Origin of the sequence: Curtobacterium sp. MCBA15_007, from assembly GCF_001864905.1 — a bacterium.
GTDB lineage: Bacteria > Actinomycetota > Actinomycetes > Actinomycetales > Microbacteriaceae > Curtobacterium > Curtobacterium poinsettiae.
Genome location: NZ_MJGM01000018.1, coordinates 55,353 through 103,532, shown reverse-complemented (window position 1 = coordinate 103,532; position 48,180 = coordinate 55,353). Strand labels below are relative to the sequence as shown.

General features: G+C 71.2%; 52 protein-coding genes and 1 tRNA gene. 35 read left to right on the top strand and 18 right to left on the bottom strand.

What is annotated here, in order from left to right; genetic code table 11:
* Positions 1-127 precede the first annotated feature (127 nt).
* The gene (locus BIU95_RS09740) at positions 128-2,551 is read left to right on the top strand and encodes an excinuclease ABC subunit UvrA (protein ID WP_071251563.1); all 2,424 of its coding nucleotides are present in this window, start codon (positions 128-130) and stop codon (positions 2,549-2,551) included.
* A gap of 54 nt (positions 2,552-2,605) precedes the next feature.
* On the opposite strand, the gene BIU95_RS18645 is transcribed toward BIU95_RS09740, so the two are convergent.
* A complete protein-coding gene (locus BIU95_RS18645; protein ID WP_155896774.1) occupies positions 2,606-2,761 on the bottom strand; it encodes a hypothetical protein in 156 nt (51 codons plus the stop codon).
* A gap of 186 nt (positions 2,762-2,947) precedes the next feature.
* Here BIU95_RS18645 and BIU95_RS09735 point away from each other — a divergent pair, with 186 nt between their 5' ends.
* The 6 genes from BIU95_RS09735 (at position 2,948) to BIU95_RS09710 (ending at position 6,803) form a co-directional block, all read left to right on the top strand.
* On the top strand, positions 2,948-3,454 hold the full coding sequence (locus BIU95_RS09735) for a helix-turn-helix transcriptional regulator (protein ID WP_052481672.1): 507 nt from the start codon (positions 2,948-2,950) through the stop codon (positions 3,452-3,454).
* Between the two features lie 168 nt (positions 3,455-3,622).
* Positions 3,623-3,967 (top strand): hypothetical protein, encoded by a 345-nt coding sequence (locus BIU95_RS09730; RefSeq protein ID WP_139179728.1) that lies wholly within the window; start codon positions 3,623-3,625, stop codon positions 3,965-3,967.
* Between the two features lie 58 nt (positions 3,968-4,025).
* A complete protein-coding gene (locus BIU95_RS09725; protein ID WP_139179727.1) occupies positions 4,026-4,694 on the top strand; it encodes a DUF5819 family protein in 669 nt (222 codons plus the stop codon).
* Positions 4,691-5,674, top strand: coding sequence for an HTTM domain-containing protein (locus tag BIU95_RS09720; RefSeq protein ID WP_052481673.1), 984 nt, complete (start codon positions 4,691-4,693; stop codon positions 5,672-5,674). Before BIU95_RS09725 ends, BIU95_RS09720 begins: the two co-directional genes overlap by 4 nt.
* Positions 5,671-6,501 (top strand): serine hydrolase, encoded by an 831-nt coding sequence (locus BIU95_RS09715; protein ID WP_071251561.1) that lies wholly within the window; start codon positions 5,671-5,673, stop codon positions 6,499-6,501. Before BIU95_RS09720 ends, BIU95_RS09715 begins: the two co-directional genes overlap by 4 nt.
* A complete protein-coding gene (locus BIU95_RS09710) occupies positions 6,498-6,803 on the top strand; it encodes a hypothetical protein (protein ID WP_042537783.1) in 306 nt (101 codons plus the stop codon). Before BIU95_RS09715 ends, BIU95_RS09710 begins: the two co-directional genes overlap by 4 nt.
* Positions 6,804-6,821: 18 nt before the next feature.
* On the opposite strand, the gene mtnN is transcribed toward BIU95_RS09710, so the two are convergent.
* The gene (gene mtnN, locus BIU95_RS09705; protein WP_082509451.1) at positions 6,822-7,529 is read right to left on the bottom strand and encodes a 5'-methylthioadenosine/S-adenosylhomocysteine nucleosidase; all 708 of its coding nucleotides are present in this window, start codon (positions 7,527-7,529) and stop codon (positions 6,822-6,824) included.
* A gap of 57 nt (positions 7,530-7,586) precedes the next feature.
* A complete protein-coding gene (locus BIU95_RS09700; RefSeq protein ID WP_071251560.1) occupies positions 7,587-8,525 on the bottom strand; it encodes a serine hydrolase in 939 nt (312 codons plus the stop codon).
* A 92-nt stretch (positions 8,526-8,617) separates the two neighbouring features.
* Here BIU95_RS09700 and BIU95_RS09695 point away from each other — a divergent pair, with 92 nt between their 5' ends.
* From BIU95_RS09695 to BIU95_RS09680, 4 genes are all read left to right on the top strand, one after another.
* Positions 8,618-8,950, top strand: a complete 333-nt coding sequence (locus BIU95_RS09695; protein WP_056069193.1) for a hypothetical protein — start codon at positions 8,618-8,620, stop codon at positions 8,948-8,950.
* Positions 8,951-9,057: 107 nt separating this feature from the next.
* The gene (locus BIU95_RS09690; RefSeq protein ID WP_071251559.1) at positions 9,058-10,185 is read left to right on the top strand and encodes an NAD(P)/FAD-dependent oxidoreductase; all 1,128 of its coding nucleotides are present in this window, start codon (positions 9,058-9,060) and stop codon (positions 10,183-10,185) included.
* Entirely contained in the window at positions 10,185-11,207 is a 1,023-nt protein-coding gene (locus BIU95_RS09685; protein WP_071251568.1) for an arsenic resistance protein, read from the top strand. The genes BIU95_RS09690 and BIU95_RS09685 overlap by 1 nt, the downstream gene beginning before the upstream one ends.
* Positions 11,204-11,395 carry a hypothetical protein gene (locus BIU95_RS09680; RefSeq protein WP_017886152.1) on the top strand — a complete coding sequence of 64 codons (192 nt, stop codon included), beginning with the start codon at positions 11,204-11,206 and terminating at the stop codon, positions 11,393-11,395. Before BIU95_RS09685 ends, BIU95_RS09680 begins: the two co-directional genes overlap by 4 nt.
* A gap of 121 nt (positions 11,396-11,516) precedes the next feature.
* Here BIU95_RS09680 and BIU95_RS09675 read toward each other — a convergent pair whose 3' ends face one another.
* Positions 11,517-12,119, bottom strand: a complete 603-nt coding sequence (locus BIU95_RS09675) for a TetR/AcrR family transcriptional regulator (RefSeq protein WP_017886153.1) — start codon at positions 12,117-12,119, stop codon at positions 11,517-11,519.
* Between the two features lie 154 nt (positions 12,120-12,273).
* On the opposite strand from BIU95_RS09675, the gene BIU95_RS09670 reads away from it, so the two are divergent.
* The 4 genes from BIU95_RS09670 to BIU95_RS09655 all read left to right on the top strand — a co-directional run bounded on the left by BIU95_RS09670 (position 12,274) and on the right by BIU95_RS09655 (position 16,188).
* On the top strand, positions 12,274-13,200 hold the full coding sequence (locus BIU95_RS09670; protein WP_071251558.1) for an alpha/beta fold hydrolase: 927 nt from the start codon (positions 12,274-12,276) through the stop codon (positions 13,198-13,200).
* Entirely contained in the window at positions 13,197-14,174 is a 978-nt protein-coding gene (locus BIU95_RS09665; protein ID WP_071251557.1) for an SDR family NAD(P)-dependent oxidoreductase, read from the top strand. Before BIU95_RS09670 ends, BIU95_RS09665 begins: the two co-directional genes overlap by 4 nt.
* 61 nt (positions 14,175-14,235) lie before the next feature.
* A complete protein-coding gene (locus tag BIU95_RS09660) occupies positions 14,236-14,691 on the top strand; it encodes a GNAT family N-acetyltransferase (RefSeq protein ID WP_231564042.1) in 456 nt (151 codons plus the stop codon).
* A gap of 30 nt (positions 14,692-14,721) precedes the next feature.
* Positions 14,722-16,188, top strand: a complete 1,467-nt coding sequence (locus tag BIU95_RS09655) for an SDR family oxidoreductase (RefSeq protein WP_071251556.1) — start codon at positions 14,722-14,724, stop codon at positions 16,186-16,188.
* Positions 16,189-16,373: 185 nt separating this feature from the next.
* Here BIU95_RS09655 and BIU95_RS09650 read toward each other — a convergent pair whose 3' ends face one another.
* Together BIU95_RS09650 and BIU95_RS09645 are read right to left on the bottom strand one after the other, a co-directional pair.
* The gene (locus tag BIU95_RS09650; RefSeq protein WP_139179726.1) at positions 16,374-17,720 is read right to left on the bottom strand and encodes a hypothetical protein; all 1,347 of its coding nucleotides are present in this window, start codon (positions 17,718-17,720) and stop codon (positions 16,374-16,376) included.
* A gap of 505 nt (positions 17,721-18,225) precedes the next feature.
* Positions 18,226-18,297: transfer RNA gene (locus tag BIU95_RS09645), tRNA-Gln, on the bottom strand.
* A gap of 79 nt (positions 18,298-18,376) precedes the next feature.
* Here BIU95_RS09645 and BIU95_RS09640 point away from each other — a divergent pair.
* The gene (locus BIU95_RS09640; RefSeq protein ID WP_017886164.1) at positions 18,377-18,871 is read left to right on the top strand and encodes a MarR family winged helix-turn-helix transcriptional regulator; all 495 of its coding nucleotides are present in this window, start codon (positions 18,377-18,379) and stop codon (positions 18,869-18,871) included.
* Positions 18,872-18,918: 47 nt separating this feature from the next.
* Complete coding sequence (locus tag BIU95_RS09635; RefSeq protein ID WP_071251567.1) at positions 18,919-19,395, top strand: VOC family protein; 477 nt, start codon at positions 18,919-18,921, stop codon at positions 19,393-19,395.
* A gap of 6 nt (positions 19,396-19,401) precedes the next feature.
* Here BIU95_RS09635 and BIU95_RS09630 read toward each other — a convergent pair whose 3' ends face one another.
* The 7 genes from BIU95_RS09630 to BIU95_RS09600 all read right to left on the bottom strand — a co-directional run bounded on the left by BIU95_RS09630 (position 19,402) and on the right by BIU95_RS09600 (position 25,249).
* The gene (locus BIU95_RS09630; RefSeq protein ID WP_071251554.1) at positions 19,402-21,249 is read right to left on the bottom strand and encodes an ABC-F family ATP-binding cassette domain-containing protein; all 1,848 of its coding nucleotides are present in this window, start codon (positions 21,247-21,249) and stop codon (positions 19,402-19,404) included.
* Between the two features lie 204 nt (positions 21,250-21,453).
* Positions 21,454-21,852: a PLDc N-terminal domain-containing protein gene (locus BIU95_RS09625; protein ID WP_017886167.1), complete on the bottom strand. Its 399-nt coding sequence runs from the start codon at positions 21,850-21,852 to the stop codon at positions 21,454-21,456.
* Positions 21,849-22,526, bottom strand: coding sequence for a hypothetical protein (locus tag BIU95_RS09620; protein ID WP_139179725.1), 678 nt, complete (start codon positions 22,524-22,526; stop codon positions 21,849-21,851). The genes BIU95_RS09625 and BIU95_RS09620 overlap by 4 nt, the downstream gene beginning before the upstream one ends.
* Positions 22,523-22,963 (bottom strand): molybdenum cofactor biosynthesis protein MoaE, encoded by a 441-nt coding sequence (locus tag BIU95_RS09615; RefSeq protein ID WP_071251552.1) that lies wholly within the window; start codon positions 22,961-22,963, stop codon positions 22,523-22,525. The genes BIU95_RS09620 and BIU95_RS09615 overlap by 4 nt, the downstream gene beginning before the upstream one ends.
* Complete coding sequence (locus BIU95_RS09610; RefSeq protein ID WP_017886170.1) at positions 22,960-23,472, bottom strand: molybdenum cofactor biosynthesis protein B; 513 nt, start codon at positions 23,470-23,472, stop codon at positions 22,960-22,962. The genes BIU95_RS09615 and BIU95_RS09610 overlap by 4 nt, the downstream gene beginning before the upstream one ends.
* Positions 23,469-23,996 carry a cyclic pyranopterin monophosphate synthase MoaC gene (moaC, locus tag BIU95_RS09605; RefSeq protein ID WP_071251551.1) on the bottom strand — a complete coding sequence of 176 codons (528 nt, stop codon included), beginning with the start codon at positions 23,994-23,996 and terminating at the stop codon, positions 23,469-23,471. The genes BIU95_RS09610 and moaC overlap by 4 nt, the downstream gene beginning before the upstream one ends.
* On the bottom strand, positions 23,993-25,249 hold the full coding sequence (locus BIU95_RS09600; RefSeq protein ID WP_071251550.1) for a molybdopterin molybdotransferase MoeA: 1,257 nt from the start codon (positions 25,247-25,249) through the stop codon (positions 23,993-23,995). The genes moaC and BIU95_RS09600 overlap by 4 nt, the downstream gene beginning before the upstream one ends.
* 106 nt (positions 25,250-25,355) lie before the next feature.
* Here BIU95_RS09600 and BIU95_RS09595 point away from each other — a divergent pair, with 106 nt between their 5' ends.
* The 11 genes from BIU95_RS09595 (at position 25,356) to BIU95_RS09545 (ending at position 37,443) form a co-directional block, all read left to right on the top strand.
* Positions 25,356-26,297, top strand: coding sequence for an MTAP family purine nucleoside phosphorylase (locus tag BIU95_RS09595; RefSeq protein WP_042537808.1), 942 nt, complete (start codon positions 25,356-25,358; stop codon positions 26,295-26,297).
* On the top strand, positions 26,294-27,364 hold the full coding sequence (locus BIU95_RS09590) for an NAD(P)-dependent oxidoreductase (RefSeq protein WP_071251549.1): 1,071 nt from the start codon (positions 26,294-26,296) through the stop codon (positions 27,362-27,364). Before BIU95_RS09595 ends, BIU95_RS09590 begins: the two co-directional genes overlap by 4 nt.
* A 393-nt stretch (positions 27,365-27,757) precedes the next feature.
* Positions 27,758-28,498, top strand: coding sequence for a glycosyltransferase family 2 protein (locus BIU95_RS09585; RefSeq protein WP_306572504.1), 741 nt, complete (start codon positions 27,758-27,760; stop codon positions 28,496-28,498).
* On the top strand, positions 28,495-29,160 hold the full coding sequence (locus BIU95_RS09580; RefSeq protein WP_071251548.1) for a DUF2064 domain-containing protein: 666 nt from the start codon (positions 28,495-28,497) through the stop codon (positions 29,158-29,160). Before BIU95_RS09585 ends, BIU95_RS09580 begins: the two co-directional genes overlap by 4 nt.
* A complete protein-coding gene (locus tag BIU95_RS09575; protein ID WP_017886177.1) occupies positions 29,157-29,819 on the top strand; it encodes a bifunctional 2-polyprenyl-6-hydroxyphenol methylase/3-demethylubiquinol 3-O-methyltransferase UbiG in 663 nt (220 codons plus the stop codon). Before BIU95_RS09580 ends, BIU95_RS09575 begins: the two co-directional genes overlap by 4 nt.
* Before the next feature lie 101 nt (positions 29,820-29,920).
* Positions 29,921-30,904 (top strand): alpha/beta fold hydrolase, encoded by a 984-nt coding sequence (locus tag BIU95_RS09570; protein WP_071251547.1) that lies wholly within the window; start codon positions 29,921-29,923, stop codon positions 30,902-30,904.
* Positions 30,901-32,082 (top strand): sensor histidine kinase, encoded by a 1,182-nt coding sequence (locus BIU95_RS09565; protein WP_071251546.1) that lies wholly within the window; start codon positions 30,901-30,903, stop codon positions 32,080-32,082. The genes BIU95_RS09570 and BIU95_RS09565 overlap by 4 nt, the downstream gene beginning before the upstream one ends.
* On the top strand, positions 32,079-32,675 hold the full coding sequence (locus BIU95_RS09560; RefSeq protein ID WP_071251545.1) for a DNA-binding response regulator: 597 nt from the start codon (positions 32,079-32,081) through the stop codon (positions 32,673-32,675). Before BIU95_RS09565 ends, BIU95_RS09560 begins: the two co-directional genes overlap by 4 nt.
* A 122-nt stretch (positions 32,676-32,797) precedes the next feature.
* Complete coding sequence (locus BIU95_RS09555; protein WP_071251544.1) at positions 32,798-33,043, top strand: hypothetical protein; 246 nt, start codon at positions 32,798-32,800, stop codon at positions 33,041-33,043.
* A gap of 146 nt (positions 33,044-33,189) precedes the next feature.
* A complete protein-coding gene (gene pgm, locus BIU95_RS09550) occupies positions 33,190-34,809 on the top strand; it encodes a phosphoglucomutase (alpha-D-glucose-1,6-bisphosphate-dependent) (protein ID WP_071251543.1) in 1,620 nt (539 codons plus the stop codon).
* 222 nt (positions 34,810-35,031) lie between these two features.
* Entirely contained in the window at positions 35,032-37,443 is a 2,412-nt protein-coding gene (locus BIU95_RS09545) for an MDR family MFS transporter (protein ID WP_071251542.1), read from the top strand.
* A gap of 115 nt (positions 37,444-37,558) precedes the next feature.
* Here BIU95_RS09545 and BIU95_RS09540 read toward each other — a convergent pair whose 3' ends face one another.
* Positions 37,559-38,449, bottom strand: a complete 891-nt coding sequence (locus tag BIU95_RS09540; RefSeq protein ID WP_031259284.1) for a site-specific DNA-methyltransferase — start codon at positions 38,447-38,449, stop codon at positions 37,559-37,561.
* Positions 38,450-38,542: 93 nt separating this feature from the next.
* Between BIU95_RS09540 and BIU95_RS09535 the strand changes: the two genes are divergently transcribed.
* Positions 38,543-38,833, top strand: a complete 291-nt coding sequence (locus BIU95_RS09535; protein WP_017886185.1) for a GNAT family N-acetyltransferase — start codon at positions 38,543-38,545, stop codon at positions 38,831-38,833.
* A gap of 24 nt (positions 38,834-38,857) precedes the next feature.
* On the opposite strand, the gene BIU95_RS09530 is transcribed toward BIU95_RS09535, so the two are convergent.
* Positions 38,858-39,187 (bottom strand): hypothetical protein, encoded by a 330-nt coding sequence (locus BIU95_RS09530; RefSeq protein ID WP_017886186.1) that lies wholly within the window; start codon positions 39,185-39,187, stop codon positions 38,858-38,860.
* 176 nt (positions 39,188-39,363) lie between these two features.
* On the opposite strand from BIU95_RS09530, the gene BIU95_RS09525 reads away from it, so the two are divergent.
* Positions 39,364-40,953, top strand: a complete 1,590-nt coding sequence (locus BIU95_RS09525; protein ID WP_071251541.1) for an ATP-binding protein — start codon at positions 39,364-39,366, stop codon at positions 40,951-40,953.
* 3 nt (positions 40,954-40,956) lie between these two features.
* Here the strand turns inward: BIU95_RS09525 and BIU95_RS09520 are convergent, their stop codons facing one another.
* From BIU95_RS09520 to BIU95_RS09510, 3 genes are all read right to left on the bottom strand, one after another.
* Entirely contained in the window at positions 40,957-42,006 is a 1,050-nt protein-coding gene (locus tag BIU95_RS09520) for a biotin/lipoate A/B protein ligase family protein (protein ID WP_071251540.1), read from the bottom strand.
* A 131-nt stretch (positions 42,007-42,137) separates the two neighbouring features.
* Positions 42,138-42,596 (bottom strand): N-acetyltransferase, encoded by a 459-nt coding sequence (locus BIU95_RS09515; RefSeq protein ID WP_071251539.1) that lies wholly within the window; start codon positions 42,594-42,596, stop codon positions 42,138-42,140.
* A gap of 64 nt (positions 42,597-42,660) precedes the next feature.
* Positions 42,661-43,530 (bottom strand): alpha/beta hydrolase, encoded by an 870-nt coding sequence (locus BIU95_RS09510; RefSeq protein ID WP_052481680.1) that lies wholly within the window; start codon positions 43,528-43,530, stop codon positions 42,661-42,663.
* A 106-nt stretch (positions 43,531-43,636) separates the two neighbouring features.
* On the opposite strand from BIU95_RS09510, the gene BIU95_RS09505 reads away from it, so the two are divergent.
* From BIU95_RS09505 to BIU95_RS09485, 5 genes are all read left to right on the top strand, one after another.
* A complete protein-coding gene (locus tag BIU95_RS09505) occupies positions 43,637-44,797 on the top strand; it encodes an inorganic phosphate transporter (protein WP_042537822.1) in 1,161 nt (386 codons plus the stop codon).
* 11 nt (positions 44,798-44,808) lie between these two features.
* Positions 44,809-45,078: a hypothetical protein gene (locus tag BIU95_RS18640; protein WP_017886192.1), complete on the top strand. Its 270-nt coding sequence runs from the start codon at positions 44,809-44,811 to the stop codon at positions 45,076-45,078.
* A 146-nt stretch (positions 45,079-45,224) separates the two neighbouring features.
* Positions 45,225-46,166: an acetamidase/formamidase family protein gene (locus tag BIU95_RS09495; protein WP_071251538.1), complete on the top strand. Its 942-nt coding sequence runs from the start codon at positions 45,225-45,227 to the stop codon at positions 46,164-46,166.
* A gap of 200 nt (positions 46,167-46,366) precedes the next feature.
* Complete coding sequence (locus tag BIU95_RS09490; protein WP_071251537.1) at positions 46,367-46,777, top strand: MarR family winged helix-turn-helix transcriptional regulator; 411 nt, start codon at positions 46,367-46,369, stop codon at positions 46,775-46,777.
* Positions 46,778-46,782: 5 nt separating this feature from the next.
* The gene (locus tag BIU95_RS09485; protein WP_071251566.1) at positions 46,783-48,111 is read left to right on the top strand and encodes an MFS transporter; all 1,329 of its coding nucleotides are present in this window, start codon (positions 46,783-46,785) and stop codon (positions 48,109-48,111) included.
* The last annotated feature ends 69 nt before the right edge of the window (positions 48,112-48,180 follow it).

The following is a 48,180-nucleotide window of genomic DNA, read 5'->3' as shown; positions in this document are numbered from 1 at the left end:
AGTAACACCCCCGCACCACGCACGACACGGAGAGTCGCTCCGCCGATCAGGGCGGAGCGGCTCTTCGTCGTTCCCGGTTCCGCCGGCGGCACTGCTTCTCCCAGTGGCCGAGCCTACGATCGAGCGAATGCCCGCTCCTCGCTCGACCAAGACCGACGACCGACCCGGGCCGGACGACTTCATCCGCGTCCGTGGTGCCCGCGAGAACAACCTGCGCGACGTCGACGTGGACATCCCCCGCGACCGGATCGTCGCGTTCACCGGCGTCTCCGGGTCCGGCAAGTCCTCGCTCGCCTTCGGCACCGTCTTCGCCGAGGCCCAGCGCCGGTTCCTGGAGTCCGTGGCCCCGTACGCACGGCGCCTGATCGCGCAGGGCTCGACCCCGCACGTCGACTCGATCACCGGACTCCCGCCCGCCGTCGCCCTGCAGCAGCGTCGCGGCGCCCCGAGTTCCCGCTCCACCGTGGGCACCATGACCACGCTGTCGAACTCGATGCGCATGCTCTACTCGCGCGCCGGTACCTACCCGTCCGGCGCGGACCGGCTCGAGTCGGACTCCTTCTCGCCGAACACCGTCGCCGGAGCCTGCCCCCGGTGCCACGGCATCGGGACCGCGCACGAGGTCACCGAGGCCTCGGCCGTGCACGATCCGTCGTTGAGCATCCGCGACGGTGCGATCACCGCGTGGCCCGGTGCGTGGCAGGGCAAGAACCTGCGGGACGTCACCGCGGTGCTCGGCTACGACATCGAGCGCCCGTGGCGTGAGCTGTCGCGTGAGGACCGTGACTGGCTGCTCTTCACCGAGGAACAGCCCGTCGTGCAGGTGCAGCCGAAGCGCGACCGCGTGGCGAAGCCCTACAAGGGCCGGTTCTGGAGCGCCCGCCAGTTCGTGCTGCACACCCTCGCCGACTCGCAGAGCGAGACGCAGCGCAAGAAGGTGCTGCAGTTCGTCGAGTCCGGCCCGTGCGGGCTGTGCGGCGGAACGGGTCTGACCCGTGCGGCTCTCGCGGTCACGATCGGCGGCCACTCGATCGCCGAGCTGAACGCCCTGCCGCTGACCGGCCTGGCCGACGTCCTGCGCCCGATCGCCAGCATCACCGACGCGGCAGCGGCGACGTCACGGGCGTCGTCCGGCGAGCACACCGAGGTCGCCGTGGCGATCTCCCGCGACCTGCTGACCCGCGTCGACGTCCTGGTCGGCCTTGGGCTCGGCTACCTCGCGCTCGACCGCGCCACACCGACGCTCTCCCCCGGTGAGAGCCAGCGACTGCGGATCGCGACGCAGCTGCGCTCCGGCCTGTTCGGCGTCGTCTACGTGCTCGACGAACCGAGTGCCGGACTGCACCCCGCCGACGCCGAGTCACTCGTCGACGTCCTCGACGACCTGCGCGCCGGCGGCAACAGTGTCTTCGTCGTCGAGCACGACATGAGCATCGTGCGCCGAGCCGACTGGATCGTCGACGTCGGCCCCCGGGCGGGCAGCGGCGGTGGCACGGTCCTGTACAGCGGACCGGTCGCCGGCCTGGCCGAGGTCGAGGCCTCGGTCACCCGCCGCTTCCTGGAACCCCGGCAGCCGACCGTCGACCGCGCCGTCCGCGCCCCGATCGGCACGCTCGAGCTCCGTGACCTCACCCTGCACAACCTGCGGGGGCTCGACGTCGACCTGCCGCTCGGTGTCCTGACCGCGGTCACCGGGGTGAGCGGCTCGGGCAAGTCGTCGCTCGTGGGTGGTGTCCTGCCCGGCGCCGCGACGTCGCACCCGATCATCGACCGGGTCGTGCAGGTCGACCAGAAGCCGATCGGCCGCACACCCCGCTCGAACCTTGCCACCTACACGGGCCTGTTCGACGCGGTCCGAGCCGCCTTCGCCCAGACCGACGAGGCCAAGGCCCGCGGCTGGGGCGCCGGACGGTTCTCGTTCAACGTCGCCGGTGGCCGGTGCGAGGTCTGCCAGGGCGAAGGGTCGGTGTCCGTCGAACTGCTCTTCCTGCCCGGCAGCTGGGCCCCGTGCCCCGAGTGCCACGGCTCCCGGTACACCGCCGAGACGCTCGAGGTCCGGTGGAACGGGGCGTCCATCGCCGACGTCCTCGGCATGACCGTCGACGAAGCGGCGCCGTTCCTGGCGCCGCTGCCCGCAGCCGGGCGCGGACTCGAGACCCTGCGCGAGGTCGGGCTCGGCTACCTGCGCCTCGGTCAGCCCGCCCCGGAGCTGTCCGGCGGCGAGGCGCAGCGCATCAAGCTCGCGACCGAACTGCAGCGCGCGCGGACCGGGCACACCCTGTACCTGCTCGACGAGCCCACCACCGGCCTGCACCCGGCCGACGTCGAGCTGCTCACCGCCCAGCTCGCCCGCCTGACCGACGCGGGCAACACCGTCGTCGTGGTGGAGCACGCGATGGACGTCGTCGCGAGTGCCGACCACGTCATCGACATGGGCCCGTCCGGCGGTGTCGAGGGTGGCCAGGTGGTCGCCTCCGGCACGCCGGCCGAGGTTGCCGCTTCGACCACGAGCCGGACCGCGCCGTACCTGCGGGACCAGCTCGGTCGCTGACGCAGAAGTGCCCGCCAGGATCGCTCCTGACGGGCACTTCGTCGCTGCCGCTGGTTACCGCTGGACCGCTTCCGGCGCGTCGTCGCGGAAGAAGTCGCTGCCGCTGTGCGTGTAGCCGACCTCACCCGTCCGACGCCACTGCTTGCGGACGCGCTTGAAGGTGGTGATGCGTGCTGGTTCGACGTTCTCGTCGCTCGTGTAGGCGCTCATGGCTGATCTCCCTGTGTGATTAACCGTGGTTCCTCGGCCCCCCGAGATGGAGGCTAGCGAGGGCCTCGGAGCCGAGTTCGCGATCCGCCCTGGAACGTCCGTGGAACGCAATACCGGTCGTGCCGAGAGCCGGATCGCGCCCCTCCGGCACCGGGGTGCTCGTCCACGCCGAACTAGGATCCCCTCATGACCGGCGAGACACCCGACGTCGCGACGTCACTCGCGGCCATCAACGAACGGCTGACAGCGCTCGAGGCGTTGGCAACCGACCGGCGGGGTGACGACGACACCGCGTCCACGTTCTGGGTGCTCGACGGGCTCCGTCGGGCGGAATCGCCGTCCGTCGTGTACGCCGGCCTGGTGCCGACCTCTGACAACCGCCAGACGGAGTGGCAGGTCGGGTCCGCGGTTGGCGATCTGGAAGCGCTGCAGTGGGACTCCCTCGCACCGGGCATGGCGGCACTCGGCCATCCGCTCCGGCTCCGGATCCTCCAACTCGTGCACAACGGCGAGGACCGCGTCGCAGACCTCGCCGCAGCACCGGGCATGGGTACCACGGGACAGATCTACCACCACGTGCACCTCTTGGCAGATGCCGGATGGCTCGTGCCCGCGGGACGGTCTCGCTACGCGATCCCCGCCGAGCGGATCGTCCCCCTCCTCACGCTCATCGCGATCGTCGCTCCCGTTTGAACAAGTGACGATCTGCCTCTTGCCCTCTGGTGCAACGCATGGCTAGATTACGGTTCATTCGGATGTTTTCTGAAAATCCGTACATTGCTTGGGGGGCAAGCAGCATGTGCACGTGCGTGGGCACCCCGAGCTCGAACCGCTGATAACGGCGGAAGGGAAAGCTCGGAGATGCAGAACAAGAATCGCAGGGTCCTCCTCGGAGGAGTTGCCGTGGCCGTGGTGATCGGTGCGGGATCGATCGGAACCTCAGCAGCAACCGCGGCAGACACCGCAGAACGGTCGGTCGTCGCGCAGGCTGCGTCGGTCGGCACGCCAGCCAAGAGCAGTGCTCAGCCTGCTGCGCCGGTCGCCGTCGCCACCGCACTCGCGCGAGGGTTCACCGCTGCCAAGGCTCCGCAGGCGGTCTCGCAGGCAGCACGTCAGGGGTCGTTCCTCCAGGGACTCGGCTTCCTCGCCTCGACGCCCGTGAACGCCGACGCGAGTGCACTGCAGGACGCGTACTTCGACCGTTGAGCAGTCGCCGGGCGGTGAGCATGGAGCTCGCCGCCCGGCCTCCCCAAGGAGACCCCCAATGCCAACTGACCTCGATCAGCCGGAGAACCGCCCTGTGCGCCGCCGCCTGCGCGGTGCTGCGGTCGCGCTGAGCCTCGGAGTGGTCACACTCTTCGTCGGCTCTGCGCTCTTGCTCGCCGGACCGACCACCCCGCTGACGTTCCGGTTCGCCGGTCCGGTGAGCACCGTCATGCTGCCCCACTTCCCGCAGAACTGGAGCCTGTTCGCGCCGGACCCCCTCAGCGAGGAACGTGGGTTCGCCGCACGCTTCCGCTGCGAGGACGGATCAGAGACCAAGTTCGAAGACGTCACGACCGAGGTGATCACGGCGCTGCAACGGCAGCGCGTCTTCCCCAGCAGGGAGTCCCGCATCATCGGGAACGGGATCCTCGAACGGTTCAAGGAAGACCCGATCCTCAAGGACATCCGCGCCGAGGGAGACGAGCGTGTCCTCGACTCCACGACCGCGGAGGAGATAACCGCTGAAGAGACCGAGGCGCAGGAGCGTGCTCAGGTGATGCTCGCGAGGTACAGCGTCGGTGTCCGACCGGACGCCTGCGGCGGCGATGCGGTCCGCGCGGTCGAGCTGCGTTACGTGTTCCACGTTCTCCCCGGTTGGTCGAGCAGGCGGGACCTCAGCGCAACAGGAGACGTGACGTACTTCGACTCGGGATGGACGCAGCTGTGAGCGCGATCCGAGGAGCACTCGTCCAACTGACCGTCTGGATGACCGCGGCTCCACGAGCAGCCACTGCCCTCGCCGTCCTCCGGATCGTCGTCGGCGTGCTGGCACTCGTCTACTACCTCCGCGACTACGGCCAACGGCACCTCTTCTTCGGGCCGGACGGCGTCTACGGGAGCGCTGCCGTCGCCGCGACGACGCGGGAGCTCGGCACCTTCAACCTCTACTCGCTGTCCGACTCGCCGGTGTACTTCGAGGTCGTCTTCCACGCTGCGATCCTCGCCGCGGCCGCTGTGACCATCGGCTTCGGCGGCCGCTGGGCGATCGCGGTCCACTACGTGCTCCTCTGGTCCACCTACGGCCAGAACCCGGCGCTGCTGGACGGGGGAGACAACCTGCAGATGATCGTCGTCCCCGCGCTGGTGCTCACCGAGTGCACTTCCCGACTGGGCGTGCACATCCGGCCGCGGGTCAGCACACCCGGACTCGTCCGTTCGACCCTGCACAACACCGGTCTCCTGCTCATCGCCGGTCAGATCTGCGTCGTCTACCTGATGTCCGGCCTCTACAAGGTGCAGGGCCCGCTCTGGCAGGACGGGACGGCGCTCTACTCGATCCTCCGAGTGCCTGACTTCTACTTCCCGGGGGTCACGGAGCTGCTCTTCGCCTCCGACACGCTGCTCGTCCTGGGTGCGTACGGAACCGTCCTCAGCTCGATCGCCTTCCCGGTGCTGATCATCTTCCGACGAGGCCGTCTCCCGGCCGTGCTCATGATGACCGCGTTCCACCTGAGCATCGCGTTCTTCATGGGCTTGACCGCCTTCGCTGCGATCATGGTTGCCTGCGACCTGGTCTTCGTGAGTGGGCACGTCGAGCGCGTGCTCGTCCGAGCGCGTTCATCCATCGGACCGCTCCGCTTCCGCCCCAGCGGGGTGCGGGGTTCGACACCAGTTCCCGACACGACCAGATCAGGAGTACGAGCGTGACCGCTGCGAACCGAGCCGTGATCATCGACGCAGGGGGCGACGTCACCGCCGACCTCGGAGATCACTACGAAGCGGACGCGCTAGTGGAGTGGGCGAGCGTCACGAAGACCGTGACCGCCGCCGCCGTGCTCGTCCTCCTCGCTGAACGGGACATCCCACGGGACACCCCCGCCCGGGACCTGTTGCCGGACGTCCCCGACGACGCCACCTACACGGTCGACGACTTGATCCGACACCGCTCGGGCCTGCCCCGGGTGCACCAGGGCATGTCGGCCGGGGTCGTCGGCGATCCGTACGCGGACGTGTCCGAGGCGGACATCACGCGCGCGCTGCGCCAGACCCCGACGACACCGGGTGAGCGGGACTACTCCAACCTCGGCTACGCGGTGCTCGGTCGGCTGCTCGAGCACGTCGCGCAGGAAAGATGGTCCACGGTCGTCGAGCGGACGGTCCTCGCTCCGCTCGGCATCACCAGCGCCACCCTCGACCCGGCACCCGACCGACGAACGCTGCTCCGATCGTGGCGGGGCCGCCCCCGTGAACCCTGGACCATCGGATCAGGTCCCTACGCACCGGCCGGCGGGATCTGGTCGACCATGTCCGACCTCCTGCGGTTCGGCGTGGGGATCGGACGCATCGAGCCGGACTTCCTGGCGTGGGAGCACCGCGACGGGCTGATCTGGCACAGCGGGCAGACACGGGACGCCGGCGTCTGCCTGCTCCGTCACGGCGACGTCACGGTCGCGTCGCACGCCCTCGGCGCAGCGCCCGGAGCTGCTGACCGGCTCGCCGTCCGACGCCTCCGTGCCGTGGGAGTCGTCGCGTGAGCGGCGGCACTCGGGCCGGCGAGGTCCTGCAGGTGGCCCTGGAGGACTCCCGGCAGAGCTCGTTCAAGCGTCTGGCCCGGACCACGGCGGCATTGGCCCTGGCCGCGATGGGCGGTGCCGGTGAGGACTTCCTGCCGAGCTTCGACCTGGTCGTCCGCCGTCGTGACGACGGCGCGGAGGTCCTCCGGACGCGAGCCGGAGACGCGGATCAGGCCGAACGGCTCCTCGAGACCGTGGAACGAGACCTGAACGAGAAGGACGTCACGACGTTCGTCAGCGAGTGGCGCGTCATCGAGCGCTGAGGGAGCGCGCGGGCGGACTCAGGAACGCAGGCCGAGCACCAGGTCGTGGACCACGCGCGCTGCGCGTGCCGCGGCGTCGTCCAGGTGCTCGCGGAACTCGGCGCCGTCCGGCGCGCAGAGGTCGCTGATGCACCGGACCGACACGAACGGCATGTCGTGGACGTGGGCGAACTGCGCGATCGCCGCCGACTCCATGTCGACCGCGGCCACCTCGGGGAAGGCGACACGGAGGGTGCGGGCGCGGCCCTCGGTGACGAAGACCTCGCTGGACCCGATCGTCGCCGACCGCAGTGGCCACGCGATGTCGGCCCCCATCGCGAGCTCGACGAGCCGGGCGTCCGGCGCGTAGCCGGTCGGCATGCCGGGGACCTGGCCCAGGGCGTAGCCGAACGCCGTGGCGTCGGCGTTGAGGTTGACGTACCGGTCGCCGACCAGGACGTCACCGATGGCGACACCGTGCATGAGCCCGCCGGCGGTCCCGACGCTGATGACCGGGATGCCCGGGCCGAAGTCGTGGAAGCCGTGGGCGACCGCGGCCGTGGCGTTCGTGAAGCCGATGCCGCTGCGGCGCACGACGACCGTGGCGCCGCCGATGTCGAGCAGCTGGTGCGGGTCGTGGCCACCGACGGGGCCGTCGAGCACGGGGACACCGCCGAAGAGGTCGGCGAAGGCCGAGACCTCTTCGCTCATGGCCGCGATGATGATCGCGACGGGTTGCTGCTGCACTGACCGATCCTCCCACGCCGGGCGAGCTCGGACGTGCAGGTCGGGTCGTCGGAACCGCTAGCGGCGGGAGGCCTGCCGGGACAGCTCGTCGGCGACGAAGGCGGCGAGCGCGTCGGCGCCGGGGTGGTCGTCGGCGGTGACGGTGACGACGGTGTCGGTGCCGGTGTCGGTGTCGCCCTCGGTCTGGTCGAACAGGAGCATCTGGCCGTACGCACCGTGCAGCCGCCAGAGCCGCCCGGGGCCACCCCACCCGGCCATGGCGTACCGCTCGTAGCCGGGGCCGGTGCCCTCGCGCTCGACCCAGTCGGTGTGCATCGCGTCGCACCACCGCGCGCTGACGATCCGCTGTCCGTCGATGATCCCGCCGTCGCGGATCAGGTGTCCGATGCGGGCGAGTTCCTCGGTGCGGAGCGCCAGCCCCTCACCGCCGGCGACGAACCCGTTCGGGCAGCGTTGCCAATCGACGTCCTGGATGCCGAGCGGCGCGAACAGCCGCTCGGAGACGAACGCACCGACGTCGCCGACCCGGGTCTCGAGCACGCGCATCGCCGTGTAGGTGCTGGCGTTCGCGTACTGGAACACCCGGCCGCGGGACGGTCGCCGCAGGAACTCGGCCGCCAGGTCCGGCCAGTCCGTCAGCTCGGTCGCCGACCAGGGCATGTCGATCCCGCTGGTCATGGTGAGCAGGTGGCGGAGGGTGACCCGGTCGACGCCGTCGCCGAGGGCGAGGCCGGTGCCGGTGCCGGTCAGGTACCTGGCGATCGGTTCGTCGACGTCGACCAGGCCGTCGTCGGCGGCGATGCCGGCGGCCACGACGCAGACGCCCTTGGCGACGGAGTGGACCTCGCGTCGGACGTCGGGGGTCCAGCGGTGCTCGGCGACGTCGTCGGTGTCCGTCGCCCCGGTCCGCGTGCGCACGTGGATGCCGTGTGCGGCGAACCCCGTCGCGTCGACGTGGGCGACGACGGCGTCGAGGATGGTCGCGGCGGTGTGCACACCCCATCCTCTCGTGGCCGAGTGGTATGCGCCGCCGCTCGTGTCCGAGCGGCTGCGGGCACGGGCAGGGTCCGCCGCGTACCGTCCGGCTCGTGTCCGACGAACAGCCCCGCCGCCCCGATCCCACCCGCGTCGGCGACCAGCCCGCGCTCCGCACGGCCTCGGGCTCGAACTGGCTCGTGTGGGGCGCCGTCACGGCCGTGATCGTCGCCGCCGTGATGGTGCTCATGGCGATCCGGGCGCCGGCGATCGGCTGGCCCGCCCTGGTGCTCGTGGCCCTGTTGTTCGTGACGATGGTCGTGGTGCGAGCCGCCGTCCGGCCGAAACGGGCCCGACTCGTCACCCTGGCCGTCCTCGACCTCGGCATCGTGGTCGTCGGGCTGGTGGCGACCCTGGCGGTGCTGTACTCGTCGCCGGTCGGCTGATGCCACGATGGCATGTTGATAACGGTTCTCACTAAGATGGTGCGCATCGGTCACAGCACGGTGGCCGTTCCACCGACGCAGCCACAGCTGCTGGGAAGACCGACCCCATGCCAGCACCACACCCCACCGAGACCCTCGATGCCCTCGTGGTCGGAGCCGGACCGGCCGGCATCGGCACCGGCCTGGCGCTCCACGCCGTCGACGGCCTGCTGTTCGGCGTCGTCGACCGCGGCGTCGTCGGGGACACGTTCCAGCGATGGCCGGAGCACCAGCGGTTCCTGACACCGTCCTTCACCGGCAACGGGTTCGGGGCCACCGACCTCAACGCGGTCCACCCGCGCACCTCACCCGCCTACAGCCTGGCGACGGACTACCCGTCGGGGCCGGAGTACGCCCGGTACCTGCGTGGCGTCGTCGCCGCCTTCCACCTGCCGACCCTGCCGGACACCGAGGTCGAGCACATCGAGCCGGACGACGACGGCTTCCGCGTGACCACGAGCCGCGGCCCCGTCATCACCCGGAACGTGGTCTGGGCCGGCGGCGAGTTCTCCGACCCGATCCTGCCCCGCTGCGCCGGCACCTCGCTCGGGGTGCACGCGTCCGCCGAGACAGCCTGGGTGGCACGGCCCGGGCACGTGGTGGTCGTGGGCGGGTTCGAGTCCGGCATCGACCTGGCGTGCCACCACGTCGAGCAGGGGGCGACGGTGTCGGTCGTCGACCCGTCCCACCCCTGGGACGCCGGCAGCGGATCGGACCCGTCGTTCCGACTCGCCCCGCGGACCCGCCAGCGGCTCGCGGCCGCGCGGGCCAGCGGACGCCTCACCCTGGTCGACGACGGCCAGGTCACCGGCATCAAGCGGTCCGGCGACGGTTTCTCCGTCGGGGTCGCCGGACGAAGCGCCCTGGTGGCGGACGCACCGCCGATCCTCGCCACCGGGTACGGGCCGGGGCTCGGGCCGGCCGCGAGCCTGTTCGACACCCGCGCGGACGGCTGGCCGCTGCTCACCGAGGACGACGAGTCGACCACCACGCCCGGGCTGTTCCTGGCCGGCACAGCGCTCCGGCACGGTGGGCTGCAGTTCTGCTTCGTGTACAAGTTCCGGCAGCGGTTCGCCCACGTCGCCCGCGTCATCGGCGAACGGGCCGGACGTGACTGCGGTGCGCTGCAGGAGTGGGACGACGCCGGGATGCTCACCGACGACCTGAGCTGCTGCGGTGTCGAATGCGCGTGCTGATGCCGGCACAGCGGCCCGCCCGCCCCGCCGGTGCACGACTCTGGGCCACCCCCGCGATCGTCGGCGGTGCCATCCTGCTCGGGTCGGTGATCGGCGGCGTCTCGCCCTCGAGCGGTGACGTCATGGGCTCCGTGGTGGACCTGCTGGTGATCACCCTGGTCGTCACCCTGTTCGTCGACGTCCCGCTCCACCGCCTCCCCCGGACGCCGGGCGCGTGGAAGGTCATCGGCATCGCCTGGAGCATGAACTTCCTGCTCGCCCCGCTCGTCGCCTTCCTGCTGACCCGCGTGGCCCTGCCCGGCCACCCGGCCGTCCAACTCGGCGTGATGCTGTACTTCCTGGCGCCCTGCACCGACTGGTTCCTGGCGTTCACCCGCCTGAGCGACGGCGACACCGCCGTGGGCGCGACCCTGCTGCCGATCAACATGGTCACCCAGCTGCTCCTGTTCCCGGTGTGGATCACGGTCCTCGGCGGCAACGCCGGCATCGATGCCGTGGGAACCGTCGGCACCCTGCTGCAGTGGTTCGTCCTGCCCGTCGCGATCGCCGTGGCGATCCGCCTCGGCATCGCACTGCTGCCGACCGGCACTCGAGCCCGCGCCGCGGCGCTGCCCGGCCGGGCGATCCCGTGGATCGTCGGGGCGATGGTCGCCGGCCTCTTCGCCTCGCACATCCGGCTGCTGCTGGCGAACCTGCCGGTGTTCGTCGCCGTGCTGGGGTGCGCAGTGGTGTTCTTCGCCGTCATGTACGTCGCCGCCGAGTCCGCGTCACGCCTCGCCGCCCTGTCGTACCCGAGGACAGCACTGCTCGCGATGACGACGGCGGCCCGCAACGCGCCCCTGATGATCGGGCTGACGAGCGCCGCGCTCCCCCACCAGCCCCTGGTCACCACGGCGATCGTGGTCGGGATGCTCGTCGAGTTCCCGCACCTGCTCGCGGTGCGGCACCTGCTGCTGCGTCGGCGACGTGGTCAGCGCACCGGGCGACGCCTGCGCGGCACCGCAGCTTGGGGGCACCCGTGACGCACCGGGTCCGGCTCGTCGTCGTGCCGACCGAGCGGCGGGTGATCGAGACCGAGCACGACGACCGGCGGACGGCGCTCCTGCTCGCGCTGGGCCAGGTGCCCCTCGGGTACACGGTCACCGACGTCGACGTGCTGCCGGAGCACGAGGACACCGAGCACGACCCCGCGGAGCCGGGCCGACGCTGAGCGGGGCGCTCCGACGGCGCTGGTACGGCCCGAGACGGTCACGATGCCGGACGGGAGGCCCGTGACGGGCCCGCACCGCGCCTCCAGTCCGGTGCCGGTCGCGACCGGTGCACGTGGCCGGCTACGCGCTGTCGGTCACCGTCGGCTGCGCCTGCCGCAGCCCGGTGACCAGGAGGGTCACGATCGTCCGGACGTCGTAGTCGGGGTCCTGGGGACTCCACGCCACCAGGTCACCGACGGCCCGGAGCAGCTGGTACGGCGGGGTCGGTGCGGCCACCTCGCCGGACGCCCGCGCGGCGTCGAGCAGTCGGCCGAGCACGGGCACGAGCTCGTCGACGAACAGGGTGTGCAGCGCCGTGAAGCCGTCGGCGTCGCCCTCCCAGACGCGCGCCAGACCGTGCTTGGTGCCGAGGAAGTCGACGAACTGGTGCACCCAGCGCAGCAGGGCGGCGAACGGTGTCGGCTCCGAGCCGAGCAGCGCCGGCCCCGCGTCGACCAGGGCCTCGATCTGGTGCCGGTAGACGGCGACGACCAGGTCCGAACGGGTCGGGAAGTGCCGGTAGAGCGTGCCCACTCCGACCCCAGCGGCGGTGGCGACCTCGCGCACCGGTGCACCGACGCCCGAGGCGGCGAAGACCCCGGCAGCGGCGTCGAGGATCGTGCGCTCGTTGCGCTCCACGTCGCGACGGCGACGCGGCGCGGGGTCGGTCGACGGGGTGCTCATGCCTCGATCATCGCACGACACCGACGCGATGCGGAACAGTGCTCCGCTTCGCCTTGTAATCCGGATCGTTGTTCCGTATCGTTCCGGAACGTCGCTCCGTTTCGGACGACAGTCGCTCCGTCCGCGGGGGACACGGCATCCCGGAAAGGCCCACATGGCACCCACAGCACCCCGACCACAGGTCATCAGCGTGCGCCCCGTCGCGCTTCCCGCACCCGCGCGCGGTCAGGACCTCGAGGTCCGGATCACCGCACCGACACCCGGCACGGACCTGCCCGTCATCGTCTTCGCCCACGGCTTCGGCCAGTCCATGACCGGTGGCGACCCCCTGGTCGACCACTGGACCGCGAACGGCTTCGTCGTCGTCCAACCGACGTTCCTCGACGCGAAGTCCTACGGGCTGACGCTCGACGACCCGCGCTACCCGACCATCTGGCGGACGCGGGTCGACGACCTCGAGCGCGTGCTCGACGACCTCGACCAGATCGTCGACGCGGTCCCCGGCCTGAGCGGGCGCGTCGACACCGCACGCATCGCCGCGGTCGGACACTCGTGGGGCGGACAGTCCGTGGGCATGCTGCTCGGGGCCCGCGTCCTGGACGCCGACGGACAGCCGGGCGAGGACCGCACCGACCACCGCGTGCGCGCCGGGGTCCTGCTGTCCACCACCGGGATCGCGCGCGGCGACCTCGTGCCGTTCGCGCAGGAGCACTTCGCGTTCATGAGCCCCGACTTCAGCCAGCTGCACACCCCGTCACTCGTCGTCGCCGGCGACCACGACCAGTCCCAGCTCTCGACGCGAGGCCCGGACTGGTTCACCGACGTCTACCACCTGAGCCCCGGCGCGCGGCACCTGGTGACACTCCACGGCGGCGAGCACCTGCTCGGCGGGATCCAGGACTACGAGTCGACCGCCACCACGGACGAGAGCCCCGAGCGTGTGGACCTCGTCCGCCAGACCACGACGGCGTTCCTCCGGACCGCGCTCGGCCTCGACCCCGACGCGTGGTCGGCGATCGCCGACGCCGTCGGCCCTGCCACCGCCGTCGGCCGCATCGAATCGAAGGAGCACCACTCGTGATCACCGACCAGCACCCCCTGCCCAGCGGCTTCACCGCCGCGTCCACCGCCGCCGACGTCCTGCACGGCGTCGACCTGACCGGCCGGAACGTCGTCGTGACCGGCGGCCACAGCCGCCTCGGCCGCGAGACCAGCCGCGCCCTCGCGGCGGCCGGCGCCGACGTCACCGTCGCCTGCCGTGACGTCGACCGGGCATCCGCAGCCGTCGCCGACATCCCGGGCATCCACGTCGAGGCCCTCGACCTCACGGCCCCGTCGTCGGTCGACGCCTTCGCCGCGCGCTGGTCGACCTCCGGCCGCCCGCTGCACATGCTCGTGAACAGTGCCGCGATGCTCTTCACCCCGGACCGCCGGCTCGACGGCCGCGGCAACGAACTGGCGTTCTCGACGACGCACCTCGGGCACTTCCAGCTCACGCGGGCGCTCCTCCCCGCCCTCCTGGAGGCCCGTGGTGCGCGGGTCCTGACCGTCACCTCCGGCGCGGCGCGGTTCGGGCAGATCCGGTGGGACGACCTGACGTTCGCACACGGGTATGACCCGGTCACCGCGTACGGCCAGTCGAAGCGCGCCAACGTCCTGTTCACGGTGGAGCTCGACCGCCGGTACGCCGGCCAAGGCATCCGTGCCTTCGCCGCGCACCCGGGCGTCATCATCGGACCCGGCCCGCACGACGCCTCGCAGATCGCTTCGTACCGGGAGCAGGGACTGGTCGACGACCACGGGGTGACCGTCATCGACCCCGAGGTCGGCAAGAAGACCGTCGAGCAGGGCGCAGCGACACTCGTGTTCGGTGCCGCGAGCCCGCTGCTCGACGGCGTCGGCGGGGTCTACCTGAAGGACAGCGACGTCGCCGTAATCGACGACCGGGTCCTGCCCCTGACCGCGGACCGCATCCCGTCGGACGCGAACTCGGCGATGCTCGACGCCGACGATGCCAGGCGGCTGTGGGCGGTCAGCGAGGGACTCCTCGCATGATCGCCGTCGGCCGGGGGCCTCGTCCGCTCACTGTTCTCGTCGTCCTCGCTACTGTGTGACGGTGCTGACCGTGCGGATCGAGAGCCCCCGGCAGGACGACGTCCTGCACCTGCTGCAGCAGGGTGACGACTACGGACTGAGCCTCTACCCGGCCGAGAACTACCACGCCCTCGACGTCGACGACCTGGACCAGCCCGACGTCACGTTCCTGGTGGCGCGCGAGGACGGCACCGCCCTCGGCACCGTGGCGCTCGTCGACGCCGGCGACGGCACCGGCGAGGTCAAGCGCATGTTCGTGAGCGACGCCGCGCGTGGGCTCGGCGTCGGGACGCGGCTGCTCGACGCCCTGCACGACCGTGCCCGCGCGGTCGGCATCGGGACCGTCCGGCTCGAGACCGGCCTGCCGCAGGCCGCGGCGATCGCGCTGTACCGGAAGGCCGGGTACGCGGACATCCCCCGGTTCGGCCCGTACGTCGACGACCCGACGAGCGTGTGCATGGAGCGGCAGCTCGTCTGATCGGCGCTGCCTCCCGACGTAGGATCGCGTGTGAGCTCCGAGCACCCCGAACCCAGCGGCATCGACCCCGACGACCTGACCGTCGCGCTCCGGGTGCTCGAGCAGCTGCCGTCGATCGACGAGACGCACCCGGACTTCATCCGGGTCCGCCAGGCCACGGCGAAGATGTTCAAGGCCGTCAAGCGTGCGCACCGGCTCGAGAAGCGCGGCGTCATCGCCGAGGCCGACCGCCGGGTGATCGCCGCCACCGCCACCGGGGCCGCCGACCGGATCGACGACGAGACCCGCGGCGTCCCGATCAGCGCCTCGACCGCATCGACGACCGCGGGCACGCTGCTGAAGTCGCGCCCCTGCTACATGTGCAAGCAGCACTACACGGTCGTCGACGCGTTCTACCACCAGCTCTGCCCGGCGTGCGCCCGCATGAGCCACGCGAAGCGCGAGGCCCGGACGGACCTGACCGGCAAGCGGGCGCTGCTCACCGGTGGCCGCGCGAAGATCGGCATGTACATCGCGCTCCGGCTGCTGCGCGACGGGGCCCACACCACCATCACCACGCGGTTCCCCCGCGACGCGGTGCGCCGGTTCGCGAGCCTGCCCGACTCCGCCGACTGGATGGACCGCCTGAAGGTCGTCGGCATCGACCTGCGCGACCCCGCCCAGGTGATCGGGCTCGCCGAGGACGTGGCCGCCTCCGGCCCCCTCGACATCCTGATCAACAACGCCACGCAGACCGTGCGCCGGTCGACCGGCGCCTACCAGCCGCTCGTCGACGCGGAACTCGCGCCGCTGCCCGACGGACCGCTGCCCGAACTCGTGACCTTCGGGCACACGAACGACCAGCACCCGCTGGCGCTCGCCCGTTCAGTTGCCGCGCACCCGATCCTCGCGGCCGCCGCAGCCCGTGCCGACGAGCTGACCGAACAGGCCATGGCCCCGGGCTCGAGCTCGCTCGAGCGGCTCGCCCTGGGCACCGCGATCGACGCCGGTGGCCTGGTCCCCGACCTGCACGACGAGAACTCGTGGACCCAGCAGGTGGACGAGGTCGACCCGCTCGAGATGCTCGAGGTCCAGCTGGCCAACACCACGGCGCCGTTCATCCTGATCTCGAAGCTCCGCCCCGCGATGGCCGCCAGCACCGGACGCCGCACCTACGTGGTGAACGTCAGCGCCATGGAAGGGGTGTTCGGCCGCGCGTACAAGGGGCCGGGGCACCCGCACACGAACATGGCGAAGGCCGCCGTGAACATGCTCACCCGCACGAGCGCGCAGGAGATGTTCGAGACCGACAACATCCTGATGACGAGCGTCGACACCGGCTGGATCACCGACGAACGGCCGCACCCGACCAAGGTCCGGCTCGCCGAAGAGGGCTTCCACGCGCCGCTCGACCTGGTCGACGGGGCCGCCCGTGTCTACGACCCGATCGTCCGGGGCGAAGCGGGCGAGGACGTGTTCGGTGTCTTCCTGAAGGACTACGCGCCGAGTTCGTGGTGACGAGCGGCTGACCGGATCGGTTCCGTCAGTGCTTCGACGGGGCGTTCTCCTGCGGCAGGACCGCGGCGAAGCCGACCGGGAAGATTCGGGAGCGGCCGACGCGGGGCTGCTCTGACGCCGATGAGATGTTCGGTCTAGTCGCGGATGACCGTGATGTCGCCGGATCGCAACCCCTGGCACCGTCATCAGATCCCCGGCGCTGCACTCACAACTGGAGCGTCTGACCGGTTCCAGTCAGGCGGAAGCTCTGGCGTCGTCATGGTGTCTACCCATTGGCGGTCACCGTCCCCCGGCCAGGAGATCGGACGGGCGGACCCTGCGTATACCCACTCGCTCCGCCAGCCTGAACCGCCGATGGCGAGCACCCAGCCGCTCGGAAGAACCCGCCAAGCGCGCCATCGTTGGGCGACTGGGTCAGTCTCCACTGCGATGCCGTGTTCCGTCGGGAGCCCGTGCTTTGAGGCATCAACGATGACGTCCGTCAGACCGTCCGCGTCACTCCAATAGCGATGGTCGTTGCCTTCGTATCGACCCATCTCGCAGACACTGATCCAACGCAGACGCTCCTTGGTTTCGTGAAACTCCCGTCGGTCTAGCTGTGCTCCGAATGCGTCCGTGCCATCGAGCCCTGTGTTCGCTTCGAGCATCGCGAGCCGCTGACGCTCTGCGTCGTCCTGCTCGTGGACTTCGCGTCGAAACGCGCGCATAAATTGCGAGGCATCGCGGAACGAGCGCAACTTCGCGACCTGGTTGTACCGCCCGATGAATCGCGAAGCGAGCTTCACGCTCGATCGAAGCCCAACGAACACGGCAATTTGCACTCGAACCGGCAGCTGCGTCGTACGCGAGACCGCGTGCAGCCGCATAAATATCATCTCAGCCGCCATTAGGAAGGCGACGACGTAGAAAAAAGGAAGAAGGAGTGCCGGCAGCCAGACGCCGAGAAGAAAGGAACGGAGAAGGTCGATCCAATCGAGCGTATCTCGGTCTCGGATCACCCCGGCGGTGGTCCAGAGGATTAGTCCTACGCCGATCACCGAGAGCAGGCCGCCAGTCAACTTCCGCACTGACGCCCATTCAGGCCTCGTTGCAGCCACGGTGTTGAGCATCACCAGAGCGGCCACCACAACCTGAAGCAGGAGTTCCCCGACCAAGGGCAACGGCTCGACGTTGACGTAAAATTCAAGGAGCGCCACGAAGCCCAATGAATCGAGCATCAACCGACGTACGATAGCCCCGCCAGTCTCCGCTTTCGGTATACGGAACATCATGGGGATCGCGAAGGTAAGTGTAATAATGATGGAGTCCTTCAGTAAGCCCACGTCCCACAATGATGCGAGCGAGCCTAAGTGGAGGCAAAGCACGATCCAGCAGATAAGAGCAAGGAAACTAGTTACTAGCTTCCAATGCATTGCGCTGACAATCGATCGAAAGCCTTGGCGGACCGTATCACGCGTTGCAGGCCAGACGAGCAGCGCAATAAGCGCGATCGCAAGCAGAATGAGCGAAGCGCTCTCGCGGGTTGTAACCAAGGTCCCCTCCTTAAAACAAGCGTACTTCCGGCCACCGACAACCCGAGGTCCGCGATCAACCGGGTCGATTGGCCCACAGCGGTCGCGGCCACCGCGGAGCGTGCGGAGGGCTGCGCATCGCACGGACAATGTCGGCGACGCTGGCCGGACGGCTCCTTGCTGAAATCTTCGACAGTAGAAATCGCGAGAGATCTAGCCAGCCCTACGCCGCCATCGTCGAGAAGCGTGATGGAACTCGTCAGGAGCCTGACCGCGATAGCGAGCGGTGCATCCGCAAGCGCTACGACGTGGGCCAGCGCGAGGTCGGTTGGGCAACGGCCGGCACGACCTGCCCCTCTCACTTGCGGCCGTGGCGTCTGCCGTGTGCGCGCGCCAAGCGGTCGAAGCCTCACCGTGGTGACCGTTCGCTCGCTTCAGCCAATAACGCTCAATGGGGTTCGAACCCGGATCTCACGGCTTCGAGCTGCACGGTCGAGGTGAAGCGACCTGACCGGCGTGGTCCCCGCTCCGCCTCCAGGATTCGAACCCGGACCTAACGGCACCAAAGGCCGTCGTGCTGCCATTACACCAAGGCGGAACGCACCCGGGGGTGCTCCTCCATCCTCCCACGACCGACGAGGCTGGCTGTCCGCTCCGGGTTCGGCCAAGATGGTGGGATGCCGCATGAGGACGAGGTCGATCGCATCGTCGCGGCGTGGGGTCGTGAGCGTGCCGACCTCGACTTCGGCCCGCTCGAGGTGCTGTCCCGCGTGGACCGGCTCGCCCGGCACCTGGACCGCGCCCGGCGGACCGCGTTCGACGCGAGCGACATGGAGCCGTGGGAGTTCGACGTCCTGTCGGCCCTGCGACGTGCGGGTGAGCCGTACGAGCTGAGCCCGAAGACCCTGCTGCAGCAGACCCTGGTGTCGAGCGGCACGATGACGAACCGGGTGGACCGTCTGGCGGCACGCGGCTTCGTGGGGCGACGGACCGACCCGAAGGACGGCCGCGGAATCCTCGTCTCGCTGACGAGCCAGGGCCGGGTGGCGGTGGACGCGGCGATCGCGGACCTGCTGGCCGCCGAGCGGGACATCCTGTCCGGGGTCTCCGCGGACGAGCAGGGCCAGTTGGCCGGGCTGCTCCGCCGACTCATCCTGGGTCTCGGGGACTGACCGACAGCGTCACACGGGCCGAGCTGCCCCGGCGTAGGGTGCGGCGCATGCACGCCATCACCCTCGCCGTCGCCGACGTCGCACGATCGGCCGAGTTCTACCGCGCGCTGCTCGGCATCGAGGGCAGCGGCGTCATCGGCACCGAGTACCCCGCCACGGAAACGCAGGCCGGCGGCACCACGGCGATGTTCACCCTCGACGACGGGCTGATCGTCAGCGTCTACGGCCGAGACGACATGACGAAGGACTCCGGCGTGCAGCTGGCCACGGCACCGAGCAGCACGATCGGGCACTTCACGAGCAGTCAGGCCGAGGCCGAGGCGTTCCTCGAGCGGGCGCAGGCAGCGGGCGCCACCATGCTCGAGCCCCCGTACACGCGACCGTGGGGCATGTGGTCCGGCTTCTTCCAGGACCCGGACGGGCACCTGTGGGAGGTCGTGGCGAACCCCAGCGGTGGGGCGCCTCAGGACGCGACACCGACGGACGCAAGCCAGGACGCGGTCGACCCCGCGTCCGTCGAGTAGCCCGGCTCAGACCCCGAGCAGCTCCGCGACCTCGAGCCAGCGCTCCTCGAGCTGCTCGACCTCGGCCTCGAGCGCACCGAGCTTCGACTGCAGTTCGCCGAGCCCGGCGTAGTCGGACTGGTCGTGCGTCGCGAACTGGTCGAGCAGCTTCTTGCGGTCCGCGCCGACCTTCGCGATCTTCCGGTCGAGCGCCGACATCTCCTTCTCGGCCGTTCGCCGGTCCGCGCCCGACAGGGCGGACGCACCAGCGGCAGTGGACCCGGGCACGGCACCGGCCGAACCGGTCCCGCCGACGGTGTCGGGCCTCCCGGCAGACGCGGCGGCGGCCGCAGAGGCGGTCCCGCCACCGGTGCCGGCCTCGCGCAGACGCATGTACTCGTCGACGCCGCCGGGCAGGTGGCGCAGGTGCCCGCCGAGCACGGCGTACTGCTGGTCGGTGACCCGCTCGAGCAGGTACCGGTCGTGGCTGACGACCAGCAGGGTGCCGGGCCAGGTGTCGAGCAGGTCCTCCATGGCGGCGAGCATGTCGGTGTCGAGGTCGTTGGTGGGCTCGTCGAGGATCAGCACGTTCGGCTCGTCGAGCAGGATGAGCATGAGCTGCAGGCGCCGCTTCTGCCCACCGGACAGGTCCTTGACGGGCGTGGAGAGCTGCTCCGAGGTGAAGCCGAGCCGCTCGAGCAGCTGCGACGGCGTCATCTCCTTGCCGTCGGCGACGTAGCTCGTCTTCTTGCGGGCCACGACCTCGCGCACGCGGTCGTCGGCGAACTGCTGCAGGTCGGCGAGCTGCTGGTCGAGCACCGCGACCTGCACCGTCTTGCCGGTCTTCACCCGCCCGCTCGTCGGCTGCAGCCGACCGGAGACCAGGTTGAGCAGCGTCGACTTGCCGGCGCCGTTCGGGCCGAGGATGCCGGTCCGCTCCCCCGGAGCGATGCGCCACTCGATGCGATCGAGGATCTGCGTGCCGTCGAACGAGACGCTCACGTCGAGCAGGTCGACGACGTCCTTGCCGAGGCGCGCGGTCGCGGTGCGGGACAGGGCGACGGTGTCGCGGATCGGCGGGACGTCGTCGATCAGGGCGTTCGCCGCATCGATGCGGAACTTCGGCTTGCTTGTACGGGCCGGGGCGCCGCGGCGGAGCCACGCGAGCTCCTTGCGGGCCAGGTTCTGGCGGCGCTGCTCGATCGTGGCCGCCTGCCGGTCACGCTCGACGCGCTGCAGGATGTACGCGGCGTAGCCACCTTCGAAGGGGTCGACGACGCCGTCGTGGACCTCCCACGTGTCGGTTGACACGGCGTCCAGGAACCACCGGTCGTGCGTCACGACGACCATGCCGCCCTGGTTGGACGACCAGCGGCGGTTGATGTGCCCGGCGAGCCACTCGATGCCCTCGACGTCCAGGTGGTTCGTCGGCTCGTCCAGGAACAACACGTCCCAGTCGCCGACCAGCAGCCGCGCGAGTGCCACCCGGCGACGCTGCCCGCCGGACAGCTCGTCGACGCTGACGTCCCACGGGATGTCGGAGACCAGACCGCCGATGATGTCGCGGATCTTCGGGTCACCGGCCCACTCGTGCTCCTCGAGGTCGCCGACGACGGTGCTGCCGACGGTCGCGCCCTCGGGCAGGATGTCGCGCTGGTCCAGGTAGCCGATGGTCAGCCCGCGGCGGTGCGTGACGCGGCCGCCGTCCGGCTCGAGTCGCTGGGACAGCAGTGCGAGGAGGGTCGACTTGCCGTCGCCGTTCCGGCCGACGACGCCGATCCGGTCACCCTCGTCGATGCCGAGGGTGACGTTGTCGAAGACGACCTTGGTGGGGAACTCGAGATGCAGGTTCTCGGCGCCGAGGAGATGTGCCACGCGTCAAGGGTAGGTGGCGCGGCGGGGTGGTGGGTGCGGGGCGGGTGGTTGGAGCGGTTGGCCGACCGGCTCTGGTCGCACGGTGCGCGCTTGTTCAAGTGGTGCGAGGTTGCCCGCTTGGTGCGAGCTTGTAGCGGCACACGGAGCGCGCAACCTCGCACCAGTCGACAGAGGGCGCACGGTGCGTCGGCCTGGAGGCCCGGCTCAGCTCGCGGGAGCGGTGTCGCCCTCGCCCGCGGCTTCCTTCGCGCGCTTCAAGCGGGCCTGCGCTTCCCAGTACTCGATCTCGCGCTCGAGCTCGGCGAGCTCCTGCTCGGTGCCGGTCACGCGCTTCGTGCCGTGGGCACTGCGGGCGTCGCCGAGGGTGGCGTAGCGGTCCTCGTGGCGGGTCGGCTCGATGTAGCGACCGTGGTTCCGTTCGCCCGGAGCCCAGTCGTGGCCGATGGCGAACCAGACGATGCTGCCGACGACGGGGACCAGGATCACGAGGATCACCCACGCGATCTTCGGAAGGCCGCGGATCTGGTCATCCGTCTTCGTCAGGATGTCGATCAGGGCGAAGACCAGCAGGATGACGGTGATCCCGGGCAGCAAGACGCTCATGTTCGCGATTCTATGGATCCGCTTGGAGTCTCACCATTCCCCGAACGAGCGTCGTGGTTGCGAAGGTGCACAGGGTCAGCGTCGAGGTACCGGCGTGCGAGCACCGCGGACCGTGCCGTCCATGCGAACTGCCCCGCGGCGGCGATGCCACCCGCCAGGTAGACGGGCCAGAACGTGACGCCGGAGAACGCGAACGCCGCCCACACGGCGACGAGTCCCACGGTCAGCTGGAGGCCGGTGCCGTCGGCCAGTTCGACGGCTCGAGCCCGCACGATCATCAACCGATCGGCGGGGGCAGCGCGCCGCCCGGTCGCAGCCGCGGTCACCGCGCGCTGTTCGCGTTGCTGCAACGGCGCGAGCACCGGCGCAGGACGAGCTGCCACCCCGTTCCGTCTCCGGCGGATGCCGACCTGCACGGCCTCACTGATACCGGCCACGAAGCCCAGTGCGGCGACCGCCGCCGAGAGGGCGAAGCGCGCGTCGGAGCCGGTGGGCAGGACGATCGCCCCGACGCCGAGCACCACCAACACCAGCACGGTCGCCAGGACGAACCAACGGACCTGCAGGACAGCTCCCGGGGACTTCGCCGAGACGGCGCGAGCGCGTTCCTCGGACTCGACCCACCGGCGTTCCACCGCTGTCAGTCCGGCGTTCGGCCGTTCGGCAGATGTCACAGCGCCGCGACCCACTCGTCCGTCCCGTCGGTGAACCGCTGGTGCTTCCAGATCGGCACGCGCTCCTTCACCAGGTCGACCAGGGCACCGCACGCCGCGAACGCCTGCGCCCGGTGCGACGACGACACCGCTGCGGCGAGCGCGACGTCCCCGATGCCGAGCGCCCCGACGCGGTGCAGCACGGCGATCCGGACGTCGGGGTGGTCCTCGGCGATGGTCCGGGCGACCGCGGTGATGACGTCGTCGGCACTGGGGTGCCGCTCGTAGTCGAGTGCGGTGACGCCCTTGCCACCGTCGTGGTCTCGGACGATGCCGGCGAAGGTCACCACGGCGCCGTCCTGCTCGGTGGCCACCACGGCTGCGACCTCGTCGACGCTGATGTCGCGGTCGACGACGTCGGCGAGCACGACCCGTGCGGCGGACTCGGTGGTGCTCACGAGGCGCTCCGCGGGGCGTGGCCCTCGCCGTGCACCTGGGCGACCACGTGGTCGAGTACTCCGTCGAGCACGGCGAGCCCGTCGGACACCCCACCGCGCGATCCGGGCAGTGTGACGAGCAGGCAGCCGGCGTTCGTGACCCCGGCGACCCCGCGGGTGAGCAGCGCGGTCGGGCCGGCACCCGCGAGGCCGCGCCGACGGATCTCCTCGGTGATGCCGGGCAGTTCGAGGTCGATCAGGCTCGCCACGGCCTCGGGGGTCCGGTCGGTGGGGGTGACCCCGGTGCCGCCGGTGGTGATGACGACCCGGGCGTCGGCCAGGAGTTCGGCGGTGACGGTCTCGGTGATCGCGCCGCCGTCGGGGACGATGATCGGTTCGCTCGTGGTGAACCCGTGCTCGCGCAGCCAGTCGGCGATGACGGGTCCGGTGCGGTCGAGTTCGGGGTCGGCGGCGGCCTGCGTGGACACCACGACGACGGCGGCCCGGCCCCTGGTCGGCTCGGCGGTCATCGGTTGCTCCAGTCCCCGGAGCGTCCGCCGTGCTTCTCGAGCACGCGGACGTCCGTGATCACGGCCGCTCGGTCGACGGCCTTCACCATGTCGTACACCGTCAGCGCGGCGACGCTCGCCCCGGTCAGGGCTTCCATCTCGACGCCGGTACGGGAGGTCGTGCGGACCGACACCTCGATCAGCACGCGGTCGTCGGAGCCGGTGATGTCGACCTGCACGCCGGCGATCGGCAGCGGGTGGCACAGCGGGATCAGGTCGGAGGTCTTCTTCACCGCCATGATCGCGGCGATCCGGGCGGTGCCGACGACCTCGCCCTTGGGCAGCGAACCGTCGAGGATGCGCGCGACGACATCGGGACGGGTGACGACGGTGGCGGTGGCGGTGGCCGATCGGTCGGTGACGTCCTTCGCGGAGACGTCGACCATGTGCGCACTGCCGTCGGCGCGGACGTGCGACAGGCCGTCGGACTCGGCGTCGGCCTGGGCTCGGGACGAGCCGGGGTCGGACAGGGACTGCTCGGTCATCGGAGGCTCCAGACGGTCAGGGGGTCGCCGACCTCGACGGTGTCGACGCCGACGGGGACGTGCACCAGGTGGGTGGCGGCGGCGTAGTGGACGAGCAGGTGCGAACTCGGCCCACCGACGAAGTGCACGGCCCCGTCCTGCACCCGGCCGCGACGGACCTGGTGCTTGCCGGCGGGTGACCCGGCAGCGGACGCTGCGGGCAGGACCTGCGTGGGCCGGTCCGGTGTGAGCCCGACGGCCGCGGCGAGCAGGGGGCGCAGGAACACCTCGAACGAGACGAGCGCCGACACCGGGTTGCCGGGGAACGACACGACGGGCACGGAGCGACCGCTACCGGCGTCACCACCGAACACGACGCTGCCGAACGCCTGCGGCCCACCGGGCTGCATCGCGACCGGCGTCACCGCGAGCCCGCGGGGTTCGAGCGCCTGCCGCACGACCTCGTACGCCCCGGCGCTGATGCCCCCGGTGGTCAGCACGAGGTCGGCCCAGTCCCCCACGGCCGCATCGAGTGCCTGGTCGAAGGCAGCGACGTGGTCGGGCACCCGGACGGCCCGGGAGTCCGCTCCGACCTGGGCCAGGGCGGCCCGCAGCGCGATGCCGTTCGCGTCACCGATGGTCGCCGCGTCGGCATCGGCTCCCTGCAGCTCGGACCCCGTCGACACGACGAGGACCCGCAGCGCTCGGCGAACCGAGACGGTCGTCACCCCGGCCGAGGCCAGTGCCCCGAGCAGCGCCGGCGTCACCGCGGAACCGGCCGGAGCGAGCTCGGCACCGGCGAGCAGGTCGCTGCCGGTGACGCGCACGAAGGTGCCGGCGGTCAGGTCGGCGGGCACCGTCACCCGGGGCAGCTCGAGCGCCGCCGGGAACGCACCGGGCTCGATCGCCTCGACCGGGAACACCGCGTCGGCACCGGTCGGGATCCGCGCTCCGGTCATGATCGGCGCGGCCGTGCCGGGTTCGAGCGCCTCGGGCACGACGCCGGCCGGGATCGGGGCGACGATCCGGACCTGCTGCCCGGCGTCGGCGACCCGCACGGCGAACCCGTCCATCTGACTGTTGTCGAACGGCGGCAGCGGAACGGGCGACTGGACGGACGCCGCGAGCACGCGGTGTGCGAACCCAGCACCCGCACCGGCGCCCTCGCCCGCGCCGACGAGTTCGTCGAGCGGCAGTTCTTCTGCTCCGAGGCCCGCCACCACCGGCGCGAGCAACGCCGCCAGGTCGTCGCGGTGCTGACCGATCGTTCGCACAGGTGCCTCCGAACAGGGGTTGGTGGCGCCGCTCCCGGTTCGCCCGGTGGCGCCGTCAGTAGCGTATCCAGCGCGCAGCCCGCGCCGACGACCAACCGGAGGACCTGTGGAGAACGACGAAGCCGTGACGATCGGTGTCATCGGAGGCTCCGGCCTCTACCAGCTGTTCGAGGAGGGCACCGCCGACGAGCTCGACGTCCCGACCCCGTTCGGCCCGACCTCGAGCCCGATCAGCATCGGCACGATGTCCGGACGACGGGTCGCGTTCCTGACCCGCCACGGCCGAGAGCACTCCGTCGCCCCGCACCGCATCAACCACCGTGCGAACGTCTGGGCGCTCCGCTCGCTCGGCGTCCGCGCGATCGTGTCCTCGAGCGCGGTCGGCGGCCTGCACCCCGACTACGCCCCGGGCACCTTCGTCGTGACCGACCAGCTCATCGACCGCACCTGGGGCCGCGCCGACACGTTCTTCGAGGACGACGTGCAGCACCTGTCCTTCGCGGACCCGTTCGACCCGACGCTCCGCCGTGCGGCGATCGACGCCGTCGCCGGACTCGACGTGCCGTTCCGCCCGACCGGCACCTGCGTCGTGATCCAGGGTCCCCGGTTCTCCACCCGCGCCGAGTCCGTCTGGCTCCGCCAGGCCGGCGGCCACACCATCAACATGACGATGACGCCCGAGGTGCCGCTCGCCGCGGAACTCGGCATCGCGACCGTGAACCTGTCGTTCGTGACCGACGCGGACGCCGGCCTGGCCCCGACCGAGGACGAAGCCGCAGCCGACGCGGCAGCCGCAGCCAGCGGCCCCGACGTCGACGATGCCGGCGCCGTCGTCACCCACGCCCTCGTCATGGAACGCCTCGCTCGCGCCAACGAGGTCATCGTCCGCGCCATCGGTCAGATCGTCGCCGCGATCCCCGACGACTTCACCCCGCGTGAACTCGTCCCGACCAGCGCGAGCGCCAGCATCATGCAGACCCAGCCCACGGGTGCGACACCCACGCAGGCCCAGCCCGCCGCCACCGCCACCACGGGCGCGACCGCATGAGCCGCCTCCTCGTCACCGGCGGCGCCGGCTTCATCGGCTCCGCGATCGTCCGTCGTGCCCTGGCCGACGGCCACGAGGTCCGCGTCCTCGACTCCCTGCGCGACGACGTGCACGGCGACCCCGCCGAGGTCATCCGCGCCCACCAGCAGCAGGGCATCGTGTTCGTGCACGGCGACGTCCGCGACCGGGTCGCCCTCGACGCTGCGCTCGACGGCATCGACGTCGTGTGCCACCAGGCCGCCAAGGTCGGCCTCGGCGTGGACTTCCAGGACGCCCCCGACTACGTCTCGTCGAACGACGCCGGCACCGCCCACGTCCTCGCCGGCATGGACCGGCACGACATCGGCCGGCTCGTCGTCGCCAGCTCGATGGTCGTCTACGGCGAGGGTGCGTACACCACCGCGTCCGGCGAACCCACCCGTCCGCCGGCCCGCCGCCGCGAGGACCTCGACGCCGGCCGCTTCGACCCGATCGGGCCCGACGGTCAGCCCCTGCTGCCCGGCCTGATCGACGAGTCCGCCGCGCTCGACCCCCGCAACGTGTACGCGCAGACGAAGGTCGCGCAGGAGCACCTGGCCTCGAGCTGGGCGCGTGCCACGGGCGGCCGAGCAATCGCGCTCCGGTACCACAACGTCTACGGACCGGGCATGCCGGCGAACACCCCCTACGCCGGTGTCGCGTCCCTGTTCCGCTCGGCGCTGGCCCGCGGCGAGGCGCCCCGTGTCTTCGAGGACGGCGCCCAGCGACGCGACTTCGTGCACGTCGACGACGTCGCCGGCGCGAACGCCGCCTCGATCGCGGCGACCGCCGACCTGCCGTCGGACACCTTCCGCGCGTACAACGTCGGCTCGGGCACCGTGCACACCATCGGCGACATGGCCGCGGCGATCGCCGGACCCGACGGCCCGCAGCCGGTCGTCACCGGCGAGTACCGACTGGGCGACGTCCGCCACGTCACGGCGAGTTCGGCACGCATCGCCGCCGAGCTCGGCTGGCACGCCGAGGTGGACTTCGAAGCAGGCATGCGCGACTTCGCGACGGCTCCGCTCCGCAGCGCCGTCCGCTAGCCGGAACACGCGAGCGGGTCGCGCGCCGCGAGCGGCGCCTGAGAGCGCGACCAGCCGTCGGACGGGAGGCCCGTGGCGGCCCCGCCCCGCGCCTCCCGTCCGCAGTCCCCACCACCACGGCCACGCAGGACGCCGTCGTGTCGGCAACACGCCCCCTGGCGCGCGAGACGCCGCCGCATTCGGCGGCGTCTCGACGACACGACGGCGTCTTCTGGCACCCGCACACGCGACACGAACGCACCCTGTCCCCCGTACTGGGGACCCGGCCGGCACCGAACGCGCGGAACGACCAGGACCCGGCAGTTTCCTGTACCCCGCGGCGCATCGTCGTGTTGTGTCGAGGACATGCCAGGACAGACCCGTCGATCCGACCGACCGCACCGAATGACGGACATGACTGTCGACGTGATCCTGCCGTGCCTCGACGAGGCGGACGCCCTGCCGAAGGTCATCGCACGACTCCCCACGGGCTACCGGGCCATCGTCGTCGACAACGGATCGACCGACGGATCGGCCGACGTCGCCCGCGCCCACGGCGCCCTCGTCGTGACCGAACCCGTCAAGGGCTTCGGCTCGGCGTGCGCCGCCGGGGTCGCCGCGGCGACCGCCGACTTCGTCGCGTTCTGCGACGCCGACGCCTCGATGGACCCCGCCGAGCTCCCTCCCCTGGTCGACCGCGTGGCCAGCGGCCGCGTCGACCTGGCACTCGGCCGCCGCGTCCCGACCGGGCGAGGCGCGTGGGCTCCGCACGCACGCTTCGCGAACCGCGTCCTCGCCGTCCTCATGCACCGCGCGACCGGTTACCGCCTGCGCGACCTCGGCCCGATGCGCGTGATGCGCCGCGAGGACCTCGTCTCCCTCGACCTGCGCGACCGCCGCAGCGGCTACCCGCTCGAGATGGTCCTGGCCGCCCACGCGGCCGGCTGGCGCGTCGACGAGTCCGACATCGGGTACGCGCAGCGCATCGGCGACAGCAAGGTGACCGGCACGCTCCGCGGCACCGTCAACGCGGTACGGGACATGTCCCGCCTGCTCCGTGCGTACCGCCGGGAGGCCCGTGTCCGGGTCGTCGCACCGGGACCGCTCCGGCAGGCGGCCGAGTCCGCCCCCGTGGCCGAGGAGGCCCGCTCGTGACCGCCGCCGACGCCCACGGCACCGACGCTGCGCGCGCCGCCGTGACCGTCGCCGTCGTGGCGAAGGAGTGCCTGCCCGGCAAGGTGAAGACCCGGCTGACCCCGGCGCTCTCCCCCGAGGGCGCCGCACGTGTCGCGTCCGCGAGCCTCGGCGACACGCTGGCGACCGTCCGGGCCCTGCCCGCGGCGCGTCGTGTCCTGTTCTTCGACGGCGACGTCGTGCCGGCGTCGGCCGACGGCTTCGAGGTGCTGCACCAGCCCGGTGGCGGTCTGGACGAGCGCCTCGGGTTCCTCTTCGACGCCGTCGACGGCCCGCTGCTGCTCGTCGGCATGGACACCCCGCAGGTGTCCACCGCGGACCTCGCGCCCGTGTTCGACGATGCTGCCCGCGATGCCTGGTTCGGCCCGGCCGAGGACGGCGGCTTCTGGTCGCTGTACCTGCGACAGCCCACCGGCGACCTGCTGCGCGGCGTGCCGATGTCGCGCGACGACACCGGAGCCGTGCAGCTGGCACGACTGACCGACGCCGGCCTCGACGTGGGCGTGCTCGGCAAGCTGCTCGACGTCGACACCATGCCGGACGCCGAGCGGGTCGCCGACCTCGCACCCGACTCCGACTTCACCCGGGCACTCCGTGCCGAGACCGTGGGGAGCACCCGATGACCATGCACGCACCCGTCTCGTTCGGTGCCGGCGGCGGCGAGCCGTACGCCCGTGCCCTGCGCACCGACGGCCACCTGCGCCTCACCGACGCCGACCGTCCCGACGCCGTCACCACGATGGACGTCGGCCGCTGGAGCGCCGCCGCCGACCGCGTCGACCGCTCGCTGCTCGACGACGTCGACGGCGGGGTCATCGACATCGGCTGCGGGCCGGGCCGGATGCTCGTCGCCGCACGGTCCCGGGGCATCCCGGCGCTCGGCGTGGACGTCTCCGCCGAGGCCGTCGCCATCGCGCAGCGCTCCGGCGGCACGGCCCTGCAGGGCTCCGTGTTCGATGCCGTACCCGACGAGGGCCACTGGGACACCGCGCTCGTGATCGACGGCAACATCGGCATCGGCGGCGACCCCACGGCCCTGCTCGCGCGTTGCCGTGCGATCGTGCGCACCGGCGGCCGGGTCATCGTCGAGACGAACCCCGAGGTCACGGCCGACCGTGTGTACACCGCCCGGGTGGTCGACGCCGACGGCAACGAGAGCGCCGGGTTCCCGTGGGCCGAGGTCGGGCTCGACGCCCTGCACCGGCACGCAGCCGAAGCCGGACTGGTCGCGCGGCAGAGCTGGACGGCCGAGGGCCGGAACTTCTGCGAGCTGCTCGCCTGACCGGACCGTGGCACGATCGACCGTGACATCCGTCACGGTCGATCGTGACACCGGGGCACATCCGCTCCGCGCCCCGCGCCGTTTGACTGATCGGACCCGCCGTGCTGACCCCGCGCGGCCCGATCGAGACGAGCTCCGTGCGGAAGTCCCTGCGCATCACCCTGATCACCCTCGGCGCACTGGTGGCGGTCCCGGTCCTCGCCCTGGCGACGACGACGGTCGTCAACGTCGTCGCGACCCACGTCGAGGCATCCGAGATCGACGACTACGGCGAGCGCGTGTCCGTCGACGGCAAGCAGATGAACGTCGTCGTCCGCGGCGCCGGCACCACGTCCGACACGGGGACGATCGTGCTCCTGCCGGGGCTCGGCACCGCCGCCCCCGGGCTCGACTTCGGGCCGCTCATCGACCAGCTCGCCCGCTCGCACCGGGTCGTCGCCGTCGAACCCTTCGGCACCGGGCTGAGCGACCAGACCGACGTCCCGCGGACCGCGGCGAACATCACCCGCGAGGTCCACGAGGCCCTGCAGCACCTGCACGTCGACCGGTACGTGCTGATGGGCCACTCGGTCGCGGGCATCTACGCCCTGCCCTACACGGAGCGGTACCGCGACGAGGTGACCGCCTTCGTCGGCATCGACAGCAGTGTGCCGCGGCAGTCGAGCTGGGACGAGCCGATCCCGACCGGCACGATCGTCGCCCTCGATCGGCTCGGCCTGCTGCGCGCACTCGGCGGAGCGTCGTCGGACACGTACGGCGACGCCTACGACGACGGGACGAAGCGCCAGATGCAGCTGCTCTCGGCGAAGAACGGTGCCGCCCCGACGATCGTCGACGAGATGCGGCACGCGCCGGAGAACTTCCGGTCCGTCGAGGACTCGCGGTTCCCCACCGACCTGCCGGTGCTGTTGTTCGTGCGGACCAACGACGACGTGCCGAACTGGGTCCGGCTGCACGAACGTCAGGCCACGAGCGTGGAACACGGCCGGGTCATCGGACTGGTCGGCGACCACTACCTGCACCACACACTGTCGGAACGGATCGCCAGGGACACCGACGCGACCCTCGCTACCCTGGGCGCGTGACGCAACCCGGGCAGGAGCGGCCCCGCGCCGAAGCCGACGTCCGGGTCGTCCGCTGGTCCTCGGTCGCGTCGCTGTGGCTCGTGGTGCTGGTGGGCGGCGGCGCGCAGGTCCTGATCGGCACCGACAGTCCGCCGACAGCGCGGACCCCCGTGCTCGTCGTGCTCACCGTCGCCGCGACGGTGGCGGCGCTCGCATCGATCCCGCTGCTGCTCCGTCCCGCCGGTGCGGCGTCGGCGCGCCACCCGGCCGTGCTCGCCCTGCTGGTGCTCGCGGTCGCCACGTGGGTGGTCTCGCTCGTCCCGTCGGCGACCGGCTCCGCGTGGTCGTTCACCCTGGCGATCGCGGGCGGCACGGTCGGCTGCCTGCTGCGGGGGTGGGCCCGGGTCACCGTGCTCGCCGGCACCGTCGTCCTGCTGGTCGGGGCAGCCGACGCCCGCGCCGAGCCCGCCGAACTCGTCCTGGTCGGGACCCTCGCGCTCTTCGCCCTGATGCCGCTCAGCGTCGTCTGGATCCACCGTGTCGTGCTCCGGCTCGAAGCCGCACGTCGCACCGCCTCCGACCTCGCCGTCGCCGAGGAACGACTCCGCTTCGCCACCGACCTGCACGACATCCAGGGCCACCACCTGCAGGTCATCGCGCTGAAGAGCGAGCTCGCCGAACGGCTGCTCGACGCCGACCCCGAGCGTGCCCGGGGTGAGCTGTCCGACATCCGGACCGTGGCGCGGGAAGCGCTCGAGGACACCCGGGCGCTCGTCGGCGGTTACCGCACCGTGACGGTGGCGGTCGAGGCCCGGAACGCCGCAGCTGTCCTGCGGTCGGCGGGGGTCGACTGCCGCGTGCGGCTCGAGACCGCCGGCATGCCCGACGCGGTCGGCGCCCTGTTCGCCGTCGCGATCCGCGAGGCCGCGACGAACACCATCCGGCACAGCCACGCCAGCACCGCGTCGATCGAGCTGCTGCGCGACGGCGACGCCTGGGCCCTCACGGTGGCGAACGACGCGCCGCGGTCGTCCGAACGGCCGGGCACGGGGACCGGGATCGGGACGGGGACGGGCATCGACGGGCTCCGGCAGCGCGTCACGCCACACGGTGGGACGGTCCACGTCGACCGGCGTGCGGACCGCTTCACCCTGGTGGTCTGCATCCCGGCCCCCGCACGAGCGGTGGTGTCCACGTGATCAGGATCGTGATCGCCGATGACGAGGAGCTCATCCGCGGCGCACTCGTCGCCCTGCTCGGCCTGGAACCCGACCTCGAGGTCGTCGCCGACGTCCCCGACGGTGCCGCAGCGGTGGCCGCAGCCCGGAGACACCTGCCGGACGTCGTCCTGCTCGACCTCGAGATGCCCGTCCTCGACGGCATCGAGGCCGCTCGTGCGCTGTCGGACACGATGCCCACGGTGATCGTCACCCGCCACGCGCGGCCGGGAACCCTCCGACGTGCCCTGTCCGCCGGGGTCCGCGGCTTCGTCCCGAAGTCCACGCCGGCCGCCCGGCTGGCCGAGATCATCCGCGACGTGGCGGCGGGCGAGCGGTACATCGACGCCGGTCTCGCGGCGGCTGCGCTCAGCGAGGACGAGAGCCCGCTCACGCCGCGCGAGGCCGACGTCCTGCGCTGCACCCACGACGGACTCGCGACGAAGCAGATCGCCCGGGAGCTCTCGCTCGCGCACGGCACGGTCCGCAACCACCTGTCGTCGGCGATCGCGAAGCTGCACGTCGACAACCGCCTCGCAGCGGCAGCCGCGGCCTGGGACCGAGGGTGGATCTGACCGATCCGCCCTTCTTTTGCATCATGCAAGACAAGTGGGTAGAGTGGTGGTCATCCAGCCGACGGCGTCGCGGTCGCCGGCTCGGTGACCCGCGGACCTCGGCACGACGACGAGGAGCACCCATGCAGAACCGTCAGAACCCCCTGGGCGGCGCCTACGTGACCGGCCTCGAGTCCCGCGCCGAGCTCGGCGCCTTCACCGGCGACGCGACCCGCAGCCCCGTCGGCAGCTACACCGGCACCGGCATCGGCCGCGCACTCGGCCGCTTCGTCGACACGCAGTTCCGCCGTCCCGGCACCGCGACGTCCTCGTCGCGCACCGTGACCGGCTCGTTCCGCACGGCGACGGGTTCGTTCCGCACCGCCTGAGGCACCTGCATCCACAGACTGCGAGCGGTCGTCCACCCCGGGGGTCCCCCCTCAACCCGGGTGGGGCGGCCGCTCGCTCGCGTCCTCGCCGGAGTCCCGCGCACTTCCCCCGAACGCGTCAGGGCCGCCGATGCCAGGATGGACGCATGAACGACCGCGCCGGCACCCCAGCGACCGCAGACGACCTCGTCGACCTGGACGAGCTCCTCGCCGCCTACCACGACCGAGTGCCCGACGTCTCGATCCCCGAGCAGAAGGTCGTGTTCGGCACGTCCGGACACCGCGGGTCGTCGCTCGACACCGCCTTCAACGACACCCACATCGCCGCCATCACGCAGGCGATCGTCGAGTACCGCCGCGAGCAGGGCACCGACGGCCCGCTCTTCATCGGCCGCGACACACACGCGCTCTCCGCCCCCGCCGAGCAGACCGCTCTGCAGGTCCTGGCCGCCAACGGCGTCCGCGTGCTCGCCGACAGCGCGGACGGCTTCGTGCCGACGCCCGCGCTGAGCCACGCGATCATCCGCTACAACCGCGCCGGCAACCCGGACACGGCGGACGGCATCGTCATCACGCCGAGCCACAACCCGCCCCGCGACGGCGGCTTTAAGTACAACCCGCCGCACGGTGGCCCCGCGGACAGCGACGCCACGAGCTGGATCGCGAACCGGGCGAACGCGATCATCGAGGGCGGCAACGCCGAGGTGCAGCGCACCGAGGACGCCGAGCCCGAGCGCTACGACTTCCTCAACACGTACGTGGCCGACCTCGAGAACATCATCGACATCGCGGCGATCAAGCAGGCCGGCGTGAAGATCGGCGCCGACCCGCTCGGTGGCGCCTCGCTGCCGTACTGGAACGCCATCCGCGACCACTACGGCCTCGACCTGACCGTCGTGAACCCCGAGGTCGACCCCACGTGGGCGTTCATGACCCTCGACTGGGACGGCAAGATCCGGATGGACCCGTCGAGCCCCTCGGCGATGGCCTCGGTGCTCGCCCGCAAGGACGACTTCGACGTGCTCACCGGCAACGATGCCGACTCCGACCGGCACGGCATCGTCACGCCCGACGGCGGGCTGATGAACCCGAACCACTACCTCGCGGTCGCGATCGAGTACCTCTACGCGCACCGACCCGAGTGGCGCGACGACGCCGCGATCGGCAAGACGCTGGTGTCGTCGAGCATCATCGACCGCGTCGCCGAGTCCCTGGGCCGTCGCCTGTGGGAGGTCCCGGTCGGCTTCAAGTGGTTCGTCCCCGGCCTGATCGACGGCTCCGTGGCCTTCGGCGGCGAAGAGTCCGCAGGTGCGTCCTTCCTGCGCACCGACGGCACCGCGTGGACGACGGACAAGGACGGTATCATCCTGGCGCTCCTGGCGTCCGAGATCGTCGCCGTCACCGGCAAGACCCCGTCGCAGCTCTACGCCGAGCTGACCGAACGCTTCGGCGCCCCGGTCTACCAGCGCGTCGACGCCGCGGCCTCGAAGGAGCAGAAGGCCCGCCTCGGCAAGCTCGACGGCGACGCCATCACCGCGGACACCCTGGCCGGGGACCCGATCACCGCGAAGCTGTCGAAGGCCCCGGGCAACGACGCTGCCGTCGGCGGCGTGAAGGTCGTCACCGACAAGGCCTGGTTCGCCGCGCGGCCGTCGGGCACCGAGGACGTCTACAAGATCTACGCCGAGAGCTTCGTCGGGCAGGAGCACCTCGAGCAGGTGCAGCGCGAAGCCAAGGAGATCGTCGACGCGGCACTGGGCGCCTGACGCCCTCGTCGGTCGGGCTGCGGGACTCGGTTCCCGCAGCCCGACCGCCGGAACCGAACCGGGCCTCCAGGCCGTGCGCCGCAGGGGTGAACCGGGCGTACCGTGACTGCCGATCCACTCAGGAAGCGGTCTCGGTGTGACCGAGCACTTGCGGCAGTTGTAACTTTGCAGGCAGCGCAAAAATCGTTCTGCCAGCGCATCGGTACCCGGGAGACCCTGCTCATGACCCAGACGGCGACCGCACCCGCGGCCCCCACCACGGCGTCCAACGTCGTGATGACGCACCGACAGATCCTGTTGGTGATCTACGGCCTGATGGCCGGAATGTTCCTCGGCGCCCTCGACCAGACCATCGTCGGCACCGCGATCCGCACCATCGGCGACGACCTGCACGGCCTCGACCAGCAGGCCTGGGTCACCACCGGGTACCTCATCGCCTCGACGGTGACGACCCCGATCTACGGCAAGCTCTCCGACATCTTCGGTCGCCGGCCGCTCTTCATCACCGCGATCGGCATCTTCATCGTCGGCTCGTTCGCCGCGTCGTTCTCCGACTCGATGCTCATGCTCGCCGGGTTCCGCGCGCTGCAGGGCCTGGGTGCCGGTGGCCTGATGTCCCTGCCGCTGGCGATCATGGGCGACATGCTCGCCCCACGCGAGCGGGCGAAGTACCAGGGCTACTTCCTGGCGGTCTTCGGCATCTCGTCGGTCATCGGGCCGCTCGTCGGTGGTGTCTTCGCCGGCGCCGACCAGCTGCTGTTCATCGCCGGCTGGCGCTGGGTCTTCCTGATCAACGTGCCGATCGGCGTCATCGCGCTGTTCATGGTGCTGACGTTCCTGCACCTGCCGAAGTTCGGCAACCGCGGCAAGCCCCGCATCGACTGGTGGGGCGCGACGCTCGTCATCGTCACCCTCGTGCCACTGCTGCTCATCGCCGAGCAGGGCCGCGAGTGGGGCTGGGACTCCCCCGCCGCGTTCGCCTGCTACGCCATCGGAGCCCTCGGCCTGATCGCGTTCATCATCGTCGAGCGGGCCATGGGCGACGACGCGATCCTGCCGATGAAGCTGTTCGGGTCACGGGTGTTCTCGATGTCCGCGATCCTGTCGGTGCTGGTCGGCTTCGGCATGTTCGGCGCGATGCTGACGATCCCGCTCTACCTGCAGATCGTGAAGGGCGTGACCCCGACCGAGTCCGGGTTCGCGATGCTGCCGATGGTGCTCGGACTGATGATCTCGTCGATCGCCTCCGGCCAGATCATCTCGAAGACCGGCAACTACCAGGTGTTCCCCGTCACCGGCACCGCGTTCACGGCCGTCGGCTTCACCGTCCTGACGTTCCTGACCGCCGACCGGCCGCTCTGGTTCCTGATGCTCGGCATGTTCCTGATCGGCCTCGGGCTCGGGCAGCTCATGCAGACGCTGACCCTCGCCGCGCAGAACTCGGTCTCACCCCGGGACATCGGTGTCGCCACGAGCGCCGCGACGTTCTTCCGCCAGATCGGCGGCACCATGGGCACCGCCGTCCTGCTCTCCGTGCTGTTCACCCTGATGCCGACCAACATCAGCGCCGCCATGCAGAACGAGTCGGACCTGAAGAGCGCGCTCAACGCCGCGATGACCCCCTCGGTCGCGAACGCCTCGAAGAACCAGGGCGTGATGGACGAGATCTGGACGAAGATCGTCGACCCGGTGCAGCAGAACGTGCAGGACGGCCTCGACCAGGGCACCGCGCAGGCGAAGCAGGCAGCCGACGCCGCCGTGACGAAGCAGGTGACCGCAGCCGTGCAGCGGCAGGTCGCCGCGGGCACCGTCCCCGCCGCCGCTGCGGACACGATCATCGCCCAGCAGGTCGACGACGCGAAGCCCGCCGCCGAGCAGCAGGCACTCGAGACCGCCGCCACGAAGGCGAACGCCTCGGTCGTCGACGGGAAGCTGCAGATCGACTACTCCGACCGGGCGCAGCGGGAGAACGTCGTCGACCAGGTCGCGCCGACGCTCGTCAAGCAGCTCAAGAGCGGCGACTCGGCCGCGAACTCCTCCACCGACTCGGCGACGAGCGACACGTCGTTCCTGAACGGGGCCGACCCCCGTCTCAGCCGTCCGTTCCTGGTCGGGTTCAGCGACTCGGCCGTCCGCGTGTACTACGTCGGACTCGCGGTGATCCTGCTCGCGTTCGTGCTGACGTGGTTCTTCCGGGTGCCGCCGCTCCGCAAGACCTCGGCGTTGCAGGAGCAGGCCGACGCGGCACGGACCGCCGACGCCGCGGCTGCTGCTCCGGGCGCCGGGCCGGAGCCGACGGTGCCGGGTGCGTCCTCACGCGACGTGCCGACCTCACCGGACGTGACACCGCAGCCCCGGTCCGCTCGGGCGCCCGGAGCAGCCGGAGCACCCGACGGTGCGGACGACACCCGCGCGCCGCTGCCGGACGCCACGACGCACGGTGCGCACTCAGCGGCTGCGCCGGTGGACGACCCCCCGACGACGACCGGTGCCATCCGGACCCGGGCTGCGCACGCGGCGACGGCCGTGGAGCCGGACGCCCCCGGGGCCGCAGCCGATGCGGCGGAGGCGAGCCGGGCCTCCCGGCCGGACGCTGACGACGCGCACGCGCACGGGCGGCACTCGGCCGAGTAGTCGGCGCGGGCGCCCGCCCGCTGATGCCGAACGACGAGGTCGCTGTCGCACGACGGCGACCTCGTCGCATCTGCGCGGGTGCACCCGTCGCGGCCGCGAGAGCGACTCCGTCGCCTCAGACCGCCGGCGCCGCGTCCCCCGCCGCTGCCGCCGGTGCTCCGGCAACCTCGAACGAGGCCCCCGGCAACCGCTTCCGCATCACGTCGATCGCCGACGGGTTGTCGTCCACCAGCACGTACCGCCGCCCGAGCGCCTGTGCCACCGCACCCGTGGTCCCGCTGCCTGCGAAGAAGTCGAGGACCCAGTCGCCCTCGCGTGAGGACGCCTGCACGATCCGCCGCAGCACCCCCTCGGGCTTCTGCGTCGGGTAGCCGGTCTTCTCGCGGCCGGTCGGCGAGACGATCGTGTGCCACCACACGTCGGTGGGGAGCTTGCCGCGCTCGCGCTTCTCAGGGGTGACGAGCCCCGGTGCCATGTACGGCTCGCGGTCGACGGCCTCGGAGTCGAACCAGTACCGTGCCGGGTCCTTCACGTAGACCAGGATCGTGTCGTGCTTCGTGGGCCACCGGGTCTTGGACTTGGCGCCGAAGTCGTAGGCCCAGACGATCTCGTTCAGGAACGATTCGCGGCCGAAGAGCGCGTCGAGCAGCACCTTGGCGTAATGCGACTCGCGGTAGTCGAGGTGCAGGTACAGCGTGCCGTCGGCGGCGAGCAGGCGCCAGGCCTCGATGAGGCGGGGTTCGAGGAACGACCAGTAGTCCTCGAACCGGTCGTCGAAGCGCATCAGGTCGCCGCGCACCCGCTCGTAGGTCCGGCCGTGGAACCCCATCACGGGGCCGTCGGCCTTCGGCACCGCGGACGTCGCGTGCCGGCGCTGGTACCGGCCGGTGTTGAACGGCGGGTCGAGGTACACCAGCGTGAAGGAGCCGTCCGGGTACGCGGGGACCACATCGAGGGCGTCGCCGAGGACGACGCGGTCCGGGCCTCGGTCGTCTCCCCTGCGCACGGACCCATTGTCGCGCACCGAGCAGGCACGCGGCGCGCGGCGCAGGCCTCCAGCACAGAGCGCACGCCCAGGCCGCGGCGTACGGTCGACTGCATGGCAGCAGCACCCGAGGTCCGCAACGACACCGACAAGCAGCAGTACTCCCTGGTCGAGGACGGCGAGGTCATCGGCTTCGCCGCGTACGAGATCGACGGGGACGAGATCCGCTTCGTGCACACCGAGGTCGATCCCGAGCACCGCGGCGGCGGGCACGCGTCGATCCTGGTGCAGCACGCGCTCGACGACGTGCGTTCCGGGTCGTCGCGACGTGTCGTCGCGCAGTGCAGCTACGTGCACGCGTGGATCGAGCGGCACCCGGACTACCAGGAGCTCACGACCCGCTGAGCGAGCAGCACGACGCGCAGAAGCTCAGTACGACCGGTCGTGCGTCCCCGCGCGTGCCTCGTGTCGCCCGGCGCTCCGCACCGTCGGCACCCGGATGAGCACGTTGCCGCTGAGCAGGTCGTGGTCGTCGTCCGCCGGTGACGGTGCCTGTTTCGGCAGGCGCGCCTGCCGTTCGTACTCGGCTTGCGTCTCGTGCCGGGTCGGTGCGAACACCTCGTCCAGCATCCCGACCATGCCTCCGGATCCGCCGCTCCGCTGAGATTTGTTCGACAGGTCGATCCACCCCAAGCGATCGGCGATCCACACCACGACGGCCACAGCGGCCACCGCCCCCATGAAGATCAACCAGTTCACGGCAGCGACGCTACGTGGGCCGGGCGACGAGCGGATCAGCCGCGCGGGGGATTCCCATCATCCACACGTCTGGTTCATGAGATCGAGGCGCACACTCGAGGCAGCGGCGGCCGGGACGTCCCCCCTCAGCTCCGGCCGCCGCGTCACCGGACACATCGGCGTGCCATGATGACGCCGTGCTCGACGACGCAGACCGGGACCTCATGCGGGCGTTCGCCCGTTACATCGACCACGCGAACGAACTCGCGGGGACTGCGCAACGTGCGGTCCTGACGCCGATCGGCGAACGGGTCCGCGACCACCTGGGTGTCGATCCGCAGTCGATCCCGGTGGTCACCGAGGAACTCCCCGACCACCGCCTGGTCGACGCGGACATCGCGCTCGAAGCCCTCACCGGCGCGCGCCCGGATGCGCTGATCGGCATCGCGGGCGACGACTCCCGGTTCCACAGCTCCGTCAGCGAGTTCCTCGCGAACCAGCACATGCAGTGGGCACCGGGGCCGGTCAGCTACACCGACCGCGCCACCGGCCCGGACACCACGCGCCGAGTGGTGTCCCTGGGCCTCCGCATGCTCGTCTTCGACGGATCACCCGTGGCGGTCGTCCAGCGTGCGGCCAACCCGGAGTACGGCCGGGCACGTGCGACCCTCGAGGTCATCGCGGCCGACCAGGACGCCGCCGCGGCGTTCCTGCGGCGCCTCCGCGCACTCATGATCGAGCGCAGCGTCCTCCGCGGCCAGGTCCTGTCGTTCGTGCGCTCCGAGTACGGCGCCGACGCCGGCGCGACGTTCCTGCGGCGCCCCGACATCGCCGCCGACGACGTCGTGCTGGCCGACGGCGTCCTGGACGAGGTGGTCGACCACGTCGTCGGGATCGGCGACCAGCGCGAGGCGCTCCTCGCTGCCGGGCAGCACCTCAAGCGTGGTGTCCTGCTGTACGGCCCGCCCGGTACCGGCAAGACCCTGACGATCCGACACCTGCTCACCCGGACCGAGGGCGTGACGGCGGTCCTGCTCACCGGTTCGAGCATCGCGGCGATCGGGGCGGCGGCGGAGATCGCGCGGACCTTCCAACCGTCGATCGTCGTGCTCGAGGACATCGACCTGGTCGCGATGGAACGGCACGCGTCGCCGCAACCGCTCTTGTTCGAGGTGCTCGACGCGCTCGACGGTCTGGACGGGGATGCCGACGTCGCCTTCGTCATGACCACCAACCGCGTGTCCGTCCTCGAACGTGCCCTGGCCGACCGGCCCGGACGTGTCGACCTCGCCGTGGAGATCCCCCTGCCGGGTCTGCCCGAGCGACGGCGGCTGTTCCGTCGGTACGCCGGCGCGCTGCCGTTCTCGGACGAGGCCCTGGCCGGTGCCGCCGAGCGCGCCGAGGGGACGACCGGCTCGTTCGCGAAGGAGCTCATGCGTCGGAGCGTCCTCGGCGCGGCCCTGCGCGGAGCCGAACCGGAGGACGGCGACCTGGTCGCCGCGCTCGACTCGCTCCTGACCGAACGGTCGGCACTCACCCGGAAGCTGCTCGGCGTCCGAGGCGAAGCGGACGACCACGAAGCGGACCACGAATCGGACGACGACGAGGCGGACGGCGAAGCGGATGACGACGAGGCTGGCGATCCGGACGACGACGACGACGGCTCCGCCGACACCGGCCGGTGGGTGGCCTACGCCCCGCTCGCCCGCCACAGCTTCCGCCCGGGACCGGTCGACGGCCGAGTCGACCTCACACTGCGGTCCGACGACGAGGACGACGAGCGCTGAGGCTCACGGCACCCGCTCGAGCCACTCCTTCGTCGCGAACTTCGTCCGCACCAGTTCCTGCGCCCGCTCGCGCTCGGCCTCGGTCACGTGTCCCTCGGTCGCCCCGTACAGCCGGGTGAAGGTGCCGATCAACCGTTCGATGATCTCGGCGCGGGACAGCCCGGTCTGTGACCGCAGCGGGTCGACGCGCTTGGCGGCACTGGTGGTGCCCTTGTCGCTCATCTTCTCGCGCCCGATCCGCAGCACCTGCACCATCTTCTCGCCGTCCATGTCGTAGCTCATGGTGGCGTGGTGCAGCAGCGACCCGGTGCCGAGACGCTTCTGAGCGGCCCCGCCGATCTTGCCCTTGGTCGAGGTGATGTCGTTGAGGGGCTGGTAGTACGCCTCGATGCCGAGCGACTTGAGCGCCTCGATCACCCATTCGTCGAGGAACGCGTACGAGTCGGCGAAGGTCATGCCCTGCACCAGGTCGGACGGCACGTAGAGCGAGTACGAGATGACCGCACCGGCGTCCATGAACATCGCGCCGCCGCCGGAGATGCGTCGGACCACCTGCACGCCGTACTTCTCGGCGCCGGCCGGGTCGACCTCGTTCTTCAGCGACTGGAACGAGCCGATCACGACGGCCGGCTGGTCCCACTCCCAGATGCGCAGCGTGGGACCGCGACGGCCGGCACCGACCTCTTCGGTCAGCACCTGGTCGAGCGCCAGGTGCTCGTTCGGGCTGATCGGCCCCTCGTGCACGATCTGCCAGTCGTGGTCGCGCCAGGTCGAGGCCCGCGAGAGCGCACGGCGCACCGCGACGCCGACGGACTCGGGCGTGAAGCCGAGCAGCACCGCATCGGTCGGCAGGGCCGCCCGCACGGCTGCGGCGACGCCCGCGGCGTCGGTGGTGACGGGGAGCCCGTCCACGGCCGCGTCGATGAGCGGCAGCGCGTCGTCGGGTTCCAGGAAGAAGTCACCCGCCAGGCGGAACTGCTGGATCGTGCCGTCGACGGCCTCGAGGTCGACGACGACCAGCTTGCCTCCGGGGACCTTGTACTCACCGTGCATGCCGCAACCCTATTCCGGACGGCCGACGGCCCGGCAGTGGGCCTGCCTGGTGACGGCCTGGAGGCGCGTGGCGGCGCCGCCACGGGCCTCCAGTCCGTCGCCGGCCGCGTCGCAGGACCCGGCGAGCGCCGTCAGCGCAGCAGCTTCTCGAGGTACTCCGACGATTCGCGTTCGGACACCTCGCGATCGTCATCATCAACGTAGGTGTACTCGTACTCCTCGACCTCTCCGGTCGCGACGTACCCCAAGCGCTCGTAGAGCCGGCGGGCAGAGGGGTTGTCGACGGCGACTCCGATGCGGAGTACTCCTCGGTCCTCCGCTGCGGCCTCGCTTGCCGCGATGATCGCTGTCCCGACACCGTGACCCCGGTACCGAGCATCGACTCGCAGGTTGCGGAGCTCGGGTCTGGGTCCCGCTGTCACCTCACCAGAGCCGACGGGAACCCCGTCGACCCAGGCGACGAGCACCGACAGCACGCCCCGTACCTGTTCGGCGTAGGCACTCCGGACGTAGTTCCGGCTAGGCGGTTCGCGGGCTTCAATTGCGGCGAGGGACACCTCATCTAGACCTCTGACAACGACTTCGCTCATGAGACCTTCTCTTCTGGACTCGATGCCCCTGCCTGCTCGACCTCAGGCGCATTCCTCGGCTGCGTCAGCGCGCGGTCACCCGGTCGAGCCATGCGACCAGGTCGCCGATGACCTCGGCGCGGTTCGTCTCGTTGTAGACCTCGTGGCGCGCGCCCTCGTACACCTGCACGGTCACGTCGGACAGTCGGCCGCGTCGGCGGTAGGCCTGCGCCAAGCGCTCGATCGAGCGCGGACCCCCGAGCGTGTCGTCGGAGCCGACCTGCAGCAGCATCGGCAGGTCGTGCGGGATCCCCCGTCGCGGCACACCGAGCAGCCGGAGGGTGTCGGCGAGCCCGAACAGCCCGATGACGTCGGCCTCGACCGCCAGGGGGTCGACCGCCATCGCGTCGATGATCTTCCGGTCGCGGGTGAGCCACTCGTACTTGGTGGGCCCCGAGCCCGCGTGCCGGGCATTGAGATCGCCGCTGTTCATCCAGCCGGGCAGCCGGTAGGCGCTCGCGGACAGGACGACGCCGTCGTAGCGGTCCGACGAGGTGTTCACGATCCGCTGTGCCATGAGCGACCCCCACGAGTGACCGAGCAGCACGAGCGGCAGCCCGGGTTCGTCGGCCCGCGCGACCGCGCTCATCTGCTCCACTGCGGCGATCGCCGCGCGCAGCCCGCCGGGGCCGAGCCGACCGAGCTTGGCGTGGTCGCCGTCCCACTGGGCAAGGCCCGTGCGACCGTGCCCGCGGTGGTCGTTCGCGTGCACGGTGTAGCCGGCGCGCACCAGGTCCTGCGCGAGCGGCTCGTAGCGGAGCCCGTGCTCGCCGACGCCGTGGGCGATCTGCACGATCCCCTTCGGCCGCGCCGCACGCCAGGTCGAGTAGACGATCTCGACGCCGTGCGCGTCGGTGAACGAGGCGTCGCCGCGAGCGGCGGAGAAGGTGGGCACACTCGCATCCTTTCAGACACTGCCATCCTCGCAGACGCGCTGCGTCCCGGACCTGTTCACCCGGCGTTCACGCGGCGGGTTCGAGGTGTGGCCTAGCGTCCTGCGCATGGACGTCATCGTCATCGTCACGCTCGTGATCGTCGTGGCCCTCGTGTTCGACTTCACGAACGGCTTCCACGACACCGCGAACGCCATGGCCACCTCGGTCGCTACCGGCGCGCTCAAGCCCCGGACGGCGGTGATCATCTCCGCCGTGCTCAACGTGGTCGGCGCGTTCCTGTCCACCGAGGTCGCCAAGACCGTCTCGCAGGGGATCATCCGCGAGGGGCAGGACGGCATCCACATCTCCCCCACGATGATCTTCGCGGGGCTGGTCGGCGCGGTGCTCTGGAACCTGGCGACCTGGTACGTCGGGCTGCCGTCGTCCTCCACGCACGCGCTGTTCGGCGGCCTCATCGGTGCCTCGATCATCGGCGCCGGGCTCAACTCGATCAGCTGGGCGACGGTGGTGTCGAAGGTCGTGCTGCCGGCGCTCCTCTCGCCGCTCATCGCCGCGGTGATCGCCCTGGTCGCGACCTACGTGGCCTACGTGCTCACGAAGAACGCGACGACCCACGGTGCGGCGACCGGCTTCCGGCACGGGCAGACGATCTCGGCGTCGCTGGTGTCGCTCGCGCACGGCACGAACGACGCGCAGAAGACGATGGGCGTCATCACGCTGACGCTCATCGCCGCGAACTACCAGGCCGCGGGCACCGGTCCGGCGCTCTGGGTGATCCTGGCCTGCGGACTCGCGATCGGTCTCGGAACCTACATGGGCGGCTGGCGCATCATGCAGACCGTCGGCAAGAAGATCTCCGACGTGCAGTCGCCGCAGGGCTTCGCCGCCGAGACGAGTTCCGCCGCGACGATCCTCATCTCCTCGCACCTGGGCTTCGCGCTCTCGACGACCCACGTGACGAGCGGCGCGGTCGTCGGGTCGGGCCTCGGCAAGAAGCTCGCCGACGTGCATTGGTCGGTCGTCGGACGCATCGTCGCGGCTTGGGTCATCACGCTGCCCGCCGCCGCGGTGGTCGGGGCCCTCGCGACCTGGCTCGCGTCGACCTCGGCGTTCGGGCTGGTGCTCGTCGCGGTCCTCGCCCTGGCTGCTGGGCTCACCTTCTACGTGCTGGCGAAGCGCAAGCCGGTCTCGCACGAGGACATCACCGCCGACGCAGCCGGGCCGACCGAGCAGCCCGAGCCGCAGCCGACCGGCGCAGCGAACTGAGGGGAACGACGATGGACATCGACTTCACCGCGATCGGCACGGTCGCCGGCGTCGGCTTCGTGGCCGCCGTGGGCCTGGTGCTCGTGTACACGCTCGGCCTGCGGCTGCTCGGCACCGGGCAGCCGGACGACGCCGGCGGCGAGCGCACGCAGTACTCCGACGAGAGCCCCCGCTCCGGGCACACCCCGCCGGCGGCACTGGCAGGTGCCGTGCTGTGCTTCGCGCTGTGCATCGCCGCCGTGCTGGCGGGCATCTGGCTCACGATCCCCCAGTTCCACTGAGGACGTTCCTTCCCAGAACACCCGCGATGACCGGTGGAACCGGGCGTACCTGGTCAGGACTCCCGACCAGGTACGCCCGATCCGACCAGGGACGCCCGGAACGCCCCGCCCCGCCCAGCGCCCGCACCACCTGGGATGATCGAGCGGTGACCAGCCACCGCCTCGACGCCACGGTCGACTCCGCCGTCGACGTCTTCACCGCCGAACGCCAGCCGGTCCTGACCGTGGAACCGGGCGACACGGTGACCGTCCGTACCCTCAGCGCCGCGGGCTACACGGAACGCCAGCCGGGCCCGGGCCTCGACGCCCCGACCCTGATCGACCCGCGCCGGGGGCACTGCCTGGTCGGGCCGATCGCCGTCGCAGGAGCGCGTCCGGGGATGGTCCTGGCCGTGCGCTTCGACGAGCTGGTCCCCGACGACTGGGGGTACACGGCCTCGGGCGGGGTCGACTCCCCCGTCAACCGCACGCTCGGCCTGACCGACCCGGGGTCGCGCGGCCCGCTGCTCTGGGACATCGATGCCGCCGCTGGCGTCGCCGTGAACCAGCTCGGCCTCGGGGTCCGGACGGCACCGTTCCTCGGCGTCGTCGGGGTCCCGCCCGAGGCCACCGGCGAGCACTCGACGATCCCGCCCCGCACGGTCGGCGGCGGCAACGTCGACTGCCGTGAGCTGATCGCCGGCTCGACCCTGTACCTGCCCGTCACGGTGCCGGACGCTCTGCTCCAGGTCGGCGACGGGCACGCGGCCCAGGGCGACGGCGAGGTCTCCGGAACGGCGGTCGAGTGCGGCATGACGACGACGATGACCCTGACGCTCCTCGATGTTGCCCCGGTCGAGGGTGTGCACGCCGACACCCCCGCGGGACGCATCACCTTCGGCTTCGACGCCGACCTGAACGTCGCCACCGCCACGGCGCTCGACCACATGGTCGACTGGATCGCCGGGCTGCACGGGATCGGCCGCGCCCAGGCGCTCGCGATGGCGAGCGTCGCGGTGAGCATGCGCATCACGCAGGTCGCGAACCGCACCTGGGGCGTGCACGCGCTGCTCCCGCACGACGCGATCCTGACGGACGCACGGCGCTGAAGGCCGGGAGGCCCGCCCAGCGCGAGCCGACCGGCGCACGCTGGGTGGGCCTCCCGTCCGACGTTCCTTCCCATCGCACCCGCGCTGGGAAGCGGGAACGGGCGTCCCTGGCCGGGAGAACCGACCATGGACGCCCGTTTCGACCAGGTACACCCGAGAACCAGTTCGTTCGCTGAACTAATGAGCTAGGCTAACGACCGATGACCGACGCCACCGACCTCCGCATCGCGGTGAACCGGCTGTCCCGCACCCTCCGTGCCCAGAAGGCCGACTCGAGCGTCACCGACGCGCAGTTCTCCGCCCTCGCCCGCCTGCACCGCGACGGCGCCATGACCCTGGCCGACCTCAGCCGGCAGGACGGCGTGACCCCACCGTCGATGACCAAGACCATCGCGGTGCTGGTCGACCGGGGGCTGGTGTCGAAGGACGGGCACGGCGACGACCGCCGCAAGGTGCGGCTCGGTGCGACGCCCGCCGGAGCCGCCTTCGTCGAGGAGACCCGACGTCGTCGCGACGGCTGGCTCACCCCGCGACTCGCAGCACTCACCGCCGACGAGCGGACCACCCTCGCCGACGCCACCGAGATCATGAGGAGGCTGGCCCAGCAGTGACCGCCATGTTCCGCTCCCTCGCCGGACGCAACTACCGCATCTGGTTCGCCGGGGCCCTGGTGTCGAACGTCGGCACCTGGATGCAACGCACCGCCCAGGACTGGATCGTGCTGACCCAGCTCTCCGACAACAACGCCGTCGCGGTGGGCATCACGATGGCCCTGCAGTTCGGCCCGCAGCTGCTGCTCCTGCCCCTCACCGGCCTCGCCGCCGACCGGTTCGACCGCCGGAAGATGCTCATGCTCACCCAGGGCCTGATGGGGCTGCTCGGGCTGGGGCTCGGCGTCATGGTGCTCACGCACACCGCCACCCTGCTCGCGCTGTACGGCTTCGCACTGGCCCTCGGCATCGTCGCCGCGTTCGACGCCCCGATCCGGCAGGCCTTCGTCTCCGACGTCGTGCAGGGCGAGGACGTCTCGAACGCCGTCGCCCTGAACTCCGCGTCGTTCAACGCCGCACGCCTGATCGGCCCCGCGGTCGCCGGTGTGCTCATCGCGGCGATCGGCTCCGGCTGGGTGTTCGTCATCAACGCCGGGTCGTTCCTGGCCGTCCTCGTCGCACTCCGCTTCGTCGATCCCGCACAGCTCGCCGAACGGGTCCGGGCCGGCCGCGGCAAGGGGCAGATCGTCGCCGGCTTCCGGTACGTCCGCACCCGGCCGGACATCGTCGTGGTGCTCTGCATGATCTTCGTCGTCGGCACGTTCGGCGTGAACTTCCCGATCTTCACCTCGACCATGGCGCGGGTCGAGTTCCACCAGGGTGCCGGCGAGTTCGGGCTGCTCAACTCGGTGATGGCGGTCGGCTCGGTGCTCGGCGCGCTGCTGTCCGCACGCCGGGACAAGCCGCGGATGCGCACCCTCGTGCTCGCCGCCGGCGGGTTCGGGCTCGCGTGCACCGGTGCCGCCCTCGCACCGACGTACTGGACCTTCGCGATCGTGCTGATGTTCGTCGGGCTCGCGTCGCTGACCTTCATGACGACCGCGAACGCCCTGGTGCAGACCACGACGAAGCCCGCGATGCGCGGCCGCGTGATGGCCCTGTACATGGCGATCTTCGCGGGCGGCACCCCCATCGGCGCCCCGCTCGTCGGTGCCGTCGCCGACGCCTTCGGGCCCCGCTGGGCGATCGTGGTGGGCGCGGCATCGGGCTTCGTGGCGCTCGCGATCGCAGTCGTGTGGCTCGTCCGGTACCAGCGGGTCCGGTTGCGCTACGACGCCGACTCGCGGCTGCACCTGGCGATCACGCACGCCGTGCCGGTGGTCGGCTCGCGTGCCGCGCTCCGCCGCGAGCTGGAACGCGACGAGACACTCGCCGACCGCTCCAGCGCCGTCTGACGGACCGGCTGACGACCTGCGCGTCGGCCAGCGGTCCGCGACGCCACCGACCGTCGGACGGGAGGCCCG

Excerpts from the sequence above, each read along its gene's own strand:
- BIU95_RS09740 (WP_071251563.1), top strand. The coding sequence starts at position 128 with ATGCCCGCTCCTCGCTCGACCAAGACCGACGACCGACCCGGGCCGGAC.
- BIU95_RS18645 (WP_155896774.1), bottom strand. The coding sequence starts at position 2,761 with ATGAGCGCCTACACGAGCGACGAGAACGTCGAACCAGCACGCATCACC.
- BIU95_RS09735 (WP_052481672.1), top strand. The coding sequence starts at position 2,948 with ATGACCGGCGAGACACCCGACGTCGCGACGTCACTCGCGGCCATCAAC.
- BIU95_RS09730 (WP_139179728.1), top strand. The coding sequence starts at position 3,623 with ATGCAGAACAAGAATCGCAGGGTCCTCCTCGGAGGAGTTGCCGTGGCC.
- BIU95_RS09725 (WP_139179727.1), top strand. The coding sequence starts at position 4,026 with ATGCCAACTGACCTCGATCAGCCGGAGAACCGCCCTGTGCGCCGCCGC.
- BIU95_RS09690 (WP_071251559.1), top strand. The coding sequence starts at position 9,058 with ATGCCAGCACCACACCCCACCGAGACCCTCGATGCCCTCGTGGTCGGA.
- BIU95_RS09685 (WP_071251568.1), top strand. The coding sequence starts at position 10,185 with ATGCCGGCACAGCGGCCCGCCCGCCCCGCCGGTGCACGACTCTGGGCC.
- BIU95_RS09675 (WP_017886153.1), bottom strand. The coding sequence starts at position 12,119 with ATGAGCACCCCGTCGACCGACCCCGCGCCGCGTCGCCGTCGCGACGTG.
- BIU95_RS09670 (WP_071251558.1), top strand. The coding sequence starts at position 12,274 with ATGGCACCCACAGCACCCCGACCACAGGTCATCAGCGTGCGCCCCGTC.
- BIU95_RS09640 (WP_017886164.1), top strand. The coding sequence starts at position 18,377 with ATGCCGCATGAGGACGAGGTCGATCGCATCGTCGCGGCGTGGGGTCGT.
- BIU95_RS09635 (WP_071251567.1), top strand. The coding sequence starts at position 18,919 with ATGCACGCCATCACCCTCGCCGTCGCCGACGTCGCACGATCGGCCGAG.
- BIU95_RS09625 (WP_017886167.1), bottom strand. The coding sequence starts at position 21,852 with ATGAGCGTCTTGCTGCCCGGGATCACCGTCATCCTGCTGGTCTTCGCC.
- BIU95_RS09610 (WP_017886170.1), bottom strand. The coding sequence starts at position 23,472 with ATGACCGCCGAGCCGACCAGGGGCCGGGCCGCCGTCGTCGTGGTGTCC.
- moaC (WP_071251551.1), bottom strand. The coding sequence starts at position 23,996 with ATGACCGAGCAGTCCCTGTCCGACCCCGGCTCGTCCCGAGCCCAGGCC.
- BIU95_RS09590 (WP_071251549.1), top strand. The coding sequence starts at position 26,294 with ATGAGCCGCCTCCTCGTCACCGGCGGCGCCGGCTTCATCGGCTCCGCG.
- BIU95_RS09585 (WP_306572504.1), top strand. The coding sequence starts at position 27,758 with ATGACTGTCGACGTGATCCTGCCGTGCCTCGACGAGGCGGACGCCCTG.
- BIU95_RS09575 (WP_017886177.1), top strand. The coding sequence starts at position 29,157 with ATGACCATGCACGCACCCGTCTCGTTCGGTGCCGGCGGCGGCGAGCCG.
- BIU95_RS09555 (WP_071251544.1), top strand. The coding sequence starts at position 32,798 with ATGCAGAACCGTCAGAACCCCCTGGGCGGCGCCTACGTGACCGGCCTC.
- pgm (WP_071251543.1), top strand. The coding sequence starts at position 33,190 with ATGAACGACCGCGCCGGCACCCCAGCGACCGCAGACGACCTCGTCGAC.
- BIU95_RS09545 (WP_071251542.1), top strand. The coding sequence starts at position 35,032 with ATGACCCAGACGGCGACCGCACCCGCGGCCCCCACCACGGCGTCCAAC.
- BIU95_RS09535 (WP_017886185.1), top strand. The coding sequence starts at position 38,543 with ATGGCAGCAGCACCCGAGGTCCGCAACGACACCGACAAGCAGCAGTAC.
- BIU95_RS09520 (WP_071251540.1), bottom strand. The coding sequence starts at position 42,006 with ATGCACGGTGAGTACAAGGTCCCCGGAGGCAAGCTGGTCGTCGTCGAC.
- BIU95_RS09515 (WP_071251539.1), bottom strand. The coding sequence starts at position 42,596 with ATGAGCGAAGTCGTTGTCAGAGGTCTAGATGAGGTGTCCCTCGCCGCA.
- BIU95_RS09505 (WP_042537822.1), top strand. The coding sequence starts at position 43,637 with ATGGACGTCATCGTCATCGTCACGCTCGTGATCGTCGTGGCCCTCGTG.
- BIU95_RS18640 (WP_017886192.1), top strand. The coding sequence starts at position 44,809 with ATGGACATCGACTTCACCGCGATCGGCACGGTCGCCGGCGTCGGCTTC.
- BIU95_RS09490 (WP_071251537.1), top strand. The coding sequence starts at position 46,367 with ATGACCGACGCCACCGACCTCCGCATCGCGGTGAACCGGCTGTCCCGC.
- BIU95_RS09485 (WP_071251566.1), top strand. The coding sequence starts at position 46,783 with ATGTTCCGCTCCCTCGCCGGACGCAACTACCGCATCTGGTTCGCCGGG.